Here is a 51,694-nt window from a genome sequence, read left to right on the forward strand (position 1 = left end):
TTGGTTCCTTTTACTTGGTGACGAAGCTCGCCGGTTTTCTCTTTTAATTTTAACCATTGATAGATGGTGTTGCGTGAAATTTGGAAAATAGCAGATGCTTCGGTGATACTGCCTGTTTTCTCACAGTATGCGAGAACTTTTTTTACGAAAATCTAATGAATATGCCATAAATACATAAAATCATAAATGTACTGGTTTTGTTTCAATTAGCTATATTTCAACACGCCGTACGCATGAAGAAAATGCATGTAACTGTTTTCTAGCTACATGCATTTTTCCAAAAATATTTTCACGATATTTTTGTAATTGCTTTGATTTATCCTCGTTATCACCTACATTATAACAGAATTTCATGATGAAAATATAACTTTTTATGAAAATTAGTTATCTAAAAACGAAATTTTCTTCATACGTTTGGCGTGATATTTCAAGAACTTAGTCAAAGAGGAACTGACAAGTAAAGAGGGAGCCTGCATTTATGCCAAACGCAAGGTGGATGTCAAACCTGTATTTGGTAGGATGAAGGGTGTTTTTGGCGTGCGCAGAGTGCATGTCAGAGGTCAAAAGGTGGTTGAAACAGAGATAAGTGGCTCATTTGGACTAACCTCATGTATGTTTCGTCACTTACAGTATAGTCCATTTGGGCTTTTTATTGTAGTTTGAAATGAACTAGCGCCACTGATTAAAATTATCTAATTTTTTACTGTAAATAAGAAGCTAAAATTTCATCTTGACTAAAAAAACATCAACTTTTTTATTATCTGGTGACTTGCTGCTTTCTAAGACATACTTCTGGCCATTTCTTTCAACAAATAAAATAAGTTCTGTTCCTGCTTCATTCACATAGCAATCCTTGAGGATATACAGTTCTCCTTCTCCGATCACATAACCATAAAACTGGATTGATATTGGATTACCGTTCAAAAATACGGACTTAAGTAATTCATCAGGCACTGAGTAACCGTAATATTTTTGCTGTGTAGCTGGAGTCCCTTAAAGATAACGTATACTTTTTTTCTTGGCATAAGTTTCTATTAAGTCAGAAGTTTCCAAAGTGGAAATATCCCTTACTTGTCTTTCTTCCTCCAACAAGTCATGCAACACCATTTCGATTAACTCTTTGTCTGAGGAAAATTCTTGTTTGAGTTCCTCTGCTTTCATTACCATTGCAGAAAATGTTGTTTGAACGCTTTGTTGCTGTTCTTGAGGTAAAGATTCAATATAATGACGTTGTTCATCTCGAGATTGAATAAGAATACTACGATAATAACTTTCCGATTTCGAATAGGTTATATCAGATTCCTCTGATTTTTTTGAGATTGCTCAATTTTCCTAATAGTTGATGAAGTAGAACTACCATTATTTGATGTAATATTTGTTTTTTCAAAATTACATGCAGACAAGAATACCAGTAAACCTGCTGTTAAAATGAAAAATCTTTTCATGAGCGAATCCTTTCTGGATATTAATTTATCCTTAGTATACAAGTAATTACTCTATTTTTCCAGTAGGAAGAGTATGAGAGACAGCAGTATTATTTTTTAAATCAGGAAGAACAGAGACTTTCATTCCCTTTACTGATTCCCCATGTCCCCACCATGCGTCTACGGAAATAAATTCTTCTCCCCCCTTGGCATCTCAACTACCTCAACTGAGGTACTTCCCCACCATACAAGAAAAAGCCTTGCAATCAAGGCTTTTCATTATCCCTTTCGTTCAAAGGTTTCTAATATTTCACCAGCAGAGCAACACACTCTATATGATGTGTGTTTGGGAGTTCAAAGGTCCAGTGGACCTTTGAAGCAGTATGCTTGAAAACAGGAGAGCATACTGGACAAACTAGTTGCGTTTTACTAATAATCCCACTACTTCTATGTGATGTGTGTTGGGGAGTTCAAAGGTCCAGTGGACCTTTGAAGCAGTATGCTTGAAAACAGGAGAGCATACTGGACAAGCTAATTGCGTTTTTCTAATAAGCCGACTACTTCTATGTGATGCGTATTGGGAAATAAATCAGTTGGCCGCACCTTCGTCAATTTGTACCCCAATTCCTCATAAAGCTTGATATCACGCGCCATGGTCGCCACATTACAAGAGATGTAGACGATTTTCTCTGGGTCTACAGAGCTACTTGCCTTGATGAAGCTCTCTGTCAAGCCTTTTCTCGGAGGATCGACAAAGATGACTGTCGGTTTAATGCCATCTGCCACCCATTTTTTCATTGCAGATTCGGCACTATCACAAACATAGGTCGCATTGTCAATCCCATTTCGAGCAGCATTTTTCTGGCTATCAAGGACAGCCTTTTCAACGACCTCTACACCATAAACATGCTTCACTTGTTTGGCGAAAGACAGGCCAATGGTCCCAATACCTGAATAAGCATCAATGACAATATCATCTGCCGACAATTCTGCGAAATCAATGGCAGTCTGATAGAGTTTTTCAGCCATTTCTGTATTGACTTGATAGAATGACGGAGCTGAAATCTCAAATTCATTGCCCAACATGGTGTCGACAATGGTTTCACTGCCATGCAACAGCCGGAATTCTTGTCCAAAAATCGCATTGGTATTCTGATCATTGATATTCTGGATGATAGAAACCAAATTTGGAAACTGGCTCGTCAAACGTTCAATAAGGGTTTCAACACGGAAAATCTTTGGTCTAGTTGTGACCAAAATCAGCATCAACTGGCCAGAATAATGACCACGACGGACGATGATATTGCGAATCAGGCCTGTCTGCTCTTTTTCATCATAGGGCTTGAGATCCAGTTTACGTAGCTGATCACGGGTAAATGCGATGACCTGATCAATCTCTGGATGCTGGATATAAAAATCTTCAATCGGAACCAAATCATGCGAATTCTTACGGAAAAAGCCCGTTTCCAACTGGCCATTGACCCGGCGAACTGGAACTGCTGCCTTATTACGATAGGCAAGAGGGCTGTCCATACCAAGAGTATTTTCTACTTCTATTTCTGAAATGCCCGCAATCTTGCGTAGACTATTTTCAACTTGCTTTTTCTTAAATTTAAGCTGGGCTGGGTAGTTCAAATGCCCCAAGTCTGCAATACCCGTTCTCAGATAGGTCAAATCCAGGTCTTGATTACGGTCTGGTGAGAGGCTCTGCCATTCTTCCACCTTGCCAAAACCAATATTTTTCTTGAGTTTCAAAATTCGCATGGAAATCTTCTCACCTGGAAGGGCATTATCAACGAAAAAGACCATGCCATCTAATTTAGCAACACCCTGGCCCTCATGTGTCAGGTCCACCACTTCTACTTCAACAATATCATTTTTCTTAAACATAGTTACTACTTTCTAATTTTGGACATGAAAAAGGCTGGGCAAAAAGCCCAGGGCCACTTCTCAGAGTTCGCGTCAACATCTCAGCGCAGTGGTTGATTGGCAGATTTGTTCGTGTATTACACTCCAAATCTGACCATTACGACTGTTGCGAACAAAGTTCGCTTCATCTCCAACCTCCAAAGGTTCCCCGAACCTTTGGAGCTATGCGGGGGTGGGAGTGAAACAGTCTGGGAATAGACTGTTTCAGCTCAACAACTAGAAATAAATACTTGTTGACGAACTCTTTTTGAGCTAGTCGAGTTCTTTCCCACTCCCTCTAGTATATCACATTTTTATCGCAAGCCCAAATCAGCTAAACGTTGCTGGTATTTTTCAAAGTCGACACGTAGGGCCATACCTCCGTACATATCGTAATCATCAATCCAATCCCCATTTTCAGGAATGGTGATTCGTTCGATTCCATTGGCTGCATCCATAACAACTCCTGGCCCATGGAAGAGCATAAAGGCTTGAGGAACTGTTGTCGGGGTCATTGCCACTACTTTACCAAGTGCTTCAGCTCCTGAAAAAAGCTTCAGAGGATTTTTTGCTTGGGTCATGACTGCAGCCAGAACTTGTTGTTGGCGCTTGGTACGACCAAAATCTCCCTCATCATCTGAGCGATAACGAGCATAGTTGAGTAAGGTTTTTCCATCCATCTGCTGTGGACCGACCTGAATGGTTTGATAAGGTGGTGCATTTTCCTCCAGCTGCAAATCATTTGGTGCTTCCACCGAGCTGACAGTTTCACCATCAATGGTTGAAAATTGTGCATCAATGGTCACACCCTCTGGAAAGAGCGTGTCAATAGTCGTTGCAAATGTTGCAAAATCAACCATGGCATAGTAGTCAATATCAATACCAAAATTGTTTTTTAAAGCCTTGCGAACTTCCTCTGCTCCCTGCTGATTATCTTGTTCTCCAAGGGTATAGGCGGTATTCAATTTATACTCATACCCCTCAATGTCGACCAAGGTATCCCGCATAAAGCTAACCAATTTCACCTTATTGTCACTATTGTTAATATTTAAGACCATAATGGTATCTGTTCGTGTTTCCCCCGAACTCTCACCAACACGACCATCCGTACCCAAAATCAAAATATTGGTACCATTGGCAGAGCTGACCCCATTAAATACTTCAGCAGTTGGTTGCTCAGTTACACTATTCAAGCCTTTAAAAAAACTAAAGCCTACAGCAAAAACAAATAATAGAAGGACTAAGGCTAGGACACTGAAAATCCGCTTTACTCCCCATTTTTTCCTCTGTTTTGGCTTCTTTGGCATTTTAGGAAGATCGTCCACTACTTCTAGCCGTGTTCTAGTTTGCTTTGTCTTCCTGCTTCTTCTCGACCTAGACTCTGGGTAAATCGGAAGAAGATCGTCTTCCTGCTCGATTTCTTCTTGAAACCCATCTTCTTCCCTATCTTCAATGATATGTCTAGGAGTTTCAACAGCAGTCTTTTTTGGCTGACCATGGCGAATACGGAGTTCCTTCTTATAGAGAAGATAATCCAGCTCTTGCCGTTCCTTGTCATTTAAATAATGGATATTTTTATGTAAATAATCCAACCTCAACTCTTCATGGTGGGTTAAGATTCCTTTGTTTTTCCTCATACGTTCATCTTCATCCTAACTGGCAACATATACTTGATAATTACCTAGTATTTTACATGATATTCCCAAACTCGTCAATTCTTCAAGGGAATAGGACAGTAGGTCCTCGGATTGATTTTCAAGGTCTAAAATGAAAAAATACTCTCCCAAGGCTGTTTTCAAAGGACGACTTTCAATTTTTGTCAAGCTAATCCCTCGCCATGAAAAGACAGACATGGCTTTATATAGAGCACCTGGCAAATTATCAGGTAGGGTCAAGGCAAGGCTGGCTTTTTTAGTCCCCTCCTGTAAGGCCAAAATCGGTGCTTCTGTCCCTAAAATCCAAAAGCGTGTAAAATTCTCACTCATTTCCTGTATATCCTTGGCAATGACTTCCAAGCCATATTCCTCTGCTGCTGCTTGTGGCGCAATAGCCGCAAAAGGCTGGTCTGGATGCTCTGCGACAAAGCGTGCTGCATAGGCTGTGCTGGCTGTCACCTCTATCCGAGCTTGAGGAAAATGTTCCAAGATATACTTCTTACCTTGCGCAATGGCTTGTGGGTGAGAATAGATAACCTCAATCGTCTTATCCGCACTGCTCGCCAAAAGTTGCTGGGCAATGGGCTGAACGATTTCTGCAACCGCATGGATTTCTGCCTGATGAAAGAGGTAATCAATGGTTTCATGCACACTTCCCTCAATAGAATTTTCTACTGGAATCACAGAATAAGCAACCTGCCCTGTTTCATAGGCTTTAATCACTTCTGTAATGGTCCCAAAAGCTTGTAAATCGGCATTTGGAAAGGCCTGTTGGGCAACCTGATGCGTAAAGGAACCACGAGGTCCTAAGTAAGCTACTTGCATAGAATTTTCCTTGCTACTTGTTCTGGACTTAGATCATCTGTATCGATGACAGTATCTGCCAATCCTTGATAGAGGGACATTCGCTCTTGATAAATGGTTTCAAATTCGTCCTTGCTATGTTGTAAAAAGAGGGGACGTTTGGATTGATTATCCTGGCTAATTCGCCCATAGGCAACTTCAAACGATGCAGTCAATAAGACATTATTTTCCTTATTTTCTTGCAACAACTGACGATTTTCTTCGGATTTGACCACCCCGCCGCCTGTTGACACGAGACAATCGGCTGGCAAGGTCAACAATTCTTTCAAGACTTCTGTCTCAAATTGACGAAAGGCTGCTTCACCCTCCAGACTGAAATAATCTGCGATGGACATGCCAATTCGTTCCTCAATAATCTGATCCATGTCGTAGACAGGTAAATCCAGCAAATTTGCAGTGGTGGTTTTTCCAACTCCCATAAATCCAAGTAAAACGATTGGCATAGCTTCTCCTAGTCTATCAAACTATTTAAGTGGTCAAAGAAGGCTGGGTAACTCGTGTTAATCGCTTCCGCTCTTTCCAACTCCACTTCTCCATCCTGAGCCAAAAGGGCCGCGATAGCTGCCATCATCCCAATACGGTGGTCACCGAAGGTATTGACCGTCGCACCGTGTAAGGCAGTCGGACCATGAATAATCATACCATCTGCGGTCGGCTCAATGTTTGCCCCCATACTATTGAGGGCATCTGCTACCACTTGAATACGGTCTGTTTCCTTGACCTTGAGTTCCTCAGCATCTCGAATTACTGTCGTGCCATTTGCTTGAGTCGCTAAAAGCGCAATAATCGGCAATTCATCAATCAAGCGTGGAATGAGGTCGCCAGCAATCTCTGTCCCTTGCAAGTCAGAAGTTTCCACCGTAATGGTCGCAGATTTTGCAATCTCATCAATATCTGACAAGGTCATCTGACCACCCATGGCCTTGATAACATCTAAAATCCCAGTACGCGTTTCATTGATACCGACATTCTCCAAAACAATCTTGGAATTTGGCACCACCAGACCAGCTACTAACCAAAAGGCCGCACTTGAAATATCACCAGGCACTGTAATCTCCTGAGCCGTAAATTCCTGGCCACCTTGGATACGGATTTCCTTACCATTGACATCCAGCTGACCGCCAAACTGGACAATCATATCTTCCGTGTGATTACGGGTCAACTCTTTCTCGATGATGATACTCTCCCCTTCAGCCTGCAAGCCTGCAAATAGCAGAGCAGACTTGACTTGAGCTGATGCTACAGGCAGTTGGTAATGGATTGCTTGTAAATTCTTGCTGCCCTTGATGACCAGAGGTGGCAAATCACGCTCGGTCTGACCAGAAATTTCCACACCCATTTGACTAAGCGGAATGGTCACTCGATCCATCGGACGCTTGGATAGAGAATCGTCACCAAACATGGTCGCTTCAAAGTCCTGCCCCGCCAAAACACCTGAAATCAAGCGAATAGAGGTGCCTGAGTTGCCCATGTCTAAGGAATTTTGGGGTGCTTGAAGACCATCGAAACCAACACCATGGACCTCCACCACATCGCCCTTGTCTTCAATTTTGACACCTAGATCACGAAAGACCTGCATGGTGGATAAGACATCCTCACCACGTAAAATATCATAGACCTTAGTAACACCTTTGGAGATGGAGCCAAAAATAATGGAACGGTGACTGATAGACTTATCACCTGGTACTCGGATAGTTCCTTGTAAATTTTCTACATTAACTCTCAATTTCATGACTTTACCTCAAAATAGTATTAGTTTCATTCTACCACATTTACAAAATATTTTCAGATTTTTTTGACAATTTATTGACAATAGCTGAAAATAATATATCTTTTATGTTAAATTTTCAGAATTTACTGTAAATTATACTTGGAATACCATATCTTTGTTTAAAAATCTTAAAAATAATGGTATAATTGAAAAAATCTAGTTACGAAAGAGGACAATCTATTGTTTACAGCAACCAGTGAAAAAATTGATATCAATCAAGTACGAGAACATTCTAAACTCTCTCCAGAAACGCTTGCCAAAAAACAAGCCCGTGACCGTGAGCTTGAGGCGATTTTAAAAGGCGAGGATGACCGACTTCTCTTGGTCATCGGCCCATGTTCATCTGACAATGAAGAGGCCGTCTTGGACTACGCACATCGCCTGGCTAAACTTCAAGAAGAAGTCAAAGATAAAATCTTTATGGTCATGCGGGTCTACACTGCCAAGCCACGTACAAATGGTGACGGCTACAAGGGCCTCATGCACCAACCAGATACAGATGCTGCGCCAAGTCTTATCAACGGAATTAAGGCTGTTCGTAATTTGCACTACCGCGTCATTACCGAAACTGGATTGACAACAGCAGATGAAATGCTTTATCCAGAAAACTTACCCCTAGTTGATGACTTGGTTTCCTACATCGCTATCGGAGCGCGTTCGGTGGAAAACCAACAACACCGGTTTGTTGCATCAGGTATCGACGTTCCAACTGGTCTCAAGAACCCGACATCCGGTAACCTCAAAGTCATGTTCAACGGTCTTTTTGCCGCACAGAAGAAACAATCATTCCTATTCAATAATACGGAAGTTGAAACATCTGGCAATCCACTTGCCCACGTTATTCTTCGTGGCGCAGTCGATGAAAACGGTAAATATTTACCAAACTACTACTACGATAATCTCTTGGAAACCATTGAACTCTATGACCAATTTGGCTTGAAAAATCCATTCATTATCATTGATACCAACCATGATAACTCAGGTAAGAACTACATGGAGCAGATCCGTATTGTTCGTCAAACCTTGATTAACCGTGATTGGAATGAATCCATCCGAAACTATGTTCGTGGATTTATGATTGAATCCTACATCGAAGACGGTCGCCAAGACAATCCAGATGTCTATGGAAAATCCATCACAGACCCTTGCTTAGGCTGGGAAAAAACACAAGAACTCATCCGAGAAATTTACAACAGATAGGAAAATACTATGGGAATCCACAAACGTAGCACCAGTTTAGACATTGATAAAGTAAAGGAACTTTCCAAGTTAGAAGGAGAATTTCTAGCTGCAAAAAATCAGCGCGATGAAGAACTGAAAAGAATTATCCGAGGTGAAGATGACCGTCTGCTCTTGGTTATCGGCCCTTGCTCATCAGATAATGAGGAGGCCGTTCTAGAATATGCACGTCGTCTCTCTAAGCTTCAAGAGGAAGTCAAAGATAAAATCTTCATGGTCATGCGGGTTTACACAGCTAAACCACGTACCAATGGGGAAGGCTATAAAGGACTGGTTCATCAGCCAGATACTTCTAAATTACCAGACCTCATTAACGGAATTGCAGCCGTTCGTAATTTGCATTACCGTGTCATTACTGAGACCGGACTCACAACTGCTGATGAAATGCTCTACTCTGCCAACTACCCTCTTGTGGAAGACTTGGTGTCCTACCATGCCATCGGGGCTCGTTCGGTTGAAGACCAAGAACACCGCTTTGTAGCTTCAGGTATTGACATGCCAACAGGCATGAAAAACCCAACTTCTGGCAACTTGACTGTCATGTTCAATGGTATCTACGCCGCACAAAACAAGCAGAATTTTATCTATCGCGATGCCGAAGTTGATACAGATGGAAACCCGCTTGCCCATGCCATCCTTCGTGGTGCCAATACCGAACAAGGAACCTATGAGCCAAACTACTACTACGATATTCTCTTGAAAACGATCAAACAGTATGAACAATTTGGCCTTCAAAATCCATTTATCGTCATTGATACCAACCACGATAATTCTGGTAAAAATTATCTGGAGCAAATCCGTATCGTCCGTCAGACCCTCATCAATAGGGCTTGGAATGAATCCATTCGCAAATATGTCCGTGGCTTCATGATTGAATCCTACTTGGAAGACGGCCGTCAAGATAGCCCTGAAGTGTTTGGCAAATCCATTACCGACCCTTGCTTGGGCTGGGATAAAACGGAAGACCTTATCCGTGAAATCTACCAGACCTTATAAACTCAACAATTAAAAAAATCAGATGAAAAATGGAGGAAACCTGTGACTATTGATGGATATACTCGCTTAGCTGCTGTTGTAGCCAAACCAATCAAACACTCTATTTCCCCCTTTATTCATAATCTGGCTTTTCAAGATACAGGTGTAAATGGAGTATATGTTGCTTGGGAAATTCCAAAGGAAGACTTGGCCGTTACGCTTGAAAATATCAAACGATATGATATGTTTGGTATCAATCTGTCAATGCCCTATAAACAGGCTGTCATCCCGTATCTCGATGACCTAACCCCAGCAGCTCGCTTGATTGGAGCTGTCAATACCGTTATTCATCAGGATGGAAAGCTAATAGGGCACAATACTGACGGCATTGGATTTTTCAAGAGCTTGGAAAAGCTAAAAGGATTTCAAGTAAAGAACAAACGCCTAACCATTCTTGGTGGTGGTGGTGCTTCTACCGCTATCATTGCTCAAGCTGCTCTAGATGGGGCCAAGGAAATTACTATTTTCTGCCGCAAACAAAGCTTGGAAAGAACACAGGCGAGTATTGCACCAATTGCTCAAGCTACTGGAGTGCCTATAAAGGTTCTAGTCAACGACAATAATCAGTTGATGCAAGAAGAAATTACCAAATCAGACTTGTTGGTAAACGGCACCAGTGTCGGTATGGACGGAGTTTCTCTACCTATCCCTGCCAACCTAGAATTCCCAGAGCAGCTCTTGGTTGCGGACATCATATACCAACCATTTGAAACACCTTTATTGAAGCTTGCCCAGTCACAAGGCAACCCTACTATTAACGGTTTGGGCATGCTTCTCTTCCAAGCAGCCGAAGCCTTCCAAGCCTGGACTGGTAAGGAAATGCCAACTGACTTGATTTGGGACCAATTAGTCCAAAAATACGACATCAAATAGAGAGGAAATCTGATGAAACTGACCGTCAATCTTCCCCACAATCCCTACGACATCCTCATTCAAAGAGGTAGTTTAACACAGACAGGTGCCTGGGTCAAAGAACTTTGGAAACCTCAGAAAATCGCCATTATCACAGATGATCATGTTGGTTCGCTTTATGCTGCCACCGTTCAAACTAGTCTGGAAACAGCTGGCTTTGAAACCATAATCTTTGCATTTCCAGAAGGTGAAGCATCAAAAAATCTTGACACTGTCAATCAAGCCTACGAATTTCTCGTAAAAAATGGCATGACACGCAGTGACGGAATTATTGCCCTGGGTGGCGGTGTCGTTGGTGATTTGGCTGGCTTTGTGGCATCAACTTACATGCGTGGCATTCATTTCCTACAAATCCCGACCAGCCTAACTGCCCAAGTCGATTCTTCTATCGGGGGAAAAACTGGCGTGAATACACCATTTGCCAAAAATATGGTAGGTACTTTCTGCCAGCCAGACGGTGTGCTCATTGACCCTGACACCCTCAAAACCCTAGGCAAACGTGAATTGATTGAAGGAATGGGTGAGGTTGTCAAATATGGCTTAATAGATGATGTGGAGCTCTGGGAAACCCTGGACCAACTAGATGGATCTGTCGAGAGCATTTTGGAACATGCTGACTATATCATCTACCACTCCTGCGAAGTTAAACGCAAGGTCGTAGTCGAGGATGAATTGGACAATGGTGTTCGACTGTTCTTAAACTTCGGTCACACCATTGGACATGCTATCGAAGCAACCGCTGGCTACGGTCAGGTCATGCACGGTGAAGCTGTTGCCATTGGTATGGTACAGATTGCACGCGCTTCCGAAAGAAAAAAACTCATGCCAGCTGGTATAACTGAAAAAATCATCGCCATGTGCGAAAAATTCGGCCTGCCAACAGCTCACCAACCTTGGAATGTAGACCAACTATACGCTGCCTTGACACGAGATAAAAAAGCACGAGGCAAATCTATCAAACTTGTCATCGTACCACAATTAGGCCAGGCAGCCATACACCAAATCCCAATGGAAGAAATGCTGGAATTTCTACAACTATAAGAAAAAAAGACTACTGACTTGAATAAATCAGTAGTCTTTTTCTTATAAAATCATTTCATCGTCAGTCAGCTTCTCACCGCTGTTTTTGTAGAAAAGGTCCATTAGATTTTGAACAGTTAGGTTCTTCTTCTCTTCACCTTCTACATCGACAACGATCTGACCACGGTGCAACATAACCAAACGATTTCCGTATTCGATGGCATTTTCCATGTTGTGCGTAATCATAAGGGCAGTTAATTGGTGGCTTTCAACGATTTTCTTGGTAAGCTCCATGACCATATCACTGGTTTTTGGATCAAGGGCTGCAGTGTGCTCATCCAAAAGCAGAACTTTTGGTTTCACCAGCGAAGCCATCATCAAGGTCAAGGCCTGACGTTGACCACCAGAGAGGAACTGCGTATCCACTTTCATACGGTTTTCCAAGCCCAAACCAAGCTCTTTCAAGGCTTCTTTGAAAATAGCACGTTCACTATCTTTCACACCCCAGCCAAGACCACGTGAAAGTCCACGACGGTAGGCAATGGCCATATTCTCTTCAATGGTCAAGCGAGAGGCTGTTCCCATTTTCGGATCTTGGAATACTCGACTAATGTCCTTAGAGCGTTTGGCAACTGATACATGCTTAATGGATTTACCTTCAAGCAAAATATCGCCCGAATCAACCGTCAAGGCACCTGCAAGTGAGTTCATGAAAGTCGATTTGCCTGCACCATTACCACCGATAATGGAGATGAAATCCCCTTCTTTTACATCTAAGTTCAACCCACGAAGGACATGGTTTTCATTGACTGTCCCTGCTTCGAAGGTCTTATGAATATTTTGTATTGATAAAATAGTCTTCATGACTTCCTCCTAAGCATTTCCGTTCAATTTTGGTCGACGAATGTTGAGCTTCTTCTGCAATTCTGGCACATAAAGGACTGTTGCCAAAAGAATAGCCGAGAAGAGTTTTACAAGGTCTGCATCCATGCCTGGAATTTCCAAAATTGCAAGGATAATCAAACGGTAAACAACTGCACCAAGTACAACGGATAACAATCTCCAACCCAAGCGCAAGTTGCGTAAAATTACTTCTGCAATAATAACAGAGGCCAGACCGATAACAATGGTACCTGTACCAGAGTTCAAATCCGCATAGCCATTGTTTTGTGTCAACAAGGCGCCACAGAGGGCAATCAGACCGTTTGACATCATGTAGCCATAGATTTTCATATTGTCAACGTTGATACCATTTGCCTCACTCATTGGGATATTGTCCCCTGTTGAACGAATAGCCAAACCAATTTGAGTATTCAACAAGAGAGTAAGCAGACCTACAACTGCTAGTACAAAGACAAGACCGATAACCAAGACTGCATTTGTTTTGGTTAGACCAAATTCCTGCAATTGAGTTACCAAGGTTTCTTGTTTTAGTAGGGCTACGTTGGCCTTACCCAAAATTTTCAAGTTGATAGAGTAAAGACCTGTCAAAGTGACGATACCTGTCAAAAGGGCTGGAATTTTGAGCTTTGTATGAAGCAAACCTGAAATCAATCCAGCTACCATACCTGCTAGCACTGCCATAAAAGTCGCCAGCAAGGGATTTACTCCATTAACAATCCCAGTTGCACAGACTGCAGCTCCGAGGGGATAAGACCCCTCCGCTGTCATATCTGCGATATCTAAAATACGAAATGTCAGGTAAACACCAATCGCCATGACCGACCAGAGCAGGCCTTGCGAAATGCTTGATAAAATAATATCCACAATTTTCTCCTTATTTGATAAAAATAAACTAGGTTCTATTTTACCACTTTTATTCTGTTACAGATAGTTTAGCCGTATCAATACCCAATTTCTTAGCCATTTCTTCGTTGACATGAAGGCTAACTGTTTCAGGATATTCTACAGCTGTTTCAGATACCTTAGCACCTTCAATAATCTTAATAGCCATTTTGGCAGTTTGACGACCGAGTGCCTCATAGTTTGTACCGTAGGTCAAAAGACCGCCTTCATCCACCATATCTGTTGAACCACCGATGACAGGAACATTATGTTCCACAGACAATTCACCAATCATAGTCATGGTTGAAGCAACTGTATTATCAGTTGGAACAAAAACAGCATCCACATCCTTCATCAAGCTAGTTGTCGCATCTTGGACCTCATTTGAAGAAGTAATTCCTTTGACAACAACCTTGTAACCAGCTTTTTCTAGTAATGCCTTGGCTTGTTCTACCTGAACTTCTGAGTTCCGTTCGCTAGTAGTGTACAAAATACCAACTGTCTTGGCATCTGGAACAGCTTGACCTAGCAATTCAACTTGTTTATCAATTGGTGCCTGGTCAGATGTACCCGTCAATAAGCCACCTGGTTTCTCGATTGTTTCAACCAAGTCGGCTGACAATGGATCTGTAACGGCTGTAAAGAGAATTGGTGTTTCCGTTGATACAGTCGCCAAACTTTGTGCTGATGGCGTTGCGATGGCTAGGACTAAATCATTTTCCCCAACCAATTGTTCTGAAATAGTTTGAAGGTTGGCTTGGTCACCTTGGGCATTTTGATAATCCAAGACCAATTTTTCACCTTCCTTGTAGCCATTTGCTTCCAATTCGGCCACAAAACCTTCACGCGCAGCTGTCAATGACTCATGCTCCATATACTGAAGGACACCAACTTTAACCGCTTCAGATGAGGCTTGTTCAGATGTAGATGAGCAAGCTGCAAGAGTTAACAAACCTACACTTGCCAATGAAATAGTTGCCAATTTTTTTACTAGCTTATTATACATATAATCCAATCTCCTAACTGTTTATTCTTCTAGTGATTTTATGGTTGCAGCATCGATACCAACAGCATTTGCCATTTCTTCGTTAACTGTAATCGCTGCTGAGTTTGGTTTTTCAACTGCTAAATCAGCAGGCTTTTCTCCTTCCAAAATCTTAACTGCCAATTCTCCAGCTTGCACACCGATTGCATGGTAGTCAACACCGTAGGTAAAGAGAGCTGCATCAATAACCGCTGCGTCAGATCCCATAGCTGGAACTTTTGCCTCTTTCAAAACATCGCCAATGGTTGAAGCTGTTGAGGCTACTGTGTTATCAGTTGGAAGGTAGATTGCATCCACTTTGCCAGCCAATGAAGTGATGGCTTGCTGAACATCGTTAGTTGAAGTAACAGTCGTCACTTCTACCTTAATCCCTTTTGCTTCAAGCGCTTTTTTTGCCTGATTAGCTTGAACTTCCGAGTTTACCTCGCTTGAATTGTAGAAAATACCAACTGTTTTTGCAGAGGGAACTACTTTGACTAACATATCAATTTGCCCCTCTACATCTGTCGCATCAATTGAGCCTGTCATGCTTCCTCCTGGGGCTTCCAAGGATTCCACCAAGCCTGCTTCAACTGGATCCGTTACAGCTGTAAATACGCCAGGAGTTTCAGCATCTGCGTTTAACATGGCCTGGGCAGCTGGTGTTGCAATGGCAAAGTTAAGGTCATTGTTACCAGCTAACTTTTGAACCATTGTCTGCAAATTGGCTTGATCACCTTGTGAATTTTGCAAATCAATTGTTAAGTTTTCACCTTCTTTGTAGCCTGCTTCTGCCAAGGCTTCCACAAAACCTTCACGGGCTGCAGTTAATGCCTCATGCTCGGCATACTGAATGATACCAACATTTACTGAACTATTGTCTGATGAACTTGAGCTACAAGCAGCCATGGTAATTGCTGATAAGAGTGTTACTGAACTAAGGATAATTTTTTTAAATCCCATGATTTATCTCCTTTTTATATATAAAAAATGAACAAGAAAGGACCGCTTAGACTACACTCTAAACGGTCCTATATTTCAACTGTATATGAAAACAGAAGGAATTACTGTGCCATTTAGATGTATCATCTATGAGGCACATGTCAAAACAACTACAGCCACATAGATACAAACTTTACGTTCCCGTGTTTGCATCCATGTTTACCATGTCTACAAACACTATCTAAAATAGCCGTAGAAATAAGTATGATTAGCTGAATGATTTTGACACATTAGTAACATTTCTGTTTTCCTTTCTAATTGATTTTTAATTCTTACTTATCTTAATTCATTTTCAAGCATTTGTCAACAAAAATTGCTTAAATTTTCAGATTTTTTAACTTTTTTCCGAAAATCTTTTAATAATTTCATGGAAAAGGGAGCGGGAAAGAACTCGACTGGTCAAAAAAAGAGTTCGTCAACAAGTCCTTATTTCCAGTTGTTGAGCTGAAACAGTCTATCCCCAGACTGTTTCACTCCCACCCCCGCATAGCTCCAACAGTCAGAGTAGTGACTGTTGGAGGTTGGAAATAGAGCGAACTTTGTTCGCAACAGTCGTAATGGTCAGATTTGGAGTGTGAAACACGAACAAATCTGCCAATCAACCACTGCGCTGAGATGTTGACACGAACCCTGAGAAACGAGGTTGAGCTTTTTGCCCAGCCTCAAAGTTTTTACCTGACTTCCACTTTTTCTGTCCAAGGATGAGCAGTAGTTGCCAGAACTTCATTAAGCTCTTCGACATTGCGACGACCTTGATCAGCCAACCAAGCTTTGGCTGCTTCTTCACCCTCGCTTGCAAAGATAGCTACTGCATCCTTCCAAGTCGCGCGTCCACAAAGAACACCATTAAAGCTTGAACCGGCTTCTTTAGCAAAGACAAGGGTTTCTTGGAAGAGTTTGGCAGATACACCCGCACTCAAATAGATGAATGGCAAGTGAGTACTGTCTGTCTGCTCCTTGAAGAAGGCCTTGGCTTCCTCAACTGTATAGACTGGCTCTTCATCTGTGTAGCCTTCTACAAAGTTCATGTTAACCGGTACTTCTACCTTAAGCACATCTGCATTGTAGCGTGGCTTACTGAATTCACGCATGGCACCATTGACCTTGTGTGGTTTGAGAGCTGCGTATTCACGAGAAGTGACATCCATATCGCTGGCATCGTAGGTCAAGATTTCCACAAAGTAAGGAATATCTTCTGCCATACACTCGCTACCAATGCGTTCTACCCATGCGTGTTTGATATCGTTGATTTCTGGCTTCTCATCTACATCATAGTAAAGCAAGATTTTCACGGCATCTGCACCCAATTCCTTGATGCGTTTTGCTGACCAGTTTGGCAAAAGGTCTGGCAAACGACCTGGTGTGGAAGCATCGTAACCTGTTTTTTCATAAGCTGCAATGAAACCGCAGTCTGCATGGCGCAATTCTGAAGCTGGAACACCATACTCAGCATCCAAAAGAATGGAACTTGCATAAGGTGTCAAGTCACTTGAGATAACTTTTTTGAAATCAATCAAAATATCATCTCCAAATTCGCCACTACCTGCTGCCGCAGCCAAGAGGCGTTTCAATGCACCACGTTGGTCAATAGCCAAGGCTGCAATGACTTGGTCGCTGTTTGATAAGCGGGTCATGTGGTCAAATTTAGCCTGAGAAAGTTGTAATTTTGTCATTAGATTCCTCCTGGAAAATAGTATTACCAATTAAGTTGCTGTTGATGTACAACTAGCAGTTTTGAAGCCTTTAACTAATTTTCAAATCGTTTCACACCGTCTAAGTAGGTTGCTTGCAATCTTCCTGCATCATCGACGACGATAAAGTCTGCTGCCCGTCCTTCTGCAATCTGACCACAAACATGATCAATGTTGACAGAGCGAGCTGGTGCTAGAGAAGCCATTCGAAGGGCATCCGGTAGGGAAACCAAGCCCCATTCAACCACATGCTGAACAGCCTGGATCAACTCTAGAATGGAACCTGCCAAACTACCATTGTGTTTGAGGCGAGCTGTGCCGTCTTTGACAATGACTTCAAATTCTCCTAGTCGAGAATTTCCTTCACCCATGCCTCCTGCTCGCATACAGTCCGTAATCAATACAGTTTCTTCTGCGCCACGCGCCTTGACAACAATTTCTGCTGCCGCTGGATGAACATGGTGACCATCACAAATCATTTCTGCGTACACATTTTTTAAGTTCAAGGCTGCGCCAACCATTCCTGGCTCACGATGATGTAGCCCACTCATGCCATTGTAAACATGGACGAAAATATTGGCTCCTGCATTTACAGCCGCTTCTGCTTGCGCATAGGTCGCATCACTATGAGCCAGAGCTGTGTGAATGGCCTTGCTGTTGGCAAACTCGATAAATTCTGTCACACCTTCCCTCTCTGGTGCAATGGCAATTTTATTGACCAGGCCCTTGGAGAGCTGGTGCCATTTATCCAATTTCTCAATAGATGGATCGCTCATATACTTGGGATTTTGGGCTCCCTTGTATTTTTCTGTAAAGAAGGGACCTTCTAAGAAAATTCCCTGAATCTTGGCACCTCTTTCCTGACCTGCATAGGTTCCGATGGTTTCACAGACTGCATCCAAATTTTCTGTGGAATCTGTCAGGGTTGTTGGAAGCCAAGAGGTCACCCCACAAGATAAGAGGCCTTCTGAAATGACCTTGATGCCTTCAAAATCATTGTCCATGACATCGTGGGATGCATAGCCATGAATGTGGGTATCCACCAAACCTGCTGCTAGATGATAGTCGGAATAGTCGATAATATCCCCTTCAGGCTTTTCTGTCAGAATTTTACCAAAGGTACCTATATCTGTTAGTTCGAGATAGGCATTCTCTACCTCAGTATCCTTCAAAATAATAGACTTAGCATATATATACTTAGACACGTCCTATCTCCTTAATTCAATATAATATTTCTGTATACTGGTTATAACCATATACTAATTGTAGTATATACCAATTTTTCCATAATGTCAAGTAATGTCCAATTTTTCAAACAAAAATACAGCCTTTCGGCTGTACTCTTTATAACAATTCATTCAAGGGTTTGAAAATAATACGTTCCAAATCAGCTACATAAGCTGCCAAATGCTGCTGTTTTGTAAAGTATTCAACCAAAATTGGATTGGCTTGAACTTTCTTATTGAAATCCAACATGGTTTTTTGATCTTCTTCTGTAGGAATATCACCCGCTTGTAATTTTTCCTGAATACCTTTTTGGAAAGCGATATAGCTCTCCAAAATTTCTTTGGCTTCAGGATTGCCTTCAACGGAAACTTTGACTGCCTCTACCGCCTTATATTCAGGCAGGTTACGGATAGCACGTTCCAATTCATTTGCAATATCATAGATATTTGTTGACATAAACTTTCTCCTTTAATCATGGTTAATTTGGTAGTTGGTCTGGATTCGCAATCGCTGCGAAGCCTCCTCCAAATTCTCTCTTGTTTTAAACGTAATTTGTAATATACCGTGTATATCTTCACGGTTCTCTTCATTGATACGGATATTGACAATGGAAATTCCACGTAGAACCTCCAAAACCTTCAAAATCGTATCTTCCTCATCAGGAACGCTAAGGAATAAATCATAAAAGGAATCCACACCGGCCCGCTTATGAATTTCCATAACCTTGCGAGTCTGACGTCCTTTTTCAAAGAATTCCCAAATAGCTTCTTTATCTCCAGACCTCAAGACAGTTGACACTTGACTTAATCTCTTTTGAAACTCCTCAATCCTATCCAAAATCGCTTCTGGATTGGTCATGAGAATGCTGGTCCACATCCCCGGCTCACTCTCAGCGATACGGGTCATATCCCGAAAACCACCCGCAGCAAAATTGTTGGTGAATGGATGATCACTTGCATAATCACCAGCCTGGTTCATAAGGCTAGATGCCAAGACATGCGGAAAATGGGAAATCTGGCTTGTTACCTTATCATGCTCTACCGCATCAATCTGGACAAAGCGGGCACCTGTTCCAGACAGTAAATCTGTCAATCTAGGAACAGCATCTACCTTGGTAGCCTGACAGGGGGTCATGATAAAATAGGCATTTTCAAACAAGTGTAAATCTGCAGCGGCAGCCCCTGACTTGTGACTACCCGCCATGGGATGTCCACCAAGGAAATTGATTTGTTTGGGAAGCAAAAATTTCTCAGCAGCATCTACAATAGCCGACTTGGTCGAACCCGTATCCGTAATCAAGACCGCCTCTTTCAGCTTCATGTGACTTAAGGCTTCTATCAAGTCAAGTGACACTTGAATGGGAACACAGAGTAATATCACATCTGCTTGACCAGCTAGTTCAGCTAGATTATCCGATAGCTCATCAACCATCTGTCTTTCCATTGCTATACTTGCTGATGCTTGATTGGGTTCATAACCTAAGATATGATAATCTGGGTGTTGTTTGCGGATACAGAGGGCTAGAGAGCTTCCGATCAGTCCTAGACCGACTATCAAAATAGTTTTTTTCATTGTCGACCTAGAAATTTCTAACATAATCACGGTGACTTGCTACTGCAGCCTTTAATTCTTCCATGTTATCAGAAGAGAATTTCTCTAAGATTTCTGTTGCAATGGTTGTAGCAACTACAGATTCCATAACCACACCAGCTGCTGGAAGAGCCGTTGGGTCAGAACGCTCCACAGTCGCCTTATAAGGCTCATGCGTGTCAATATCAACGGACATCAAAGGCTTATAGAGGGTTGGAATTGGTTTCATAACACCACGGATCACCAAGGGCTCACCATTTGTCATGCCACCTTCAAAACCGCCGAGATTGTTGGTTCTGCGTGTGTAGCCCTCTTGTTTAGACCACATAATTTCATCCATGACCTGACTACCTTTTAGGTAGCCTGCTTGGAAACCAACCCCGAACTCTGCTCCTTTAAAAGCATTGATAGAAACAACTGCCTGAGCCAGTTTAGCATCCAATTTCTTATCCCATTGAACATAGGAACCCAGACCAACAGGTACACCGCCAACAATGGTTTCGACAACACCACCAATGGTATCCCCATCACGCTTGATTTGGTCAATATAAGCCTTGATTTCCTCTTCACGCTCTTGGTTAACGATGGAAACTTCCGACTTGGCTGCACGTTCTTTAATTTCTGCAACAGTTAAGCCATCTGGAACATCAATTTCCTTACCACCGAAAACGACAACGTGGTTAGCTATTTCAATATCAAGCTCAGCCAAAATTCGCTTGGCAACAGCACCTACTGCCACACGCATGGTTGTTTCACGCGCACTGGAACGCTCCAAGGAATTTCGCAAATCATCAAAACGGTACTTTATTCCACCAACCAAGTCCGCATGACCTGGACGAGGATGTCTGATACGACGCTTGCTCTTGAGCTTGTCCTCAATATCTTCTACAGCCATAATATCCAACCACTTTTGGTGGTCTTTATTAGTGACATTAAGGGTAATTGGGGCCCCCGTGGTCTTACCATGACGAACACCGGCTGTAATCTCTACACGGTCTGTTTCAATCTGCATCCGGCTGCCGCGACCGTAACCACCTTGGCGACGTTTCAAGTCCGCATTGATATCTTCTGCAGTCAAAGGAAGACCAGCTGGAACTCCCTCGATGATGGCTGTTAAGCGTGGTCCATGGGACTCACCAGCTGTTAAATAACGCATATTTAATTCTCCAAAATTTCCAAAAACTTACGTGTATTGGCCAAAGACATCTGTCCTGGAGCCGATACTTCATCCAAACTTGCAAAGGTCCAACAAGAACCAGTAATTACCCCTGCAATCCGTGTGATTTTTCCTAGCTCACCCATGGCAATGGTCGCAAAGGTCTGTTCAGCATTTAAGGTCTTGAAGCCACGAGTATAGTTCATAACATCCAAGACATCCTGCTCACTCTTTGCCAAGACCGCCATTTTAACTACTGCTGGCGAAAGGCTGGTCAATTCAGACATGATTTCCAAATAGTTAGCAGGTGTTTCATCAAAATTATGATAACTCAAAACAAGATTTGGAAACTCCAACATCTGTTCAAAAACTGACTGGTAGGAATAATATTCAAAATCAATGTAGTCTGGCTGATAGAGGGCAGCCACTTCCTTAATCAAGTCCACATATTCCTGATCTGCCAAATCCAAATAGCCACCCTCACGGGTCGTTCGAACTGTAAAAATCACTTCCTTGCCATTGCATTTTTCAAAAATGGCAGGAGCTACTCTTAGAATATCCTCTTTTGGAAGGTAATCCGCTCTCCACTCAATGAGATCTGCTTCTGCTAATCTCCCCACATCAAGAGCCTCTACTTCTTCCAAATTTCTAGGCATAATAGGTACTACTATTCTCATTTTTCTACCCTTATCGTAAAGACCTTGAGGTAATTACTACTTTCATCATTTTTATTGATTGTAAAATCGGCTGGTAGGCGATAGGCTGCCAAATAGCCATGTTTTTGAGAACCAAACCCTTTCTCAATCTGCTGACGGAATTTCTCAACCGTAACATTGGCTGCATTGGTTGATGCAATGATTAGCCCATTTGGATTTAAAATCTCTAAGGACTGAGAAATTAGTTTGTGGTAATCCTTGGCTACCGAAAATGTCTGCTTTTTATTACGGGCAAAGCTGGGTGGGTCCAAGACAATGACATCATAAGTCAATCCCTTGCGCTTAGCATACTTGAAATATTCAAAGACATCCATGACCACAAAGTGATGATGATCTAATTCTATACCATTAACCTTAAAATGAGCTTTCGAAAGTTCACGCGATCGCTTGGCTAAGTCAACCGAAGTTGTTTCTATTGCTCCTCCCATAGCTGCAGCAACGGAGAAGGCTGCCGTATAAGAAAACATATTGAGCAGGGTTTTACCTGTCGCCAGACCATCCACCAGTGAACCGCGTACCTCATGTTGATCGAGGAAAATACCTGTCATCAAGCCGTCATTCATGAAAACTTGATAAGCAACACCATTCTCTAAGACGGTGAAATTTTCTGGTGCCTCTTGTCCGTAAAGAAAGGCTGACTCATAATCCACCCCTTTAAAGCGGATTTTCTCATAAGCCCCCTTCACCTCTGGAAACACCTCTTGAAAGGCAGAAACGATCTTTTCTTTGATAGAATAAACAAAGGTATTATACCACGAAAAGACGGCAAATTCATCATATAAATCAACCGTCAAACCACCAAAATCATCCCCATCTTGATTGAATAAGCGAAAGGCATTGGTCAAGTCTGACTGATAAAAATGATGTCGCTTTTGTCGTGCCTTATTAAATAGGTTCACAAAGTAGCTTTCTGTCAATTCTTCTTTGGAGTGACTGTATAACCAGCCAATCCCCTTGTTCTGCGGAGAAAGATAAGCCTTCCCTAAATGTTTGCCTGTTTCAGAAATTAGGTCAAAAAGCTTATCTTCTGTCACAGAAAATCCTGAAAAATCAGCACTATCTAGGAGTTGAATGCCCTTGTTGATCTTCTGCTCTGCAATTCGATTTACCCTTATTTTCATAAATTTATTATAACACGATTCTGCATATATGCCAAAAAAACTCCAAACTTTGAGGCTTATTTTAAAATTATGGTATAATGAACTGAGATTTAAAACCTGTATTCACAAGTGAAGTGATTATATAGAAGTGATCCTTTTTCGCTAATCAAGGCTGTTTTTTGAAAGAATACTGACTGTATGTTGAAAAAACTAAGGCTGACTAGCTGAAAAACTAGCCTTAGATGGAAGTGCTGAACTATGAATACAGGTTCTTAGAAAGGACCTTGAGGTTTATTTGTGAAAAAAATAATTGACCATGTCAAAGAGTATTCCAAAACTCGTTTTGGCTTCGTCCTCATCCTTCTAGTGATGTATTGGCTCAAAACTCTCTGGGCCTACTATGTTGATTTTAGCTTAGATTTACAAGGGATATTCCAGCATGTCATTGCCATTATCAACCCCTTGCCAATCGGCTTACTCTTAATAGGGCTAGCTCTCTATGCCAAACAGACAAAGCTGTTTTATGGACTAGCCAGTGGAATGTATTTCCTTCTCTTTGCCTGGCTATTTTCAAACGCTGTTTACTACCGAGAATTTTCAGACTATATTTCCATCTCAACCATGATGGCAACTTCTAGTGTTTCTGCTGGTCTTGGTGAGGCAGCTATTAAACTCTTCAGACCGTGGGATCTGGTCTATTTTTTGGACTTTATCGCTTTTGGTATCCTCCTCTATCGGAAAAATGTCAGTTGGGATAAACAGCCTTTCTATCCAAAGGCTAGCTTTGCTATTACAGCATTCTCTGCCCTGCTTTTCTCCATCAATCTATTTTTGGCCGAAGTTGATCGACCTGAATTGTTGACACGGGGGTTTTCAAACACCTATATCGTCAGAGCACTGGGCCTACCAGCCTTTCTAGGCTACAATGCCAACCAAGCCTATACTGCCCATAAGGATCGCTCGGGAGCCAATCCAAGTGACCTTGAACCTATTAAACAGTATGTTGAGGAACACTATGCCCAGCCCAACGATAGCTATTTCGGTATCGCCAAGGGGCGCAACGTCATCTATCTCCATCTTGAAAGTCTGCAACAATTTGTCATTGATTACAAGCTAAAGGTTAATGGAGCAGAATACGAGGTAACTCCCTTCCTCAATTCCCTCTATCATTCCAACTCTACTCTAGCTTTCTCTAATTTCTTCAATCAAGTAAAGGCAGGTAAAACATCCGATGCTGAAACCATGATTGAAACTTCCTTATTTGGATTAAACCAAGGTTCCTTTATGGTCCAGTATGGTGGAAGCAATACCCAGCAAGCAGCCCCTTATATCCTATCCCAAAACGGCGGCTATACATCTGCTGTCTTCCACGGAAATTCAGCTAGTTTTTGGAATAGAAATAACACCTACAAACAGTGGGGATATAACTATTTCTTTGACCAGTCCTACTTCTCTGAAGCCACTGAAGAAAACTCATTCCAATATGGTTTAAATGATAAAATCATGTTTGCGGATTCTATCAAATATTTAGAACGGATGCAGCAACCATTTTATGCCAAATTCATCACCGTATCCAACCACTATCCTTATACCACCAGCTTGATTGGCGATGAGAAAGGATTTCCCCTGGCTGATACGGATGATGAAACTATTAACGGCTATTTTGCAACTGCCAATTATTTGGATACTTCCATCAAGTCCTTCTTTGACTATTTGAAGGCAACTGGTCTCTACGAACATTCCGTTATTGTCCTCTACGGCGACCACTATGGCATCTCTAATTCGCGAAATCCAGATTTGGCTCCGCTCTTGAATAAGGACCCGCAAACGTGGACAGAATTTGATAATGCCATGCTCCAACGAGTTCCCTATATGATTGTCATCCCAGGCATGACCAACGGTGGAATCTTCCATACATTTGGAGGGGAGATTGACGCCCTACCAACACTGGAACACCTACTTGGTATAAAGGCAAATCAATTCTTACAAGTCGGGCAGGATTTATTGTCACCTCAAAACAAACAAATCGTGGCTCTCCGTACAGAAGGAAGCTTCATTACACCCAAATACACCAGCTACGCAGGAAAGATTTACTATACCGAAACAGGTATCGAAATTACCAATCCAGATGAAATAACCCAGAAAGAAATTGATGCCATCAAGGAAGCAGTCTCTGCCCAACTTGCTGCTAGTGATGCCATTCAAACTGGGGACCTCATTCGTTTCTTTGATAACGGCCTGCCTGCTTTAGATGCTAGCCAATACAACTACATTGATTCATTGGCTGCTGAGATTGCACTAGAAAACGAGCTTGGGGCTAAATCAACCAGCCTCTACAGCCAGAATGGAAACCAATCCACTGTTGACCTCTTCAAAGCACCAAGTTACCTAGAATTGAACGGCAGTTCCACAAGCAGTACAGCCAGTTCGGGTGCAGAAAGCAGTACGTCAACCAGTACTTCTTCCCAATAATCAAAAATATGCTGAACGAGACCTCCACCAAGGATATCTCGTCCAGCATATTTTTCTATAGCAATCCTTCTAATAGCCCACGCATGAACTCTTCAGATTTAAATTCTCCGATGTCAACGATGAACTAATTCAACTAATCAACCGGCATATATTTTGCGAGGTATTCTTCCACAAGCATCATATACTCTTTATAGACAGCATCGTCATTCTGTAAACCGTGGCCTGAATGCTCAGCGGTAAGAAACTGGTAATCAACACCATTTTCTTTCAAAGCTTTTTCTAATCGCACTGCTGCTTTATAAGGTTGCACCTTATCATGCTTGCCATAGATGACTACGCTTGGTACGGTTTCTTCCGTCACCCAGTGGACTGCTGAGATTTCATTGACAATCTCCTTGTAACTACCGTCCATAATCATCTCCTCTGTTACTTCTTGACCTGACGTGGCACTGACAAGCCCCGCAGCCGCCTCATGATTGGTATCTGCTCCATAAATGCCCCAATCTTCCATGTAAAAGCTAGAAGGGCCAACGCCACCGAAGGTCAAAACCACAGGAACAGGAGCTTCTTTGGCATCTCGATAAGCGTAAATCATAGCTAGAGCATGACCAGCTGAACCACCTGAAATAGCCATTTTGTCAATTGTATAGCCTTCATTTTTAGCCGCCTCAATCACATGAGGAATGCTGTCTTTGATTTCCTGAGCCTGAGAAGTAACACTTGCTCCATTCTCATCTGTCCGCAAGGTATAGTTGATGCCAGCTGCTACATAGCCCTTAGAAGCAAGCCATTGCAACATCTGCTGGTCGTCTTTTTTATCACCACTTGTAAATCCTCCTGCATGGAGATAGACAACCAGTCCATAAGATTTTTTACTAGTATCAGCAGGCAGATAGAGGTCAAACTTCTGTGCTTCTTCCTCTCCGTAGGACAAATCAGTCACCATTCTCCCCACCTGGTCAGACCATTCCACCGAATATTCTTTAGCCCAAGCAGGTTTCAAAAAGTGTTTTGAAGCCACACCAATAAGGACAGCTAAGACAAATACTAGAATACCTAAGCCCACAAATTTTCTCCTTCTCATAGGAAATTGCCTCCCCAAAGTGTTCCACCTAAGAGTAGGTTAAGAAAAATACGGACCAACAAGCGACCAATTAAAAATCCAACAACTGCGATAATCCCTAAGATAAGCCAACGTTTGATTGTCATTTTTACTCCTTGACATTTCAATTTATTTCATTTAAGATGTAACAAGTGTAACATTTAATTATTTCTTATGCAATAACAATGCAGCCATATGTAACAAATCAAAGGAGTTTGTATCATGTCAGCTAGTCACTATATTCAAGAAGCTTTACTGCAACTCATTCAACATAAGGAGTATGAAAAAATCACCATAACTGACATTGCAAAACGGGCTGGGGTAACCCGAATTAGCTTCTATCGAAATTTTGAAAGCAAGGATGCTATATTGGAGCTAGCCTTGAAATCTGCATTCCAAGCCTATCAAACAGAGCATGGAACCGACCTATCCTTCCCAACACTGTTTGCCTTTTTTCAGCTGAATAAACACTTGATTGACTGTCTTTTCAAAAGTGGGAAGGAAATTTTAATTGCACAACTCTTAACGGACAAGCAAAGCCTTTCTACATTACCGACTGAAGTTGCCTATTCCTATGCCTTTGTCGGCTATTCCATTCTAGGAGCCTGCACTGCTTGGTACCAACGGGGCATGGTGGACACTGCAGAAGAAATTACAAAGATTATGGACCAACAAAAAAGTAGCTAACTATCACAGTTAACTACTTTTTTCATTCTATACCAATCCTTCCAAGAGTCCACGCATGAACTCTTCGGATTTGAATTCTCCGATGTCATCGATTTTCTCACCGAAACCAATCAGCTTGACTGGAATATCTAGTTCCTGACGGATGGCAAGGACAACACCACCTTTTGCTGTACCGTCTAGCTTGGTCAAGACCAGGCCTGTCAATGGGGTAATTTTCGCAAATTCCTTGGCTTGACTAAGGGCGTTTTGACCTGTGGAGGCGTCCAGTGCTAAGAGGGTTTCATGCGGTGCATCAGGCAGAGTTCGTTTGATGATGCGACCGATTTTTTCCAGCTCTGCCATGAGGTTTTCTTTATTTTGCAAACGACCTGCTGTGTCAATCATGAGAATATCCACGCCTTCTGCCACGGCACGTTTTACCCCATCAAAGACCACGCTAGCTGGGTCTGACTTTTCTGGACCTGTGACCACTGGCACATCGACACGGCGCCCCCACTCGACCAGCTGGGCTACCGCACCCGCACGGAAGGTATCCGCCGCAACCAGCATGACCTTCTTGCCAGCCCGCTTGTATTTATAGGCCAACTTACCGATAGACGTCGTCTTCCCAACGCCGTTGACACCGACAAAGAGCATGACGGTCAAATCCTCTTGGAAATTGATCTGCTCGCTGAACTGGCCGTCTTTTTCGTAAATATCCACCAATTTTTCGATGATAACCCGACGGAGTTCATCTGTCTTCTTGGCATTTTGTAGCTTGGCTTCATAGCGGAGCTCCTCTGTCAGAGTAGAAGCAACTTGCACACCTACGTCTGACAAAATCAGCATTTCTTCCAACTCTTCGAAAAATTCTTCATCAACCGAACGGAAATTGGCAAAGAATTCATTGAGCCTTGCCCCAAAGCCTGTACGGGTCTTTTTCAAGGTCCGCTGGTACTTATCCTGCTCGCTCTCCTGCTCTACTGGAACAACTTCCTCAACAGGCTCTTCCTTGACCTTGGTTTGAATAGCAGGGTCAAAACCTTGTTCCTGCGCTTCCTTCACACGGGCCGCAGCGGCTTCTTTGGCCGCATAATACTGGGCCATCATGTCTAAGGTCCGTTGTTTATGAGCTTCTTGCTCGGCCGTCAAGTCAGACTCTGCTACATCAGACTGGAACAGTTCCTTTTCTTGACTAGCTGACTCAACTTCAATAGGTGCAGTATCTTCGCTAGAAGCCGACTGCTCTACTTCAATTTCTTCAACAACTTCTTCTCTAGGCTCTTCCTGAGCCGTTTGCCCAAATAATCGATCAAATAATCCCATACTAGTCCTCGTTCAATACATAGTGGTCCACTGCCCAGGCAATGCCATCTTCATCATTGGTCTTAGGCAAGACTACCTTGGCTGCCGCTTTAATTTCATCAGTCGCATTGGCCATGGCAACACCCAGGCCAGCCCATTCAATCATGGAAAGGTCATTGCCCTCATCGCCACAAGCCATAACTTCTGACTGGTTAATTCCAAGATAACCAATCAACTTGGCCAAGCCATTGGCCTTATGGACACCCTTAGGACTCCACTCGAGCAAGATATCACGCGATTTGAAAATCTCAAAACGCTCATGCAGTTCCGCAGGAATTTTTGGAATTTGTTCATCCAAAAAATCTGCTGCCACAGCTGATACTGCCTTGTTATAGATGACATCCTCTGGCAACTCCTCATCTGTCACTATAATTTTATTTAAGAGAGGATTGGCTGTTAGATAGAGGGACTCATGGGCTGCCGGTAGAGAATAGACATCCCCACCATAGACTGCATCCAGTGGCAAATCTAGCTCATTGGTCACCTGACGAATGGTGCGCACTTCCTCAATGGTAAAGCCAACCTTATCCAAAATCCGACCTGTATTTTCCTGAACCAGACCACCATTAAAGGTAATGGAGTACTGCCCCTCACCCAGCAAATCCAATTCCTCTAAGAAGGTGCCAATTGCTTGCAAGGGACGACCTGTCGTCAGAACTACATAAACTCCACGCTCACGCGCTGCCTGCAAGGCATTCTTATTTGCCTCTGAAATCCGTTTATCTGATGTCAGAAGCGTTCCATCTAAATCTAATGCAATCAACTTAATTGCCATTTACTAATTCCTCCATGTAGGCCAATACGGCCTCTTCGTTACAATGTCCAATCACCAAATCCGCTTGCGACTTGACCTCATCAATCGCATTTGCTGTTGCAACAGAAAATGCTGCCAGTTTCATCATTTCAAGGTCGTTTTGGTTGTCCCCAAAGGCAATCAAATCCTTTCCAGACAAGCCAAGGTGCTTACATAAATGAGAAAGACCAATTCCCTTATGCACACCTGATAAGATAATATCAATCGATGTAAAACCAGTAGTCACTGCCGTCAGTTGTTGAAAATGGTGGTTTATCCAGTCCTGTGCTTCAGCGCGAATTGCCTCATCGATATAAAGATTTAATTTAATGATGTCCTCAGAAATATCCTCAAAGCTCGGAAGCAAGACAATATCTTGGTAATAGTCAGATAGGACTTGATATAGCTCATCTTCCACCCTATCCAGCATATAGCAGGCCTTCAAACCAGATAGGGTAATATGTTGGGATTGAACATAGCCACTCTTAACCAGTTCATCCACTAAAGATAAATAGGTTTTTGGCTGAATGGGGTCATCCATATAAATCGTTTGATTTCTATAAAGAACGACCGCCCCATTTTCTGCAACCAGGGCAATATCATCTAAGAAATCCTCGAACAAAAGCTTTAAACCGGGCAGAGAGCGACCACTTGCCGCTACAAACAGATAGCCTTTGGTTTTAAATTGCTCAAGTAGGCGGCGGAAACGCTCCTTGTCAAAATGATGGTCCTCTCGTAGAAAGGTTCCATCCATGTCCGTAGCAATTATTTTATGATACATCATACCTCTTCCCCTCATTTCTTCCATTATACCATAGTTCCATCGAATTTCGAATCTTGTCTTACAATCTCTCATATGAAAATATTCCTTTGTTTAAGTTAAAAACCAGCGGTTCCCCACTGGTGTAATGTTAGGCTATGACTAAATCACTTACTCAGAAATCTTTGACCGACAGAGTTAGCAGTCTAAAAGACTCAGCAAGTGAAAATAAGTTTTAGTCCATAACCAAGTTTACGCACTGATTCGGTGCTTTTTATCTCTTTTGTTATTATATCAACCTTTAAACCGTTTTCTATACATATGTTTGTACTATCCATTCCTCATCTGTGCTTTTTTCATCATTCCATGTTAAACTTATAGGTAAGATTTAAGAACCTGTATTCACAGTTCCGTACTTACATCTAAGGATAGTTTATCAGCTACTCAGCCTTAGTTTTTTGCAAAATACAGTCAGTATTCTCTCAAAAAACTGCAACGATTAGTGACAAACAATCTCTTATATAAAAGCACTTTACTTGTTCTAGTTAGAAAGCACATTATTATGATTACCAAAGAATTCGACACTATTACCGCTATTTCCACCCCTCTCGGTGAGGGGGCCATTGGGATTGTCCGCCTGTCTGGGACGAATGCATTTGCCATTGCCAGCAAGGTTTTCAAGGGCAAGGACTTAGCAACGGTTCCCAGCCACAGCCTCAACTACGGCCACATTATCGATCCTGCGACGGGGCAAGTGCTGGACGAGGTTATGGTTGGAGCCATGCGTTCTCCAAAGACCTTCACCCGCGAAGATGTCATTGAGATTAACACCCACGGAGGCATCGCCGTTACCAACGAAATCCTCCAACTCCTAATTCGCCAAGGGGCTCGAATGGCTGAACCGGGCGAGTTTACCAAGCGGGCCTTCCTCAACGGTCGTGTGGATTTGACACAAGCTGAAGCCGTCATGGATGTCATCCGTGCCAAGACCGACAAGGCCATGCACAATGCCGTCCGCCAGCTTGACGGCTCCCTCTCCCAGCTCATCAACGACACCCGCCAGGAGATTCTCAACACACTGGCACAGGTCGAGGTCAACATCGACTACCCTGAGTACGACGACGTCGAGGAGGCGACGACAGAGCTGGTCCGTGAAAAGACCCTCCAGTTCCAAGCCCTGTTGGAAAATCTCCTCCGTACAGCCCGCCGTGGAAAAATCCTGCGTGAAGGCATCGCAACCGCTATTATCGGTCGTCCAAATGTGGGAAAATCCAGCCTGCTCAATAATCTTCTCCGCGAGGAAAAAGCCATCGTTACAGACATCGCTGGAACAACCCGCGACGTTATCGAAGAATACGTCAACATCAAAGGCGTCCCCCTCAAGCTGATTGACACCGCAGGTATCCGTGAAACAGACGACATCGTTGAAAAAATCGGTGTGGAACGGTCTAAAAAAGCCCTTGAGGAGGCCGACCTCATCCTGCTAGTCCTCAACGCATCCGAGCCACTGACCGAGCAAGATCGCAATCTCCTAGCCATTTCAGATTTGGCCAACCGTATCGTCCTGCTTAACAAGACCGACCTGGAAGAGCAGATTGAAGCAGACCAACTGCCTGAGGATATCATCCGCATTTCCGTCTTGAAAAACCAGAACATCGACCAAATCGAAGAAAAAATCAACCAGCTCTTCTTTGAAAATGCTGGTCTGGTCGAGCAAGATGCCACCTACCTCTCCAACTCCCGCCACATTTCCCTGATTGAGCAAGCCGTCCAAAGCCTACAAGCTGTCAACGACGGTCTGGAAATGGGCATGCCAGTCGACTTGTTACAGGTTGACCTGACACGCTGTTGGCAGATTTTAGGAGAAATCACAGGCGATGCTGCTCCAGATGAACTCATTACCCAACTCTTTAGCCAATTCTGTCTTGGAAAATAATATCCACTATCATGTAAGGAAACTTGCATGATATTTTTATTATATTAACACATAAATAATTGATTGTGTTTGCCATTTAGGATATACTAAAATAGAGAGGAGGTCTTTCTATGAAAAAACTGATACTTTCTATCTTCCTTCTATCCTGTCTGGTTTTTCCATTTCTCAGCTGGAAACTCTATGTCTACCAGCATAATAAAATAAGCTTAGATGAGAATGCTGATTTTTACTTGATTTATCCTGGAAAGGTCGAAGCCTTTCAGCTAAATGGTCAAGAACCTCAACTGCTTCATACCCAGAAAATGAATTCAGAAGGCTATTTTGGCTCTGGTAAAAATTATATCCTTGAAGATCGGTATTTAGTCTTTGCAAATGACCAACAAAAATTCATTAACGATAATCTGATATCCATTGATTTCAATACTGGCACTGTCTTGCGCAAGCCAAGTAAGTATAGTAGCTATATCAGCGGTACAGATGGACAAGACTTTTATACAGCAGGTCCTTATCACCACTTGGTCCAATTCGATAAGCAATTTGAAAACATTCAAACTCTTGTACTAAACGATGACTTCATTCCAAATGCTCCAGTCATGGCAGACCAGACTTCAGTCTATTTAACTGGATTTGTGAAAGATTTTTCTCAAAATGGAACAGAAGAAAATGTCCTAGTGGTGTTTGATAAGAAAGATTTTTCAAAACAAGAAGTTTTCGAATACGACAATACATTAGCAACAGGCGATGGACTCTTGGTCAATGGAGTCATCTATCTACCTAGTTTGGGAAAGAAAACAAGTTCCTATGAAGGTATCCAACAATCTTCTGAACTCCTGACCTTCGATACAAAAACAAAAACATTTTCGTCAGTAACGTTAGAACATCCCTCACCAAGCACCCTCCATGCTCTCAAGGATGAAAACCTTCTCCTCATTGAACATCAAAATGGCATGTTTAGCCCAATTTCTTTCACCATTTATCATACGCAGACTGGTGAGGAAAGCTACCATACCTTGAAGGACTTAAATCCTCGCCCTCACTACATTGACCACATTCGCCAAATTGACGATCAATATTTGATGATGATTTTGGCAAATCAACTTTTGATTTACAATATGAAGACTCAGAAAATTGTCAGCCAGACCACCTTGTCTGAAGACTATGTCTCAGCTGTCTGGATCAATCCATAAAAAGGCTAAAAAAAGAAAATAGCATAGTGAACTTTATAAGGAAAGTTGAAACTATGCTATTTTTAACTGTTCAAATTTTAGTCTCATACTCAATGAAAATCAAAAACAGACTTGGCGACGCAGATGCATATGAACTGAAGTTCATCAAATCAAGTTAACAACGTCTGATTTTGATTTTCGAAGAGTATTAAACCTCATTCATTATCTACAAAATATGTCTCAGCATCTGCTACTGCTTCCTTGACAAAGCTGTCATAAAAGGCAAGGTTAGGAATGCCATATTTGTTTAACAAGCTATCGACATAACTACTTCCTTCTGCATCTTTAACACTTCCTTTTTTCTCTTTGCCATCATACTGATGGGTGAAATTTCCTTGTAAGTCAATGAGGAGAGCACCATCATTTGCAAAAGAAATAGAGTAGCCACTTTCTGCAAAATACTGTCCAACCTGCCCCTTAGCTTCGCTTGCTTTCTCCTCACCCTCATATTTATCCGTCGCTAGGGTGTAATCCCCACTCTCGACAAAATAGATCACCATGCAGCCGCTTGGATAAGAGAGGCTATAGTGTTCTCCAAGGGGCGAAGCTGGGGTATGGAGAAACGCCGTCCCATCTTCAAAAGTAATGCTTGTACCTCCGCCTTCTGCTACTTCCTTAGAGACTACTTTCTGACTATGTTGGGAGGTAAATTTCTGTGCTTCTTCCTCATTGATTGTTTGCACTTGCTGACTCGAGTCAGTGCTGGTTTGTCCTTCCTTATACTTTACAGCACAGGCTGATAGGCATGCCAATAAGAGTAAAGAAGCACTTATTATAGTTACTCGACTCCGTTTCATCACAAGACCTCCTTGTAAACCTTTTCTTTTATTATATCATTATTTACACAAGTTGTCTATAAATTATAGGTGGATACAAGACTTGTTTTCTCTGATTTTCCACTTTGTCGTAAAACTGGTCAAATGCTTGGTAAATCGGTGTCAGGTCTTGCTTGATCTGGGCAAAGCCAATGGCAGAGCGGGGCAGGCGGATTTGGGGATAGAAGTCTAATGCTGTCTTGGTCAGTAGATTTTCTCCATGTCCATAAGCCTCTGCTTGCAGGGCAAGCCATTTGGGGGATTTGTAATAAAGCTGTTGAGCAATGTAGCGAGGCAAATCCTCATCCATTGGACAAGTCATGCTAGATAGGGTTTGCTTGGCAAATGGTAATCGTAATATATCCAGTAAGTTTCCCTGACCAAAGGGAAAGGCCTTGGTCAGACAATGCACCTTGCCCCGCAAGTCTTCATGAATGAGGTAACGAAGTCTTAACTCATTCTTCTCATCATCCAATTCCCAGAGGTGAAAGCCCATATTCATACTAAAGGAGAGAAACTGCTTGTGCAATTTGGTCAACCTATCCTTGAGCCACAAATCCTTGCCTAACAACCATAGAACCTGGTAACCAGCTTCATGATAAGCCTGTGTCCGTTCCTGCAAACGAGAAATCGGCAGACTGGAACATTGGACCTCTAAGGCGAGTCGCTTATTCACCAATAAATCTGCTAGTTGGTTAATCTCTGGTAGGTATTTTTCCAACTCAACCGGCTCCTTTTCTACCAGCCAACTGTAAAGCTCTGATTTGAGGGAGAGGTGCTGGGCAGATTCATTCTCCGTAAAAAACGGGCAGTCTTTCCGACTAACATGGGCAAAGTGTGGTCGTAGGATTTTACCAGAACGGTAGCGGACTGGACTAGAACACTGGGGACAATAAAAGTCTTCATCTCTCAAAGCCTGAAGTTCTAGGAGATTAAACAAGTGATTGGTTTTATTTTTTACGATAAACATATTTCCTCCTCATCCTATGTATTCGTAAAAGCAGTCAAGATGCTCATTCTATTTCAGTAGAAATCATTTCTACACATCATAATATATCATTTGTTTTCCTTATATTTTTTTGTTATAGTAGATACAAGAACAAATGGAGGCGCTTACTTATGACAAGGTTATCTTGTTTACTATTTGGAACTCCGACTATCTTAGTCAATCAAGCGGAAATCACACCATCCTATGCAAAAATCAGTGCCCTGATTTATTATCTTATGTTAAAAGGTGAAGCCAGTCGTGAAGAGGTAGCTACACTCTTGTGGGGGGATAAAAATTCCGAGAAGGCTAGAAAAAACTTACGGAATACTATTTATCAGACCAACAGAGAGCTAGGATGTGAAGCTATTGTCAGTCCCAGCAGGTCCATGCTTGCTATCAATCCCCATATTGCTATTGCCTGTGATGTGCAGCTATTCTTGTCAGACCCTGTTCACCAGCTCCATCTCTTCAAGGGAGAGTTTCTGGAAAATTTTTATATCAAGAATTGCCAAGAGTTTGACTTTTGGATAGAAAAAATCAAGTCCCAACTGGAAAAGACCTATCTGACAGCTTGTCAGCAGTTGCTGGAAAAACAAGAGCGCTTGTCTGACCTAGAGGGAGCTGAGCACCTCATCCTTCGGATGATTAGCATGGATGAGTTCAATGAAGAGCATTATCTTAGCTTGATGAAACTCTATTTGGAGGAAGGACAGACACGAAAGATTATTGAAACCTATCATCGCTTGGCACAACTATTGGATAAGGAGCTCGGAATCGGACCTGGTGAATCGATAAAAAACCTCTATTATCAAGTCGTCAGGGATTATGCAGAGAAAAAAGACTCCCAGCTAGCTCCCAAAACCGACTACTTTTTTGGAAGAATTGAAGAAATTCATGCTATCGAACATTTCCTAGCCGCTGTCTTAGAAACTGGTAGTCGTGCCTTTTTCCTCCATGGTGAAGTTGGCTCAGGAAAACGAAGCCTGGTCCGTCAAGTTTTGGCTAACCAGGACCAACGGTTTTCTATCATTCATATCAACTGTTTACCAGAGGACCTCTACAAGCCATACTCCATTTGGCGAAAGATAAGTCATAACTATCAATGGATTTTCCAAGAGACATTGGATACAAGACTGCCTTTGGAAGAAACAAGGAACCGTGAAGACTTGATTGATGGTTTGGAAAAGACCTGTCAGAAACGAGCTCTACTGTTCTTGATTGAGGATGCTCATTGGATGGATAAAGAGAGTTTACAAGTAGTGCTGGACTGTATTCATGCTCTTAGCCGTGCTCCTCTAGCATTTCTATTCACCAGAAACTTACGGCAAAATAAGGAAATGGATTATCTTGAGCATTACCTGTATAACCATCAGCTTGCAGAAAACCTTTATTTGAAAAATTTATCCCTCGCTGACAGTCAGGACTTTTTAAAAGAACTGAGCCAGCAGGATGCTCTTTCTAATTTAGAGCAGATTTACCATTTTAGTCAAGGCAATCTCTTTCTCCTTGACCAATACGCCCAGCAAATCAGGGAGGGATGTGAATTCCATCCTCTAACGGCAGCTATTCGGTCAAAAATGGCTTTGCAGGTCCATGCCCTTGATACAAAAGAAGAGGAGTTACTCAACTACCTTTCGACCTGTAGTGCTGGAAGTGATGTTAGTCTATTGGCTAATTTAATGGGGCTAAGCCATCATGAAATGGCTGTATTGGTTGATCAGCTAACCAGCAAATCCCTTATCCTGCAAAAAGAGGTTGATGATCGACTGGAAGTACAATTTCGTCAAGCTGTCTTAGGAGAATTTCTCTACGATCAGTTACCTCTATCAAAAAGAAGGATTTTGCATGAACAAATTGCCTTTCATCTCATCCAAAAATTACAACTTCAACCTAACAACAGCCTCTTATTGCTAAAGATTGCAAGGCATTTTACTGCTGCCAAGCAACCTCTGATGGCTCTGGAATATCGTTTACAACACTTAAATCTGGCAATCAAGTCACACTACGATCTTTTTCCTTTGGGCTCTAGTAAGGACCAACTAAGTGGGGGCAAGGAAGAAGAGAATGTGCTCTGGATCCAGGAACAGTTGGCTGAAGTTCGGGAAAACATGGCCCATCTCGAAAAGCTTTATGGCGACCAACGTCAATTCCAGCTTCTTCAAGTTCGATTTGAATTTTATGAAGGTCGCTACTATATCCGAATCGGTAATTACCAGAAGGGGGTTAGCAGTATCCGTAAGGTGATTGCCAGAGCCCACGCCCTCCATGAACAAGAATACCTACTAAAAGGCTATCGACAGTTTATCCATTACTGCATCCAGATTGAAAACATTAGTGACCTGGGCTACTATGCTGAATTAGGTCTGGAAACTGCTATAGAGGCTAATGATCACCAAGCCATCGGAATGTTTCTACGCTTTAAGGGACTTTTTAATCTCATGTTAGGGGATGAGGAGAAGGCTAGTCGTCTTCTCTACGAAGCCATTGATTGCTTTAGTCTGACAGCTTCTATGCGGAAGAAATACGCCATTCAGATTGCTGCTGCCCTGGATTACTTGGCGGAGATGGCTCAGATTCGCAGAGATTTTCTGACTGCCATCCACCTGCAAAAAGACGCTATCGAATTGATGCAAGACCAGGCTCCACAGTCATCTACTCTTAGTTTTTATATCGGCTTGGGGACTTCCTACTATCATCTGCAAGATTTTGACCAGGCTCATTCCATCTTTCAGGCGTCTATTCAAGAAGTCAATCAACAGATTTATCCTTGGAAGGAAGTGCAACTCAAGCTCTATTTGGCACTACTAGGTTGTCAGAAACAAGACTACACAGGTGTTCATGACCTGCTAGATAGGAAAGAAGCTTTGATTTCTCGCTATTCTAATCCAAGAGATAAGGGCATGATTTATTACCTAATGGCAAAATTAAAGAATGAAATGAGGGACAATCCCCTACTAGAAGCTACATTTGCTCAAAAATTAGACGAGGACTTGAGCCACTACTACCACATCGCCAAACAATTCCTGAACCCTTATCGCGACCGTTTACTTCTGGAAGATTTGGAGAATTTCATGAAAGCAAACTAAATAAGCTCAACTACAAATACAACCAAAAAGGAAGGACCTATTCAGTGATGGTCCTTCCTTTTTTCTAGTTATCCTAGGAAAAGTCTTTATTTTCTGTCGTGTGTTTGAACCAAAATCCGTGTCAGATAGAAGATAAGCGTTGCTGCTAAGTTGGCCGTATGGTTGTCTATATCATGAGGTGGAGATGTTTCAACAATATCGATACCAACAATTTTATCGCTAGCAGCCAAATACTGTAAAAGTAGAACGGCTAGGTTTGGGTCAATCCCAAGAGACTGAATGGCGCTGACACCTGGTGCAGATCCCACTGAAAAACAATCCATATCAATGGTCAGATGGATAGCCTGCTGACGCTGAATAAACTCATCTAGGTAAGAGCAAATTTTTTCATAGCCCATTACATAGAGATTTTGCCCGGTTAAAAAGGAAATATCTGCTGATTTAGCAACAAAGTCAAAGAGAAAGAGATTGGTATTGTGTTCTTGAATTCCTAAGGCTAAGTAAGGAAATTCGTAACCCCTTGTCCTACAATCATCATAAATCTGCCGAAAACCAGTACCAGAATTTGGACCTGTTTGGTCATAAGGACGAAGGTCAAAATGAGCGTCGAAATTGATAACAGCAATCGGCTCTTCCTGCTCTAAGCCAGCCTGCAGGCCCTTGTAATGTCCATAGGCCGTTTCATGTCCTCCACCCAGGACAATCGGAAAAAGGTTCAAGTCCAGCATCCGCTGAACAGCTGCAGCCAGACTGTCCTGCAATTCTGCCAAGCTACAATTAGGCCCATCTATATCCCCTACATCATAAATCTTGACTTCTTTGCCCAGATGCCACGGTAGTTTAGCCAATTGGGTTCGGATACTGCTAGCCCCCTCTACTGCTCCAACACGTCCATGATTGATATAAACACCCTTGTCACTCTTGAAACCAATAATCCCAAAATGCTTGCCCTCTAAGCGTTCAAGTGTTTGGTCATTGAGATCGATAAATTCCATCACCATGCCCCATTTGGCAGTATAGAGATCATCGTCAACCCCTCTTTGATAGTAGGAATAGGTTGTTGGATAATAGTTACTTAGCATGTTTTCTCCTAGTTATCATCTTCATCATCAAACTCTGACAGAATAGGAGGTCTTGTTCCTTGATAAGACCTCCTATTTAGTATAGCTATCTTATTACTTCCTGTCAAATTCTGATCAGGCTGGCTTAGTCATATTGGATAGTCAGAGAAACTGCCTCTTCCACTGCAGCCAAGAATTCCGGACTTTCAATCACAAGCGAAGCTTTATTGAGCTCGTCGTAGATTTCAATGTCTTTGTCATTTTCGATGAAGTCAACCTGCTGTCTAAAGACTGTATAGGCTGGCTTGGTTCCCTTACCAAGTTGAGTACTGTTCCCTTTCAAATCCAGAGCTTGACAAGCAGCCATGATTTCTGTTGCAAGGACACGGCGAGCATTTTTCAGTATTTCCCCTGCCTTACGGGCTGCAATTGTTCCCATGCTGACAAAGTCTTCTTGGTTTTCACAAGATGGAATAGAATCCACACTGGCTGGATGAGAAAGAACCTTGTTCTCGGATACTAGGGCCGCACAGGCATATTGGGTAATCATAAAGCCTGAATTACAGCCAGGGTGTTTAACCAAGAAGGACGGCAATTTGCTGAGCTGACTATTGACCAAACGTTCGACACGGCGTTCAGACACATTTCCGATTTCTGCAATCGCGATACCCAACAAATCAAATGGCTGAGCCATCGGTTCTCCGTGGAAGTTACCACCTGAAATAACGTGGCCATTCTTACAAATGATTGGATTATCCGTTACAGAGTTGATTTCAATCTCTACTTTTTCCTTGACATAGGCAATCGAATCCTTGCTCGCACCATGAATTTGTGGGATACAGCGTAAGGTATACGGATCCTGCACGCGCTGAATGGTCGCCACTGTCGTGTTACCACTGTCTTCTAAGAGATGACGAATATTTCTTGCCGTCGCAAGTTGACCACTTTGAGGACGGATAAGATGCAATTCTTCTTCAAATGGACTGGTAATACCATTATGAACTTCCAGTGAAAGTGCTCCAGCAATATCTGATAGTTTCAAAAGCTGGATAGCATCGTAAGTCACTAGGGCACCGATAGCTGTCAAGACTGTTGTGCCGTTGATCAAGGCTAAGCCCTCTTTTGCTGCTAGGTGAATGATGTCAATACCTGCTTGCTCCATAGCTTCCTTGCCTGAAAGTAACTGTCCCTTGTAATAGGCCTTACCCAAACCTAACATTGGTAAAACCATATGAGAAAGCGGAGCAAGGTCACCTGATGCTCCTAATGAGCCTTTTTCAGGAATAAATGGATGAACCCCCTTGTTCAACATCTCCAACAATTTTTCAACGGTTTCAAGCCGAATACCTGAATACCCTTTGACCAGAGAATTGATCCGAATCAGCATAATAGCACGAACCACATCCTCTGGTAGAGGATCCCCAAAACCGCTAGAATGGGTACGAATCAAATTTTCTTGCAGTTGGATAGTGTCTTCTGTAGGGATACTCACATTACAGAGGGAACCAAAACCAGTGGTCACCCCATAGACAACCCGCTTTTCCCTGACAATATCATCCACAATCTGACGAGAAGCCAGCACATCCGCCTTAGCCTCTTCTGAAATCAAGCACTGTTGACCAGCTCTGGCAACGGCTACAACATCTTCTAAAGACAAACTTTTTCCATCTAATACAAGTGGTTTTGTCATAACTTTCATCCTTTCGTTTTTCAGGAGTGTTCCATTACACTTTCTTTCGTCCATGCATGAAGAAGTAAATCGCACTCGAAATCAGTAAACCAATGGCTCCATATACAAAGTTCATTGGATTGTCACCCCAAATCATAATCAAACTGATGACTACAGCAATAGTTGGAATAACTGGACCAAATGGCAGACGGAAAACTACCTGTGCATTCGGCTCATCTTTGCGTAATTTATTAACAGCCAGAGCTGTTGGGATGTATTGGAAGAAACGGAAGACAACACTGAGGGTAGCAAGAATTTCAAATGAACCTGATAATAATAATATAACAGCAATGACACAAGAAATAATAATGGCTACAACTGGCGCATCATTGCCATTTTTTCGAGCAATGGCAGCTGGCAAAAGTCCCTCTTCTGCAATGGCAGCACCGAACCGTGGCACCATGATGGATTCACCCATGTTAAGACCGGTGATGGAAATGAGAGCCCCAATAGATACCAACCAGTAGCCAGCAGGACCGATCATCTTAACAAGAGCATCTTGCACAGGAGCCTTTGTATCCATTATACCAGAACCTAGCATAGCAATGGTACCACCAATAATGAGCATATACAAAATTGAAACAATACTAATGGAACCTAATATAGCTCGAGGAACATTTTTTTCTGGATTTCGCATCTCACCAGCTACGATAGAGAGGGTTTCAAAACCGATAAAGCCATAGAAAATATAGATGGCGGTACCTGAAATCGCTCCGAGCAAGGTTTGTCCTTCAGATAATTGAACAAAAGGACTAAAGTTAGACAAACCTTTAGGGATAAAGATAAGAGCACAAAGAGAGAAGAGAATAATCGGAATTAACTTGGCAATGGTTGCTGTAATGGTAAAGACTTTGGAGGTTCTCAAACCAGCAATGTTCATCAAGGACAAGAGAATGACCAAGCCGATACTAAGTGGAATATTCATTCCCTCAAAGGCTGGGAAAGTAATGATGAACATCTTAGCAAAACCTGCTGCCATAGCCGCCCAGGCAAACATGGTCACCATCCAGCCTAAGATGCCGACATTAAAACCAATAAAGTCACCAAAAGCACGTTTAGAATATTGAAAGGCACCGCCGTTTTTTCCAAAGTACCCTGCTACCTCAGCAAAACAGACCGCCAACATGATGGTCAAGATAGCCGTTCCTAGCATAACAGCGATGGAAGCTGGACCTAGGTCCCGATAAATATTTTGCGGCAAGAGAAAGATACCAGACCCAATAACAGCGTTAATACCGTATAAGGTCGCTCCTGTCAGAGAGAATTTAGCACTCTCCTGCGTCGATAACTGTGTCTGTTTGTTTTCCATGATATGATCTCCTAAATCTTCTTCTAGATCATGTTCCTACCTAGGTCAGTAGACCTAAGTTTAGCAATCAGTGCCTTAGGCTTTGGGCAAGCTTGACAAGCAGTTAGATGAAGGGATCGGGGAGGCAACTCTTTGGTCTCTACAACCAGCAATTCCTTTGCGGCTAGATGACCACTTCCCCACCCTTCTATATGGAAATCCAAATCGACTAAGGCATAAATATAGTCTTTTAGTTTACTTTTAGTACTAGGCAACGAGCCGCAGGCATAACTAGAGTTAGGCAAGGCGAGTTAACGAAGTAATAAAAGAAAAACTAAATGACGATAAATTGAAAATCATCCCCACACTCTACCACCCAGTTGTTCTCATCCATCACCTGTAAATCAGCTTGAACACTATCGTCAAATATTATATTAAAATCCTGTGCTTTTCCTAGGCATTGGATGGCTTGTTCCCCCTCAAACCGATGGATGTGATAAGGGGCCAGAGTCACTTGTTCACCGCTATTCATATCCTGCAAGACAATGGTTTTATCTAAGCTTAATAAAATGCGGTGATAAGAAGGTAGCGAGGTGAAGGTCGATTGTTCCGTGTCCATACTTGCTGTGGACAATCGAAATTGAAAATTTCTTTCACCATAGGAAGACTGAGTAGGAAAGAGATAGAGTTGAGTGGTTCGTCCACCTGACCAAGATGTTTCTTGGTAATCACTTGTTTTTAACTGTTCAACTTCTATCATCGATGGAAGTGCTGAACTGTGAATACCGGTTCTTATTTGTTCAACTTCTATCATCCTTCACCTCTCTTAGAATAGACCTGTGATATTGCCCTGGTTGTCAATATCAATTTTTTCACTCGCAGGGACCTTTGGCAAACCTGGCATGGTCATAATATTGCCCGTCAAGGCGACGATAAAGCCAGCACCTGCTGAAACTTTGACATTGCTAATAGTCACTGTAAAGTCTGTCGGAGCTCCTAGTAGATTAGGGTTATCTGAGAAGGAATACTGGGTCTTGGCCATACAGATTGGATAGGAACCAAAACCTAGTCTTTCCAGTTCAGCTATTTCTTTTTTAGCAACTGCTGAGAGTTTTACCCCTTGACCACCATAGACTTTTGTCACAATTTTATGTAGTTTGGTTTCAATACTGTCTTCTACATCATAGACAAATTGGAAATGATTTTCTTCTTGAGCAAGTTGGACAACTTTCTCTGCAAGTTGACGACCTCCTTGACCTCCATGCGCCCAAACATCAGACAGTACTACATCAACACCACGTTTGGCACAAGCAGTAGAAACTGCCTCTAATTCTGCCTCTGTATCTAGTGGGAATTTATTGATGGCAACAACCGCAGGTAAACCATAGACTTCCTGTATATTCTCCAGATGTTTTTCAAGGTTTGGTAATCCTGCAAGCACTGCTTCTACATTTTCTTGAGCCAGGTCAGACTTGGCAACTCCACCATGCATTTTAAGGGCTCGGATGGTCGCTACGAGTACGACTGCAGAAGGTCGTAAACCGCTTAGACGACACTTGATGTCAATGAATTTTTCAGCCCCTAAATCCGCCCCAAAGCCTGCTTCTGTCACCACATAATCTGCATATTTCAAGGCCAGTTTGGTCGCTAGGACACTGTTACAGCCATGAGCAATATTGGCAAATGGACCTCCGTGAATAAGGGCTGGGGAATGTTCAAGGGTTTGAACAAGGTTCGGATGAATAGCATCTTTCAGGAGTGCTGCCATTGCCCCAACTGCCTTAAGGTCCCCAGCTGTAACTGGTTGCCCTTGGAAATTATATCCGATAATGATTTTTTCCAGTCGTGCCTTCAAATCAGCTATATTTTCAGATAGGCATAAAATGGCCATAATCTCTGATGCAACGGTAATATCGTAGCCATCTTCCCTAGGTACTCCATTTACCTTTCCATGAAGACCGTCAACAATATGGCGAAGCTGGCGGTCATTCATGTCAACTACTCGCTTCCAGGTAATTCGACGGCTATCAATTCCCAAGGTATTCCCGTGGTGAATATGATTATCAATCAAGGCTGCGAGTAGGTTATTGGCTACACCGATGGCATGAAAATCTCCAGTAAAATGCAAGTTAATATCTTCCATTGGAACAACTTGGGCATAGCCACCTCCCGCTGCGCCACCTTTAACCCCAAAGACAGGTCCTAAAGACGGCTCACGCAGGGCGATAATAGCCTTTTTACCAATAGCAGATAAGGCATCAACCAAACCGACAGAAGTTGTTGTTTTGCCTTCCCCTGCTGGAGTAGGAGAAATAGCCGTTACCAAAATCAATTTCCCATCTGGTTGATCTTTCAAGGCTTCCAACTGACGACTGTCAATTTTAGCCTTGTATCTACCATATAACGATAAACTTTCTTCTGGAATACCTAAACGTTCTGCTACCTGTCCAATGGGTTCCATTTGGACGGAATTCGCAATGTCAATATCTGATAAAACCATAGTCCCTCCTTTACACAATACGAAGAATGTCTTCATATACTTGATCTGCTAGGTTAGAACCATCTTCTAACATCGTCTGGCCTTGTTGGCGGTAGGTTGCAACAAATTCCTCATCCTTGATACCAGATAGATTGATGAGAACATTGAGCCATGCCCCCTGCAAACCTGCCTTGAGCGAGAGGGCTGCTACCCCCAAATCACTGGCTGCATTGGTATTGGACTTGCCAACAGCAGTAGCCGTAACCTGAAGCGCCTGCAAAATTGTTTCCATCATGCCATACGGAGAGAGCGTTGCTGCCTTCAAGGCTGCCTGCATAGCCTGCCTGCGAGCTTCCTTGTCTTCCTCTGTTTCCTTAGGCATATCAAAGACAGCTGATACCTGATTAAAGGCTTCTGTGTCTTCGTCTATTGCCCGCAATAACCGCTCCTGCAAGTCACCAGCCACGGTATGAATTTCTTCAATAGTTGCTTGATAGTCCGCATACTTTTTCTTCCCAAGGGTCAACTCGCACACCATTTTTGTCAACGAAATACCATTGACAGCCGAGAGGGCTGCTGCTGAGCCTCCACCTGGTGCTGGGGCATCTGATCCCAGTAATTGAGCAAATTCTGTAAGGGTTAAATCCACTAATGCCATCGGTCGCACTCCTATCCTAACAAGTGATTTTCTAATACCTGCTTGCTGTAATCAAACTCTTCCAACTGCAAGTAGTACTCTGCCACATCAACCAAGGCTTTTGCAGGTGCCAAACCAACGATTTCAGAACCAATAATTGACACACCATATCTCTTAGCCTCAAAACGAATGGTTTCAAAGGTACGGTAGAGAGAACATTTTTCCAGGTTCACCATGTTCATCGAAACCTGGGCAATATTTCTTCCTTCTAGCATGACACCGATAGCCTTACAATACTTGTAACCTCCACCAGAACCACGGATAATTTTAGCAATCTTATTGGCAATCTCTAAATTGTCTGTATCCAGATTGACATTAAAAGCAACCAGAGGCATCCGAGCACCTACTGCCGTAACACCTGCTGTTGGATGAATTTTTCTTTCACCGAAATCAGGCGCCCAGTCTTCTTCCAATAATTTCTCAGGCATTCCTTCAAACTGACCCTTGCGGACCTTAGCTAGATTTTGTCTTTCTGGTCTACTTGCTGCTTCTTCATAGAGGAAGACTGGGATAGCCAATTCTTTATTGATACGCTCAGCCACTTTTTTAGCTAGTTGGACGCACTCTTCCATGCTGATGTCTTTTACAGGGACAAATGGAAGTACATCCGTCGCTCCCATCCTTGGATGTTCACCTGTATGCTTGGTCATATCAATTTTCTCACTAGCATATTTGACCAGTTGAAAAGCTCCTTCCTGAATACTTTCCTCATCCCCCACCAAAGTAAACACACTGCGGTTATGGCTTTGGTCCGAAGAATAATCTAGCAGGGTCACACCAGGGACGCTCTTAGCAGTTGCTACCAAGCCATCAATGATTTCCTGGTTCCGTCCCTCTGAAAAATTTGGAATACATTCTACAAGTTTTGCCATTTGAAAACCTCTTTCTTTTTATGATTGTTTAGACGATTGATTTACTTTTCAAACAATTTAGCAACAGAAGACTTAATCAAATCTTCATCAGTCAAATAAGGAATAGTGATATGGTCCCTACCTTGACGCATTTGATTGTATTCAATAGCCGTTTCAATCGCATGGTCATTACGAGCCCAGTTCCGACGCGCTACACCACCCATGGTATCCCAAGCGATAGCTGACTTAATAATCTCATCCACGCGCTCGCTTCCATCCAATACCAAACCAAATCCACCATTGATCGATTTACCGATACCAGTACCACCACCATTATGGAGGGCTACAAGGCTCATGCCACGCGCAGCATTGCCAGCATAGCACTGAACCGCCATATCGCAGGTCACATTTGAACCATCCTTGATATTGGAGGTTTCACGGAATGGAGAGTCGGTACCGGATACATCATGATGGTCACGACCCAGCATGACAGGACCGATTTTACCTTGACGGATGAGTTCATTGAACTTCAGCGCAATATTGACACGACCCATGCAATCTTGATACAGAATTCGTGCCTGGGTTCCTACGACCAACTGATTTTTCTCTGCGTCACGAATCCAGTTGTAATTATCACGATCTTGGTAACGACGTGTTGGATCGATAACATCCATAGCAGCCTTGTCTGTAACAATCAGGTCTTCATGCTTACCACTCAAGCAAACCCAACGGAATGGACCATAACCATAGTCGAAAAGCATCGGTCCCATAATATCTTCTACATAGGAAGGCCAGATAAAGCCATCTTTATCATCCAGACCGTTCTTAGAAATTTCTTTGATACCTGAGTCATAAACTGACTTCATAAAGGCATTACCATAATCAAAGAAGTAGGTTCCTCTTTCTGTCAAAGCCTTAATTGCCTGATAGTGACGTTCCAAGGTTTTATCCACTAGGCCAACAAAGCTTTCCTTATCCTCAGCAAGCAAGCGTGTACGCTCTTCAAAGCTAATACCAACTGGACAATAGCCTCCATCATAGACATTGTGACAAGAAGTTTGGTCTGAGAGAAGATCGACTGGAATATTCTTTTCAACCACATATTCTAAGAGGTCTACGATATTTCCATGGTAGGCGATTGAGGTAGATTGGCCTTTCTCTTTTGCATCCAATGCCAAATTCAAGGCTTCTTCTGGACTCTCAGCCAACTGACTAATCCAACCTTGTGAATGACGGGTTTCAATCCGTGACTGGTCAACTTCTGCAACAATAGCAACTGCCTTTGCAATTTCAGCAGCCTTACCTTGAGCCCCACTCATTCCACCCAAACCAGATGAAATAAAGAGCTTACCTCTTAGATCACCGTCGTCAGCCACACCCAATCTCAAGCGTCCCGCATTGAGAAGAGTATTGAAGGTACCATGAACAATTCCCTGAGGTCCAATATACATCCAGCCACCAGCTGTCATCTGACCGTAATTGGTCACACCCATTTCTTCAGCGATTTCCCAGTCCTTCATGTTGTCGTATTCTCCAACCAAAAGACCATTGGTAATAATGACACGCGGCGCTTCAGGTTTGGACTTGAATAGGCCGAGTGGATGACCTGATTCGACCACCAAGGTCTGTTCTTCTGTCATGACCTCCAAATACTTTTTAATCAAACAATACTGCATCCAGTTGGCACAAACAGAACCTGTTTCCCCATAAGTGACTAACTCGTAAGGATACAGGGCAATTTCAAAACTGAGGTTATTATCAATCATAACCTGCATAGCCTTAGCTGCTGTACAATTTCCCTTGTATTCATCAATCGGCTTGCCATAAATTCTTTCTTTTGGACGCCAACGATAGCCATAAATCCGCCCACGAGTTTTCAATTCTTCCAAGAACTCTGGTATAACTTCCTCATGGTATTTTTTAGGAATATACCGCAGGGCATTCTTCAAGGCAATCTCCGTCTGAGCCTGTGTCAACCTAAAGCCCCTATCTGGTGCTCGTCTAATGCCTTCCTCAAAGACGGTCTTTTCAGGCAAGACATCATCTAACTTAACGGTCATTGCTGCCGCAATATCTTTTTCTTCAAAATGTGACATACGTCTTCCTCCTTTTGAATCTAGTGCTTGATTCCTTCCCCAGAAATACACCCATCTCCGAGCAAGAATTCTCTATACATCCCTAGTTTACATTTTATCCGTCTATATAAAGTCTGTTAATATATTGTTGGTACAGGCTTTTTATTTTTTGAGAAAAAAGATACATTTTTGACAAAAATTTGACGGTTTTGTATTATCCTAGAGCTAAGAACAGCATACACAGGAGGTAGCTATATGTTCGCAGATAAAATATTGACGCATTTCAATCAAGTATTTTGTCCAGATGACCCAGGACACCCTTTATTCGGAAAGGAAATGGCAGAAGCCACTATCTTAGAAGACGGCTACATAGCCATCAAGGATGGAAAAATTCTCGCAACTGGGACTGGAGAGCCTCAAGCAGACTTAGTTGGCCCTGAAACGATTCTTCTTTCATGTCAAGGAAAGGTGGCTACCCCTGGACTGATCGATTGCCATACCCATCTGGTCTATGGAGGAAGTCGAGAGCATGAATTTGCTCAGAAACTAGCTGGCGTTTCTTATCTGGATATTCTGGCAAATGGTGGAGGTATTCTATCCACTGTCCGAGCGACCAGAAAGGCTGATTTTGATACCCTCTATCAGAAATCCTATAAACTATTGGACTATATGCTGGACCACGGTGTGACTACCGTAGAGGCTAAAAGTGGCTACGGACTGGACTGGGAAACAGAGAAAAGACAGCTAGAAGTGGTGCAAAAACTTCATGAGGACCACCCTATTGATTTGATTTCTACCTTTATGGCAGCCCATGCCATTCCAGAAGAATATAAGGGAAATAACCAAGCCTACTTGGACCTCATTATTGAAACCATGTTGCCACGAGTTAAAGAAGAAAACTTGGCAGAATTCTGTGACATCTTCTGTGAGCAAGGAGTTTTTACCGCTGAAGAAGCCCGTAGCCTGCTCACAAGAGCCAAGGACATGGGCTTTAAACTCCGTATCCATGCCGATGAAATTAAAAGCATTGGTGGGGTTGATTTGGCTGCCGAACTGGGAACAGTCAGTGCCGAGCACCTGATGGTGATTACTGACCAAGGCATTGATAAACTTAGTCAAGCCAAGGTGATTGGCAACCTCCTTCCAGCTACCACCTTTAGCCTGATGGAAGATACCTATGCACCCGCTCGGAAAATGCTGGATAAGGGCATGGCGATCACCCTTTCAACCGATAGTAATCCTGGCAGTTGCCCAACTGCCAACCTCCAATTTGTCATGCAACTGGGTAGCTTCATGATGCGTTTAACACCAGTTGAAATCTTGAATGCTGTGACCATCAACGCCGCCTATTCCGTAGATAGACAGACCCAGATTGGTAGTTTCCACCCTGGAAAAGATGCCGACATTAGCATTTTTGATGCACCCAATATCGACTTCCTCTTCTACTTCTTCGCAACCAATTTAACAGACCAAGTCTATAAAAAAGGCCTCTGTGTCAGAGGTTAAAACAATAAAGGAAGCCTCCTCATTTGGAAGCTTCCTTTTTAAATTTTCTTATCCAATCTGACTGCCGTTTGGCACAGATGGGTCTACTGTTAAGAGTGTCAAATTGCCGTCGTGTTCGGCTGATAGGATCATGCCCTGGCTGAGCAAGCCCATCATCTTACGCGGCTTGAGGTTGGCAACGATTTGGACTTTCTTACCGACCAACTCTTGCTCATTCGGATAGTACTTGGCGATACCAGACAGGATTTGGCGGTCTTGTCCATCACCTGCGTCCAGACGGAATTTGAGCAACTTGTCAGAGCCCTCCACCTTGGCCACTTCCTTGACTTCGGCCACGCGGATTTCCACCCTGTCAAAGTCCTCGAACTTGATCGCAGCTTTCTCGTTTTTGAGTTCCACGTCAGCTGGGTTCCACTCTTTTTCTTCCTCTTGGGAAATAGCAGAGCTACCACCCATTTGAGCTTGGATATAGGCGATTTCCTCTTCCATATCCAGACGTGGGAAGATAGGTGTACCTTTTGCGACCACTGTCAAACCAGCTGGAAGACCTGCAAAGTCAAGATTTTCAAGGTCAAATTCTGTTCCCAAACCAAGCTGTTCCATAATAGCATTTGAAGTGGTCATCATGAATGGCTGAATGAGGTGTGCCACCACACGAAGACCTGCCGTTAAGTGAGCCATCACCGCTGCCAACTTGTCACGGTCAGCTTCGTCTTTTGCCAAGACCCACGGTGCTGTTTCATCGATGTACTTGTTGGTACGGGAAATGATATTCCAGACCGCTTCCAAGGCGCGTGGATAGTCAACAGCTTCCATATACTTGTGGTAGCTTGCCAAGTTGTCAGCTACAACTGCCGCTAAGTCCGCATCAAAATCCGTCACGTTAGCAACAAAAGTTGGTACTTGACCGCCGAAATACTTGTTAATCATAGCAACCGTACGGTTGAGCAAGTTTCCAAGGTCGTTGGCCAGTTCATAGTTGATACGGCCAACGTAGTCTTCTGGTGTAAAGGTACCGTCAGAACCAACTGGCAGACTACGCATGAGGTAGTAACGAAGTGGATCCAAGCCAAAACGCTCGACCAACATTTCTGGATAAACTACATTGCCCTTAGACTTGGACATCTTGCCATCTTTCATGACAAACCAGCCATGAGCAACCAAGCGGTCTGGCAACTTCATATCCAACATCATGAGCATGATTGGCCAGTAAATGGAGTGGAAACGAAGAATGTCCTTACCAACCATGTGGTAGACTGTTCCATTCCAAAACTTGTCGTAGTTAACATGATCTTCTTGTCGATAGCCCAAAGCCGTCGCATAGTTGAGTAGGGCATCAATCCATACGTAAACAACGTGTTTAGGATTGGACGGAACAGGCACACCCCATGTAAATGAAGTACGCGATACTGCCAAATCTTCCAAGCCTGGCTCGATGAAGTTTTTCATAATCTCATTGAGGCGGCCGTCTGGCTGGATAAAGTCTGGGTGAGCATTGAAGAACTCAACCAATTTATCCTGATACTTGCTGAGGCGGAGGAAGTAAGACTCTTCTGATACCCAAGCAACCTCGTGACCGCTCGGAGCGATACCACCTGTGACCTTACCGTTTTCATCTCGGAAGACCTCTTCTAATTGACTCTCGGTGAAAAATTCCTCGTCCGATACGGAGAGATGGTG

At 42.8% G+C, this 51,694-nt stretch carries 43 protein-coding genes and 3 pseudogenes; 11 read left to right on the top strand and 35 right to left on the bottom strand.

The window, feature by feature from the left end:
- Positions 1-168, bottom strand: a pseudogene (locus tag C1G57_RS06505) (IS630 transposase-related protein); the annotation flags it as partial.
- A 255-nt stretch (positions 169-423) separates the two neighbouring features.
- On the opposite strand from C1G57_RS06505, the pseudogene C1G57_RS06510 reads away from it, so the two are divergent.
- Positions 424-597, top strand: a pseudogene (locus tag C1G57_RS06510) (transposase); the annotation flags it as partial.
- A 120-nt stretch (positions 598-717) separates the two neighbouring features.
- Here the strand turns inward: C1G57_RS06510 and C1G57_RS11055 are convergent.
- From C1G57_RS11055 to aroA, 7 genes are all read right to left on the bottom strand, one after another.
- Positions 718-954 carry a hypothetical protein gene (locus C1G57_RS11055; RefSeq protein ID WP_153045613.1) on the bottom strand — a complete coding sequence of 79 codons (237 nt, stop codon included), beginning with the start codon at positions 952-954 and terminating at the stop codon, positions 718-720.
- A gap of 39 nt (positions 955-993) precedes the next feature.
- Complete coding sequence (locus C1G57_RS11120) at positions 994-1,161, bottom strand: hypothetical protein (protein WP_161941119.1); 168 nt, start codon at positions 1,159-1,161, stop codon at positions 994-996.
- A 794-nt stretch (positions 1,162-1,955) separates the two neighbouring features.
- On the bottom strand, positions 1,956-3,314 hold the full coding sequence (rlmD, locus tag C1G57_RS06515) for a 23S rRNA (uracil(1939)-C(5))-methyltransferase RlmD (protein ID WP_105114231.1): 1,359 nt from the start codon (positions 3,312-3,314) through the stop codon (positions 1,956-1,958).
- A 332-nt stretch (positions 3,315-3,646) separates the two neighbouring features.
- Entirely contained in the window at positions 3,647-4,969 is a 1,323-nt protein-coding gene (locus C1G57_RS06520; protein WP_105114232.1) for an LCP family protein, read from the bottom strand.
- Between the two features lie 15 nt (positions 4,970-4,984).
- Complete coding sequence (gene pheA / locus C1G57_RS06525) at positions 4,985-5,812, bottom strand: prephenate dehydratase (protein WP_105114233.1); 828 nt, start codon at positions 5,810-5,812, stop codon at positions 4,985-4,987.
- A complete protein-coding gene (locus C1G57_RS06530) occupies positions 5,803-6,294 on the bottom strand; it encodes a shikimate kinase (RefSeq protein WP_105114234.1) in 492 nt (163 codons plus the stop codon). The genes pheA and C1G57_RS06530 overlap by 10 nt, the downstream gene beginning before the upstream one ends.
- A gap of 8 nt (positions 6,295-6,302) precedes the next feature.
- Positions 6,303-7,583 carry a 3-phosphoshikimate 1-carboxyvinyltransferase gene (gene aroA / locus C1G57_RS06535; protein ID WP_105114235.1) on the bottom strand — a complete coding sequence of 427 codons (1,281 nt, stop codon included), beginning with the start codon at positions 7,581-7,583 and terminating at the stop codon, positions 6,303-6,305.
- A 216-nt stretch (positions 7,584-7,799) separates the two neighbouring features.
- On the opposite strand from aroA, the pseudogene C1G57_RS06540 reads away from it, so the two are divergent.
- The 4 genes and pseudogenes from C1G57_RS06540 to aroB form a co-directional block, all read left to right on the top strand.
- Positions 7,800-8,822: pseudogene (locus tag C1G57_RS06540) on the top strand (3-deoxy-7-phosphoheptulonate synthase); the annotation flags it as partial.
- Positions 8,823-8,831: 9 nt separating this feature from the next.
- Positions 8,832-9,857 carry a 3-deoxy-7-phosphoheptulonate synthase gene (locus C1G57_RS06545; protein WP_105114237.1) on the top strand — a complete coding sequence of 342 codons (1,026 nt, stop codon included), beginning with the start codon at positions 8,832-8,834 and terminating at the stop codon, positions 9,855-9,857.
- A 42-nt stretch (positions 9,858-9,899) separates the two neighbouring features.
- Positions 9,900-10,769 (top strand): shikimate dehydrogenase, encoded by an 870-nt coding sequence (locus C1G57_RS06550; protein WP_105114238.1) that lies wholly within the window; start codon positions 9,900-9,902, stop codon positions 10,767-10,769.
- Positions 10,770-10,781: 12 nt separating this feature from the next.
- Positions 10,782-11,849, top strand: coding sequence for a 3-dehydroquinate synthase (gene aroB, locus C1G57_RS06555; RefSeq protein ID WP_105114239.1), 1,068 nt, complete (start codon positions 10,782-10,784; stop codon positions 11,847-11,849).
- 42 nt (positions 11,850-11,891) lie between these two features.
- Here the strand turns inward: aroB and C1G57_RS06560 are convergent, their stop codons facing one another.
- The 11 genes from C1G57_RS06560 to C1G57_RS06615 form a co-directional block, all read right to left on the bottom strand.
- Complete coding sequence (locus C1G57_RS06560) at positions 11,892-12,692, bottom strand: ABC transporter ATP-binding protein (protein ID WP_105114240.1); 801 nt, start codon at positions 12,690-12,692, stop codon at positions 11,892-11,894.
- A 9-nt stretch (positions 12,693-12,701) separates the two neighbouring features.
- Positions 12,702-13,595 (bottom strand): ABC transporter permease, encoded by an 894-nt coding sequence (locus C1G57_RS06565; protein WP_105108719.1) that lies wholly within the window; start codon positions 13,593-13,595, stop codon positions 12,702-12,704.
- Positions 13,596-13,644: 49 nt separating this feature from the next.
- Positions 13,645-14,619 (bottom strand): ABC transporter substrate-binding protein, encoded by a 975-nt coding sequence (locus C1G57_RS06570; protein WP_105114241.1) that lies wholly within the window; start codon positions 14,617-14,619, stop codon positions 13,645-13,647.
- Positions 14,620-14,640: 21 nt separating this feature from the next.
- On the bottom strand, positions 14,641-15,600 hold the full coding sequence (locus C1G57_RS06575; RefSeq protein ID WP_105114242.1) for an ABC transporter substrate-binding protein: 960 nt from the start codon (positions 15,598-15,600) through the stop codon (positions 14,641-14,643).
- Between the two features lie 710 nt (positions 15,601-16,310).
- Positions 16,311-17,312, bottom strand: a complete 1,002-nt coding sequence (gene lacD / locus C1G57_RS06585) for a tagatose-bisphosphate aldolase (protein WP_105114243.1) — start codon at positions 17,310-17,312, stop codon at positions 16,311-16,313.
- A 74-nt stretch (positions 17,313-17,386) separates the two neighbouring features.
- A complete protein-coding gene (nagA, locus tag C1G57_RS06590; RefSeq protein WP_105114244.1) occupies positions 17,387-18,535 on the bottom strand; it encodes an N-acetylglucosamine-6-phosphate deacetylase in 1,149 nt (382 codons plus the stop codon).
- A 139-nt stretch (positions 18,536-18,674) separates the two neighbouring features.
- Positions 18,675-19,013 carry a YlbF/YmcA family competence regulator gene (locus tag C1G57_RS06595; protein ID WP_105114245.1) on the bottom strand — a complete coding sequence of 113 codons (339 nt, stop codon included), beginning with the start codon at positions 19,011-19,013 and terminating at the stop codon, positions 18,675-18,677.
- A 12-nt stretch (positions 19,014-19,025) separates the two neighbouring features.
- A complete protein-coding gene (locus C1G57_RS06600; protein ID WP_105114270.1) occupies positions 19,026-20,129 on the bottom strand; it encodes a prephenate dehydrogenase in 1,104 nt (367 codons plus the stop codon).
- 7 nt (positions 20,130-20,136) lie between these two features.
- A complete protein-coding gene (aroC, locus tag C1G57_RS06605; protein WP_105114246.1) occupies positions 20,137-21,303 on the bottom strand; it encodes a chorismate synthase in 1,167 nt (388 codons plus the stop codon).
- A gap of 2 nt (positions 21,304-21,305) precedes the next feature.
- Positions 21,306-21,980, bottom strand: coding sequence for a type I 3-dehydroquinate dehydratase (gene aroD, locus C1G57_RS06610; RefSeq protein WP_105114247.1), 675 nt, complete (start codon positions 21,978-21,980; stop codon positions 21,306-21,308).
- Complete coding sequence (locus C1G57_RS06615; protein ID WP_105114248.1) at positions 21,977-23,140, bottom strand: class I SAM-dependent rRNA methyltransferase; 1,164 nt, start codon at positions 23,138-23,140, stop codon at positions 21,977-21,979. Before C1G57_RS06615 ends, aroD begins: the two co-directional genes overlap by 4 nt.
- Before the next feature lie 276 nt (positions 23,141-23,416).
- Here C1G57_RS06615 and C1G57_RS06620 point away from each other — a divergent pair, with 276 nt between their 5' ends.
- A complete protein-coding gene (locus C1G57_RS06620) occupies positions 23,417-25,591 on the top strand; it encodes an LTA synthase family protein (RefSeq protein ID WP_105114249.1) in 2,175 nt (724 codons plus the stop codon).
- Between the two features lie 133 nt (positions 25,592-25,724).
- Here the strand turns inward: C1G57_RS06620 and C1G57_RS06625 are convergent, their stop codons facing one another.
- On the bottom strand, positions 25,725-26,675 hold the full coding sequence (locus C1G57_RS06625; RefSeq protein ID WP_105114250.1) for an alpha/beta hydrolase: 951 nt from the start codon (positions 26,673-26,675) through the stop codon (positions 25,725-25,727).
- Positions 26,672-26,800 carry a hypothetical protein gene (locus C1G57_RS11500; RefSeq protein ID WP_257211351.1) on the bottom strand — a complete coding sequence of 43 codons (129 nt, stop codon included), beginning with the start codon at positions 26,798-26,800 and terminating at the stop codon, positions 26,672-26,674. The genes C1G57_RS06625 and C1G57_RS11500 overlap by 4 nt, the downstream gene beginning before the upstream one ends.
- A gap of 115 nt (positions 26,801-26,915) precedes the next feature.
- Between C1G57_RS11500 and C1G57_RS06630 the strand changes: the two genes are divergently transcribed.
- Entirely contained in the window at positions 26,916-27,380 is a 465-nt protein-coding gene (locus C1G57_RS06630) for a TetR/AcrR family transcriptional regulator (RefSeq protein ID WP_105114251.1), read from the top strand.
- 27 nt (positions 27,381-27,407) lie between these two features.
- On the opposite strand, the gene ftsY is transcribed toward C1G57_RS06630, so the two are convergent.
- Genes ftsY through C1G57_RS06645 form a run of 3 tightly spaced genes read right to left on the bottom strand, consistent with a single transcriptional unit; the run spans position 27,408 to position 30,301 of the window.
- Entirely contained in the window at positions 27,408-28,685 is a 1,278-nt protein-coding gene (gene ftsY, locus C1G57_RS06635; RefSeq protein WP_105114252.1) for a signal recognition particle-docking protein FtsY, read from the bottom strand.
- A 1-nt stretch (position 28,686) separates the two neighbouring features.
- Positions 28,687-29,499 (bottom strand): Cof-type HAD-IIB family hydrolase, encoded by an 813-nt coding sequence (locus tag C1G57_RS06640; protein ID WP_105114253.1) that lies wholly within the window; start codon positions 29,497-29,499, stop codon positions 28,687-28,689.
- On the bottom strand, positions 29,489-30,301 hold the full coding sequence (locus C1G57_RS06645) for a Cof-type HAD-IIB family hydrolase (protein WP_238595277.1): 813 nt from the start codon (positions 30,299-30,301) through the stop codon (positions 29,489-29,491). The genes C1G57_RS06640 and C1G57_RS06645 overlap by 11 nt, the downstream gene beginning before the upstream one ends.
- Positions 30,302-30,839: 538 nt before the next feature.
- Here C1G57_RS06645 and mnmE point away from each other — a divergent pair.
- A complete protein-coding gene (mnmE, locus tag C1G57_RS06650) occupies positions 30,840-32,213 on the top strand; it encodes a tRNA uridine-5-carboxymethylaminomethyl(34) synthesis GTPase MnmE (protein ID WP_105114255.1) in 1,374 nt (457 codons plus the stop codon).
- Between the two features lie 110 nt (positions 32,214-32,323).
- Positions 32,324-33,400: a hypothetical protein gene (locus C1G57_RS06655; protein ID WP_105114256.1), complete on the top strand. Its 1,077-nt coding sequence runs from the start codon at positions 32,324-32,326 to the stop codon at positions 33,398-33,400.
- Positions 33,401-33,594: 194 nt separating this feature from the next.
- Here the strand turns inward: C1G57_RS06655 and C1G57_RS06660 are convergent, their stop codons facing one another.
- On the bottom strand, positions 33,595-34,239 hold the full coding sequence (locus C1G57_RS06660) for a hypothetical protein (RefSeq protein WP_153045614.1): 645 nt from the start codon (positions 34,237-34,239) through the stop codon (positions 33,595-33,597).
- A gap of 40 nt (positions 34,240-34,279) precedes the next feature.
- Complete coding sequence (locus tag C1G57_RS06665; protein ID WP_105114258.1) at positions 34,280-35,224, bottom strand: competence protein CoiA; 945 nt, start codon at positions 35,222-35,224, stop codon at positions 34,280-34,282.
- A 149-nt stretch (positions 35,225-35,373) separates the two neighbouring features.
- On the opposite strand from C1G57_RS06665, the gene C1G57_RS06670 reads away from it, so the two are divergent.
- Positions 35,374-38,328 (top strand): AAA family ATPase, encoded by a 2,955-nt coding sequence (locus C1G57_RS06670; protein WP_105114259.1) that lies wholly within the window; start codon positions 35,374-35,376, stop codon positions 38,326-38,328.
- Positions 38,329-38,414: 86 nt separating this feature from the next.
- Here C1G57_RS06670 and hutG read toward each other — a convergent pair whose 3' ends face one another.
- From hutG to C1G57_RS06710, 8 genes are all read right to left on the bottom strand, one after another.
- Positions 38,415-39,410 carry a formimidoylglutamase gene (gene hutG / locus C1G57_RS06675; RefSeq protein ID WP_105114260.1) on the bottom strand — a complete coding sequence of 332 codons (996 nt, stop codon included), beginning with the start codon at positions 39,408-39,410 and terminating at the stop codon, positions 38,415-38,417.
- Positions 39,411-39,534: 124 nt separating this feature from the next.
- Complete coding sequence (hutH, locus tag C1G57_RS06680) at positions 39,535-41,079, bottom strand: histidine ammonia-lyase (RefSeq protein WP_161941121.1); 1,545 nt, start codon at positions 41,077-41,079, stop codon at positions 39,535-39,537.
- Positions 41,080-41,113: 34 nt separating this feature from the next.
- Positions 41,114-42,427 (bottom strand): APC family permease, encoded by a 1,314-nt coding sequence (locus C1G57_RS06685; protein WP_105114262.1) that lies wholly within the window; start codon positions 42,425-42,427, stop codon positions 41,114-41,116.
- A gap of 313 nt (positions 42,428-42,740) precedes the next feature.
- Entirely contained in the window at positions 42,741-43,220 is a 480-nt protein-coding gene (locus tag C1G57_RS06690; RefSeq protein ID WP_105114263.1) for a HutD family protein, read from the bottom strand.
- A gap of 12 nt (positions 43,221-43,232) precedes the next feature.
- The gene (locus C1G57_RS06695) at positions 43,233-44,906 is read right to left on the bottom strand and encodes a formate--tetrahydrofolate ligase (RefSeq protein ID WP_105114264.1); all 1,674 of its coding nucleotides are present in this window, start codon (positions 44,904-44,906) and stop codon (positions 43,233-43,235) included.
- 10 nt (positions 44,907-44,916) lie between these two features.
- Positions 44,917-45,543: a cyclodeaminase/cyclohydrolase family protein gene (locus tag C1G57_RS06700; protein ID WP_105114265.1), complete on the bottom strand. Its 627-nt coding sequence runs from the start codon at positions 45,541-45,543 to the stop codon at positions 44,917-44,919.
- An 11-nt stretch (positions 45,544-45,554) separates the two neighbouring features.
- Complete coding sequence (ftcD, locus tag C1G57_RS06705) at positions 45,555-46,454, bottom strand: glutamate formimidoyltransferase (RefSeq protein ID WP_105114266.1); 900 nt, start codon at positions 46,452-46,454, stop codon at positions 45,555-45,557.
- 41 nt (positions 46,455-46,495) lie between these two features.
- Complete coding sequence (locus tag C1G57_RS06710; RefSeq protein ID WP_105114267.1) at positions 46,496-48,529, bottom strand: urocanate hydratase; 2,034 nt, start codon at positions 48,527-48,529, stop codon at positions 46,496-46,498.
- 234 nt (positions 48,530-48,763) lie between these two features.
- Here C1G57_RS06710 and hutI point away from each other — a divergent pair, with 234 nt between their 5' ends.
- A complete protein-coding gene (hutI, locus tag C1G57_RS06715; protein ID WP_105114268.1) occupies positions 48,764-50,014 on the top strand; it encodes an imidazolonepropionase in 1,251 nt (416 codons plus the stop codon).
- Positions 50,015-50,062: 48 nt separating this feature from the next.
- On the opposite strand, the gene metG is transcribed toward hutI, so the two are convergent.
- Positions 50,063-51,694: methionine--tRNA ligase (gene metG / locus C1G57_RS06720; RefSeq protein WP_105114269.1), on the bottom strand; the 1,632-nt coding region annotated here is incomplete at its 5' end.

Source organism: Streptococcus suis, assembly GCF_002960425.1.
In the GTDB taxonomy this organism is placed as follows: domain Bacteria; phylum Bacillota; class Bacilli; order Lactobacillales; family Streptococcaceae; genus Streptococcus; species Streptococcus suis_S.

Coding starts and splice junctions, on each gene's coding strand:
- C1G57_RS06575 (WP_105114242.1), bottom strand. CDS start 15,600: ATGGGATTTAAAAAAATTATCCTTAGTTCAGTAACACTCTTATCAGCA.
- aroD (WP_105114247.1), bottom strand. CDS start 21,980: ATGAGAATAGTAGTACCTATTATGCCTAGAAATTTGGAAGAAGTAGAG.
- aroA (WP_105114235.1), bottom strand. CDS start 7,583: ATGAAATTGAGAGTTAATGTAGAAAATTTACAAGGAACTATCCGAGTA.
- hutH (WP_161941121.1), bottom strand. CDS start 41,079: ATGACAAAACCACTTGTATTAGATGGAAAAAGTTTGTCTTTAGAAGAT.
- C1G57_RS06640 (WP_105114253.1), bottom strand. CDS start 29,499: ATGGCAATTAAGTTGATTGCATTAGATTTAGATGGAACGCTTCTGACA.
- ftsY (WP_105114252.1), bottom strand. CDS start 28,685: ATGGGATTATTTGATCGATTATTTGGGCAAACGGCTCAGGAAGAGCCT.
- C1G57_RS06685 (WP_105114262.1), bottom strand. CDS start 42,427: ATGGAAAACAAACAGACACAGTTATCGACGCAGGAGAGTGCTAAATTC.
- hutG (WP_105114260.1), bottom strand. CDS start 39,410: ATGCTAAGTAACTATTATCCAACAACCTATTCCTACTATCAAAGAGGG.
- C1G57_RS11120 (WP_161941119.1), bottom strand. CDS start 1,161: ATGAAAGCAGAGGAACTCAAACAAGAATTTTCCTCAGACAAAGAGTTA.
- C1G57_RS06690 (WP_105114263.1), bottom strand. CDS start 43,220: ATGATAGAAGTTGAACAAATAAGAACCGGTATTCACAGTTCAGCACTT.
- mnmE (WP_105114255.1), top strand. CDS start 30,840: ATGATTACCAAAGAATTCGACACTATTACCGCTATTTCCACCCCTCTC.
- C1G57_RS06600 (WP_105114270.1), bottom strand. CDS start 20,129: ATGAAAAAAACTATTTTGATAGTCGGTCTAGGACTGATCGGAAGCTCT.
- rlmD (WP_105114231.1), bottom strand. CDS start 3,314: ATGTTTAAGAAAAATGATATTGTTGAAGTAGAAGTGGTGGACCTGACA.
- C1G57_RS06710 (WP_105114267.1), bottom strand. CDS start 48,529: ATGTCACATTTTGAAGAAAAAGATATTGCGGCAGCAATGACCGTTAAG.
- hutI (WP_105114268.1), top strand. CDS start 48,764: ATGTTCGCAGATAAAATATTGACGCATTTCAATCAAGTATTTTGTCCA.
- C1G57_RS06665 (WP_105114258.1), bottom strand. CDS start 35,224: ATGTTTATCGTAAAAAATAAAACCAATCACTTGTTTAATCTCCTAGAA.
- C1G57_RS06645 (WP_238595277.1), bottom strand. CDS start 30,301: ATGATGTATCATAAAATAATTGCTACGGACATGGATGGAACCTTTCTA.
- C1G57_RS06655 (WP_105114256.1), top strand. CDS start 32,324: ATGAAAAAACTGATACTTTCTATCTTCCTTCTATCCTGTCTGGTTTTT.
- aroB (WP_105114239.1), top strand. CDS start 10,782: ATGAAACTGACCGTCAATCTTCCCCACAATCCCTACGACATCCTCATT.
- C1G57_RS06670 (WP_105114259.1), top strand. CDS start 35,374: ATGACAAGGTTATCTTGTTTACTATTTGGAACTCCGACTATCTTAGTC.
- C1G57_RS06595 (WP_105114245.1), bottom strand. CDS start 19,013: ATGTCAACAAATATCTATGATATTGCAAATGAATTGGAACGTGCTATC.
- pheA (WP_105114233.1), bottom strand. CDS start 5,812: ATGCAAGTAGCTTACTTAGGACCTCGTGGTTCCTTTACGCATCAGGTT.
- ftcD (WP_105114266.1), bottom strand. CDS start 46,454: ATGGCAAAACTTGTAGAATGTATTCCAAATTTTTCAGAGGGACGGAAC.
- C1G57_RS06530 (WP_105114234.1), bottom strand. CDS start 6,294: ATGCCAATCGTTTTACTTGGATTTATGGGAGTTGGAAAAACCACCACT.
- C1G57_RS06520 (WP_105114232.1), bottom strand. CDS start 4,969: ATGAGGAAAAACAAAGGAATCTTAACCCACCATGAAGAGTTGAGGTTG.
- aroC (WP_105114246.1), bottom strand. CDS start 21,303: ATGCGTTATTTAACAGCTGGTGAGTCCCATGGACCACGCTTAACAGCC.
- C1G57_RS06700 (WP_105114265.1), bottom strand. CDS start 45,543: ATGGCATTAGTGGATTTAACCCTTACAGAATTTGCTCAATTACTGGGA.
- C1G57_RS06695 (WP_105114264.1), bottom strand. CDS start 44,906: ATGGTTTTATCAGATATTGACATTGCGAATTCCGTCCAAATGGAACCC.
- lacD (WP_105114243.1), bottom strand. CDS start 17,312: ATGACAAAATTACAACTTTCTCAGGCTAAATTTGACCACATGACCCGC.
- C1G57_RS06615 (WP_105114248.1), bottom strand. CDS start 23,140: ATGAAAATAAGGGTAAATCGAATTGCAGAGCAGAAGATCAACAAGGGC.
- C1G57_RS11500 (WP_257211351.1), bottom strand. CDS start 26,800: ATGACAATCAAACGTTGGCTTATCTTAGGGATTATCGCAGTTGTTGGA.
- C1G57_RS06570 (WP_105114241.1), bottom strand. CDS start 14,619: ATGTATAATAAGCTAGTAAAAAAATTGGCAACTATTTCATTGGCAAGT.
- C1G57_RS06545 (WP_105114237.1), top strand. CDS start 8,832: ATGGGAATCCACAAACGTAGCACCAGTTTAGACATTGATAAAGTAAAG.
- C1G57_RS06625 (WP_105114250.1), bottom strand. CDS start 26,675: ATGAGAAGGAGAAAATTTGTGGGCTTAGGTATTCTAGTATTTGTCTTA.
- C1G57_RS06560 (WP_105114240.1), bottom strand. CDS start 12,692: ATGAAGACTATTTTATCAATACAAAATATTCATAAGACCTTCGAAGCA.
- C1G57_RS06630 (WP_105114251.1), top strand. CDS start 26,916: ATGTCAGCTAGTCACTATATTCAAGAAGCTTTACTGCAACTCATTCAA.